This window comes from Nocardioides sp. YIM 152588, from assembly GCF_040191335.1.
Lineage (GTDB): Bacteria > Actinomycetota > Actinomycetes > Propionibacteriales > Nocardioidaceae > Nocardioides.
Window position 1 is genome coordinate 1 of the sequence record NZ_JBEGDJ010000017.1, and the last position, 56695, is coordinate 56695.

The window sequence follows — 56695 nt, forward strand, 5'->3', positions numbered from 1 at the left end:
TCGACCTGAAATCACGAGCGGGCTACCAGTCAGCCAACCCCCGCGGTAGGAAAGTGTCCGCGATGTCTTGAGACATATGTGTCCGCGATGTCCCGAGACACAACACATCGGGATATGGGGGTGTGGGGCACACGACCGGGTGGCGGGGCCGGTGGGGCGGCCCGGTGGGAGGGTCGTGTGGCTGAGGCATCGGGATACCGGGGCGTGGGGCACACGACCCCGCCCACGCGAAGCCACGACCAGCCCACGCCCGGAACCACCGGGGTCTCGCCCCCGGAACCACCGAACTAACGGCTGTTTGCCGCGGAGAACGCGCGGCGAGCACGCGAAGGGAGCGAAGCGACCGGAGCGGACGAGCCGGGCTTCTCCGCGTGCAGCCGCCGTAGGCCGCCAGACCACCTGGACCACTGCGGCGGCCGACTGCGCGCGCGGCAGCGCGTCGAGCGAAGCGAAGACGAGCTCGCGCCCCGGAAAAACAGGATTGACGGCTGCCTACCGCGGAGAACGCGCGGCGAGAACGCGAAGGGAGCGAAGCGACCGGAGCGGACGAGCCGGGCTTCTCCGCGTGCAGCCGCCGTAGGCCGCCAGACCACCTGGACCACTGCGGCGGCCGACTGCGCGCGCGGCAGCGCGTCGAGCGAAGCGAAGACGAGCTCGCGCCCCGGAACAACAGGATTGACGGCTGCGTACCGCGGAGAACGCACGGCGAGCACGCGAAGGGAGCGAAGCGACCGGAGCGGACGAGCCGGGCTTCTCCGCGTACAGCCGCCGCAGGCCGCCAGGCCACCGCAACCACGGAATTGCTCGACTGCGCGCGCGGCAGCGCGTCGAGCGAAGCGAAGACGAGCTCGCGCCATCCAACATGGCCACGGGCGAGGAAGCCCCCATGACTCCTCCTCGCCCGTGGTGTCCCCTCAACGCGACACCGGGCCACGGTGTTACGGCCTCGCAGCAAGAAGGTGGCACGAACCGTCTTTTAACGATCCAGAAGGGGCGCTAAGTTCGCTCCATGCGCGCGATCCGCCGTTTCACGGTCCGCCCTGTCCTGCCCGTCGAGCTGGCGCCCCTCGGCGAGCTCGCCGCCAACCTGCGCTGGTCCTGGCACCCACCGACCCAGGCGCTCTTCGAGGAGGTCGATCCGGATCTGTGGGCCGACGGGCACGACCCTGTCGGCCTGCTCGGCGGCGTCGGCAGCGAGCGGTGGGCCGAGCTGGCCGCGGACGCCGGCTTCGTCGACCGGGTCGCCCGGGTGCGGGCGGACCTGGAGGCGTACCTGACCGAGGACCGGTGGTTCCAGAAGGTCAGCGCCGCCGAGACCGGGACGCCGTGGCCGACGACGGTCGCGTACTTCTCCCCGGAGTTCGGGATCACGTCGGTGCTGCCGCAGTACTCCGGTGGCCTGGGCATCCTCGCCGGCGACCACCTCAAGGCGGCCAGCGACCTCGGCGTCCCGATCGTGGGCGTGGGCCTGCTCTACCGGCACGGCTACTTCAAGCAGTCGCTGTCCCGCGAGGGGTGGCAGCTGGAGTCCTACCCGGTGCTCGACCCCGACGAGCTGCCGATCGCGCCGCTGCGCGAGGCCGACGGCTCGGTGGCGACGATCGTGCTGGGCATGCCCGGCGGGCCGGACCTGCTGGCCCGGATCTGGGTGGCGCAGGTCGGCCGGGTCCCGCTGCTGATGCTGGACACCGACGTCGACGGCAACCCCGACCACTACATCGAGATCACCGACCGGCTGTACGGCGGCACCAGCGAGCACCGGCTGCGCCAGGAGCTGCTGCTCGGCGTCGGGGGCGTGCGCGCGCTGCGCGTCTGGTCGCGGATCACCGGCGCGCCGGCCCCGGACGTCTTCCACACCAACGAGGGCCACGCCGGCTTCCTCGGCATCGAGCGGATCCGCGAGCTGACCGCCGACGGGGGACCCGGCCTCACCTTCGACGAGGCGGTCGAGGTCGGCCGCGGCTCGACCGTCTTCACCACCCACACCCCGGTGCCCGCCGGCATCGACCGGTTCCCGCGCTCGCTGATCGAGCAGTACCTGGACGCGTCCGGCGGCGCCACCCCGGGCGTGCCCACCGGCCGCGTGCTGGCGCTCGGCGCCGAGGACTACGAGGGCGGCGACCCGGGCGTCTTCAACATGGCGGTGATGGGGTTCCGGCTCGCCCAGCGCCTCAACGGCGTCTCCCTGCTCCACGGCGAGGTCAGCCGTGGCATGTTCAACGGCCTGTGGCCGGCGTTCGACACCGAGGAGGTGCCGATCACGTCGATCACCAACGGCGTGCACGCGCCCACCTGGGTGCACCCGGAGGTGTTCGCGATGGCGGCCGCGTACGGCGCGCCGGCCGACCCGACCGAGGTCGGCTCCACCGAGGACACGGAGGCCTACTGGGCGGCGGTGGACAAGGTGCCGGGAACCGAGGTCTGGGCGACGAAGCGCCGGCTGCGCGAGCACCTGGTGGCCGACGCGCGCCGCCGGCTGCGCCGCTCCTGGGAGAAGCGCGGCGCCACGCCGGCGGAGGTCGGCTGGATCGACGAGGCGCTCGACCCCGACGTGCTCACCATCGGCTTCGCTCGCCGGGTGCCGTCGTACAAGCGGCTGACGCTGATGCTGCGCGACCCCGAGCGGCTCAAGGCGCTGCTGCTGCACCCGCACCGGCCGGTGCAGCTGGTGATCGCGGGCAAGGCGCACCCGGCCGACGACGGCGGCAAGCGCCTGATCCAGGAGCTGGTCCGGTTCGCCGACGAGGCGGACGTGCGGCACCGGATCGTGTTCCTGCCCAACTACGACATCGCGCTGGCCCAGCCGCTCTACCCCGGCTGCGACGTGTGGCTGAACAACCCGCTGCGCCCCTACGAGGCGTGCGGCACCTCGGGGATGAAGGCGGCGCTGAACGGCGGGCTCAACCTGTCGATCCTCGACGGCTGGTGGGACGAGTGGTACGAGCCCGAGTTCGGCTGGGCGATCCCGTCGGCGGACGCGCCCGGCGTGGCGGGCGACCCCGACCGGCGCGACGACCTGGAGGCCGCCGCGCTCTACGACCTGATCGAGCACGATGTGGCGCCGCGCTTCTACGAGCGCGACGCCGACGGCGTTCCGGTGCGCTGGGTGGAGATGCTGCGCCACACCTGGAAGGAGCTCGGCCCCAAGGTGCTGGCGACCCGGATGGTCGGCGACTACGTGCGCCGGCTCTACGGACCGGCCGCCGGCGTCGGCCGGATCCTGGACACCCCGGACGACGGCTACCGCGCCGCGCGGGACCTGGCCGAGTGGAAGGCCCGCGTGCGCGGCGCCTGGCCGGCGGTGCGGGTGGAGCACGTGGAGTCGCGGGGGCTGGCCGACGTGACCGAGGTCGGCCACTCGCTGGCGGTGCGCTGCTACGTCGCGCTGGGGGAGCTGGCTCCCTCCGACGTCGAGGTCCAGCTCGTGTACGGCCGGGTCGACGCCGAGGACGTGCTGGAGGGGGCGAGCGTGATCACGCTCGACCTGGTCGAGTCCTACGACGGCAACCGGCACCGGTACGACGGGGAGGTCGAGCTGACCCGCAGCGGACCGTTCGGCTACACGGTGCGGGTGGTGCCGAGGCACGACCTGCTGATCGCGCCCGCCGAGCTGGGCGTGGTCGCCACCGCCTGACGCCCCGCCGCTGGTTGAGGTGCGAGCGAAGCGAGCCTCGAAACCGAGGCACTGTGGCGGTGGTGGTTTCGAGGCTCGTCGCTAGCGCTCCTCGCACCTCAACCACCGGCTGGCTCGTCGCTAGCGCTCCTCGCACCTCAACCACCGGCAGGCTAGAGCTCCTGGAGCACGACCACGCTGCGCCCGCCGATGCGCAGGCTCTCCCCGGCGCTGACCTCGGTCCCGCACTCGAGGTCGGGGTCGGTGGAGAGGGCGACGGTGCCGCGCGCCACCCAGTCGTTGTCGGGCAGGAAGAGCTTCACCGGGTCCGGCCCGGCGTGGTACCAGAGCAGGAACGACGAGTCGACCTGCTGCTCGCCGTGCGGGCCGGGGGCGCGCAGCGGACGCCCCGAGAGGAACATCCCCAGCGTCTGCAGCCCGCGGTCGTGCCAGTCCTCGGGCGTCATCTCCCGCCCGGTCGGGTGCAGCCAGGCCAGGTCCTTGGGGCCGTCGACGATGGTCGGCCGCCCCTCGAACCAGTGCCGCTGCCGCAGGGCGCGGTGCTCGCGGCGCAGCCGCAGCGCGGCGCGGGTGAGCTCGTAGACGTCCAGCCACGCCTCGGGCTCGCCGTCCTCGCCGGCGTCGGCCTGCCAGCGCACCCAGGAGATCTCGTTGTCCTGGCAGTAGGCGTTGTTGTTGCCGCCCTGCGTGCGCCCGCGCTCGTCGCCGGCGGTCAGCATCGGCACCCCGTTGGAGAGGCAGAGCGTGGCCATCAGGTTGGCGGCCTGGCGCCGCCGCAGCGCGACGATCTCCTCGTCGTCGGTCTCGCCCTCGACGCCGTGGTTCCAGGAGCGGTTGTTGTCCGAGCCGTCCCGGTTCTCCTCGCCGTTGGCCTCGTTGTGCTTGTGGTCGTAGGAGACCAGGTCGCGGACCGTGAAGCCGTCGTGGGCGGTGATGAAGTTGACCGAGTTGTAGGCGGAGCGGCCGTCGTCGGCGTACAGGTCGGAGGAGCCGGCGAGGCGGGTGGCCACCGAGTGCAGCCCGCTGGACTGCCCGCGCCAGAAGTCGCGGATGGTGTCGCGGTACTGGTCGTTCCACTCCACCCAGGGCGGCGGCATCCGGCCGACCAGGTAGCCGTCCATCGAGGCGTCCCAGGGCTCGGCGATGAGCTTCACGTGCCGCAGCACCGGGTCCTGGCCGATGGCGATCAGCAGCCGGCAGGCCATGTCGATGCCGGCGCCGGTGTCGTCGCCGGTGCGGCTCAGTGCCGACATCAGGTCGAACCGGAACCCGTCGACGTGCATCTCGGTGACCCAGTAGCGCAGCGAGTCCAGGATCAGCCGCAGCGCCAGCGGGTCCTCGGAGTCGACCGTGTTGCCGCAGCCGGTGACGTCCCAGTAGGTGTCGTCGAACGGGCCGAGCAGCGGGTCGGTGTCGTCGACCGTGGTCGGCCCGCCGTTGGGCGGCACCCGCCGGTAGAAGCCGCGGTCGTCGAAGCCGCGGAAGCTGATCGAGGGGCCGTCCGGGCCGGCCTCGGCGGTGTGGTTGTAGACGACGTCGAGGATGACCTCGAGCCCGGCGCGGTGCAGGTCCTTGACCATCTGCTTGAACTCGCGCACCTGCTCGCCGCGCTCGCCCGAGGAGCTGTAGGAGGCGTCGGGGGCGAAGTAGGAGATCGAGTTGTAGCCCCAGTAGTTGCCCAGGCCCCGCTCGGTCAGCGCCGGCTCGGAGAAGAACTGGTGCACGGGCAGCAGCTCGACGGCGCTCACCCCGAGGTCCTTGAGGTACTCGGTCACCGCCGGGTGCCCGAGCGCGGCGTAGGTGCCGCGGATCTCCTCGGGGATGCGGTCGTGCAGCTGGGTGAAGCCCTTGACGTGCAGCTCGTAGATGACGGTGTCGCGCCAGCGGGTCTTCATCGGCGCGTCGCCCTCCCAGTCGAAGGAGGGGTCGACCACGACGCTGCGCGCGGTGGCCTCGGCGGAGTCCAGGGTGCTCGGCTGCGAGCGGTCCTTCGCGTCGTGGGCGAGGAGCGCGGGGCCGGGGGTGATCGTCCCCGCGACCGCGTGGCCGTAGGGGTCCAGCAGCAGCTTGTTCGGGTTGAACCGCAGGCCGTGGGCGGGCGCCCAGGTGCCGTCGACGCGGTAGCCGTAGCGGTCGCCGGGCCGGACGCCCGGGACGGCGCCGTGCCAGATGCCGAGGGACTGCTCGGTCAGCGGCAGCCGGCGCTCGCCGCCGTGGTCGTCGAAGAGGCACAGCCAGACGGCCTCGGCGCGCGGCGCGTAGACCGCGAAGTTGGTCGCCTCCTCGGTCCAGGTCGCACCGAGCGGCCAGTTGCGGCCCGGCCAGGTGGGCGCCTGCTCCCCGAGTGTCTGCCACATGCCTGGAGTCACCGCGTCATTGTGCCCCGCGGGTCGTGAGCCCCGTGGGGTTCGACCGCCATCCGGGTGTTTCCCGCGGGTGATGCAGGGCACACTGTCGGGCAGTGGCCTGCTCCACGCCGGCGCGCCGGCGTACTCCACCGAAAGCGACGGACCCGCGATGAAGGACAAGACCCCGGCCGACTCCAGCGCCGACTCCAGCGCCCACTCCAGCGCCCACTCCAGCGCCGGCCCCGGCGCCGACGCCCGCCAGTCCCGGGCCCTGGCCGTCGCCAGGTTCCGCTCGGCCGTGGCGCGTGTGGTGTGGAGCGCCTGCCTGGTGATCGCCCTGGTGCTCGCGTGTGCCGCGTTCAGCTACGCCTTCGACGCGAACGGGGACAACGCGCTGGTCCGGACGGTGCGCGACCTGGCGGATGTCTTCGACCTCGGGCTGTTCGACCTGGGCAACCCGGTCTGGGCCTCCGCCGACCCGGACCGCGACGAGGCGCTGGTGAAGACCGCGCTGGCCAACTACGGCGCCGCCGCGCTCGCCTACCTCGTCGTCGGCCGGGTGCTGGAGCGCCTGATCCGCCCGTGACGGCGCGTGCCGGCGGAGACCTCGCGCCCGGCAGGCGAAATGAGAGCGTGTGAGGTAGCCCACTTGGGACCGGTTTCATCCCGTTAACCGCGGAGGGTAGCCTGCCCAACGCCGTCCAACCCAGGGCCACACGCCTCCGATGCGGGGGCGCCAGAGTGCACAGGAAGAGGAAGGGGCCGTTCCGGCCACAACCATGAACATTGTCGTCTGTGTGAAGTACGTTCCCGACGCCACCGCCGACCGGCGGTTCGAGTCGGACAACACCGTTGACCGCGTCGGCGTCGACGGTCTGCTGTCGGAGCTCGACGAGTACGCCGTCGAGCAGGCCCTCCAGCTGAAGGAGAAGCGCGCCGACGAGGAGATCACCGTCACCGCGCTGACCATCGGTCCGGAGAAGGCCGTCGACGCGGTCCGCAAGGCCCTGCAGATGGGTGCCGACTCCGCGGTCCACGTGCAGGACGACGCGATCGCCGGCTCCGACGCCGTCGCGACCTCGCTGGTGCTGGCCAAGGCGATCGAGAAGATCGGCCAGCCCGACGTCGTGATGTGCGGCATGGCCTCCACCGACGCCGGCATGTCGGTCGTCCCGGCGATGCTCGCCGAGCGCCTCGGCCTGCCCCAGGTGACCATGGCCGCGGTCGTGGAGACCCAGGGCAACCAGGTCCGGATCAAGCGTGACGGCGACACCGCCACCGAGGTCGTCGGCGGCACCATGCCGCTGGTCATCTCGGTCACCGACCAGTCCGGCGAGGCCCGCTACCCCTCCTTCAAGGGCATCATGGCGGCGAAGAAGAAGCCGCTGGAGACCTACACGCTCGCGGACCTCGGCGTGGACGCCGGCCAGGTCGGCCTCTCGGTGGCGTGGTCCGCCGTCGAGGACACCGCCGCCCGCCCGCCGCGCACCGCCGGCGAGATCGTCAAGGACGAGGACGGCTCGGGCGCCACGGCGCTGGTCGAGTTCCTCGCCTCGAAGAAGTTCATCTGAGGAGCCACGAGACATGTCTGAAGTTCTGGTTCTCGTCGACCACGTCGACGGTGCGATCCGCAAGCCCACCCTCGAGCTGCTCGCCATCGCCAAGCGTCTCGGTTCCCCCTCGGCCGTCTTCATCGGCGGTGCCGACAAGGCCGCCGCGGCCGCGGAGACCCTCAAGGGCTACGGCGCGGACAAGATCTACACGGTCGACGACACCGAGGTGAAGGGCTACCTGGTGGCGCCCAAGGCCGAGGTGCTGCAGCAGGTGGCCGCCCAGGCCTCGCCGGCCGCGATCCTGATCCCGTCCTCCGCCGAGGGCAAGGAGATCGCCGGTCGTCTCGCGATCAAGCTGGGCTCCGGCCTGATCACCGACGCCGTGGACGTCGCCGAGGGTGGCGTGACCACCCAGTCGGTGTTCGCGGGCAACTTCACGGTGACCGCGAAGGTCACCCAGGGCACCCCGATCATCACGGTCAAGCCGAACGCGGCCGCCCCCGAGGAGGGCGCCGGCGCCGGTGCGGTCGAGGCGTTCGCCGCGACCATCTCCGACGCCGCGAAGGGCGCCCAGATCGTAGCGTCGCAGCCGCGCCAGGCGACCGGCCGCCCCGAGCTGACCGAGGCCGCGATCGTGGTCTCCGGTGGTCGTGGCACCGGCGGCGACTTCACCGCCGTCGAGGCGCTCGCCGACTCGCTCGGTGCCGCCGTGGGCGCCTCGCGCGCCGCGGTCGACTCCGGCTGGAAGCCGCACACCTTCCAGGTCGGCCAGACCGGCAAGGTCGTCTCGCCGCAGCTCTACGTCGCCAACGGCATCTCCGGTGCCATCCAGCACCGGGCCGGCATGCAGACCTCGAAGACGATCGTCGCGGTCAACAAGGACGAGGAGGCGCCGATGTTCGAGCTCGTCGACTTCGGCGTCGTCGGCGACCTGCACACCGTGCTGCCCGCCGCCACCGCGGAGATCGAGAAGCGCAAGGGCTGAGCCCGACCCGCAGCGACGACAGCGCCCCGCCCGGACTCCTCCGGGCGGGGCGCTGCGTCGTACGGGCCGCGGACCGGGCTGAGACGTCACCGGGCGGCCGCGGCGCCGCCACTAGTCTGGACGGGTGAGCATCGCCGACGAGGTCATCGACGCCGCCCGCGCCGCGCGGGTCGCCAGCCGCCAGCTCGGGCTCGCCACCCGGGCCACCAAGGACGCCGCGCTGCACGCGATGGCCGACGCCCTGCTGGCCCGCTCCGCCGAGGTGCTGGAGGGCAACGCCGGGGACGTCGAGGCGGCCGAGCAGGGCGGTACGCCGCCCAACATCATCGACCGGCTGCGGCTGACGCCGGAGCGCCTCGAGGGCATGGCCCAGGGGCTGCGCGACGTGGCCGGGCTGGCCGACCCGGTGGGCGAGGTGGTCCGCGGCGGCGTGCTCGCCAACGGCCTGGAGCTGCGCCAGGTCCGGGTGCCGTTCGGCGTCGTCGGGATGATCTACGAGGCGCGCCCCAACGTGACCGCCGACGCCGCCGGGATCTGCCTCAAGTCGGGCAACGCCGTGCTGCTGCGCGGCAGCTCGTCGGCGCGCCGCAGCAACGCGGCGATCGTGACGGTGCTCCGCGACGCCGTCGCCGCTGCCGGCCTGCCCGCCGACGTCGTCCAGCTGGTCCCCGGCGACACCCACGACTCGGTCAAGGCGCTGATGCGCGCCCGCGGGTTCGTCGACGTGCTGATCCCGCGCGGCGGCGCCGGCCTGATCCGGTCGGTGGTCGAGGAGAGCACCGTGCCGGTGATCGAGACCGGCGTCGGCAACTGCCACGTCTACGTCGACCGCGCCGCCGACCTGGAGAAGGCGCTGGCGATCGTGGTGAACGCCAAGACCCACCGCACCTCGGTCTGCAACGCGGCCGAGTCGCTGCTGGTGCACGCCGACGTCGCCGGCGCCTTCCTCCCGCGCGTCGTGGCCGCCCTCCAGGAGGCCGGGGTGACGCTGCACGGAGACGCCGCGTTCGGCGCCTACGACGGCGTCGAGCCGGCCACCGACGAGGACTGGGCCACCGAGTACCTCTCGCTCGACATCGCCGCCCGTGTCGTCGACGACCTCGACCAGGCGCTGGAGCACATCCGCACCTGGTCCAGCCAGCACAGCGACGCGATCGTCACCGAGGACCAGGGTGCGGCCCGCCGGTTCGTGGCCGAGGTCGACTCCGCCGCGGTGCTGGTCAACGCCTCGACCCGGTTCACCGACGGCGGCGAGTTCGGCTTCGGCGCCGAGATCGGGATCAGCACCCAGAAGCTGCACGCGCGGGGGCCGATGGGACTGCCCGAGATGACGTCGACGAAGTACGTCGTGGTCGGGGACGGTCACATCCGCTGAGCACCCACACCCCGCGCAGCACGACCGCGAGGGCGACCGCCGCCACCGCGAGCGAGGCCGGGGACGCGGTCAGGCGCTCGCCCAGCACGAGGTAGCCGAAGCCGAGCGTGAGCAGGCAGTTGACCACGTTGAGCACCGGCATCGAGGCGGCCAGCCCGGCGGTGCGGTAGGCGACCTGGTTGACCGCCAGGCCGCCGACCCCGCAGCAGACCAGCGCGTAGGGGTACCACTGCAGCGCCAGGCCGGCGGCGCCGTGGCCGGGCTCGGCCAGCCACGTGGCGACGACCTCGACCAGCACCGCCATCAGCCCGAACAGCAGGCCCGAGGAGGCGCCGAGGACCGCGGCGCGGGTCGCCGGTCGGCGTACCCGGCCGGAGGCGGTGAGGGCCAGCACGGCCGCGCCCGCGCCCAGCGCGACCGCGGGCGCGAGGGTGCCCGGGGTGGGGCCGGCGCCCTGCTCGGGGGCGGTGACCAGGAGCAGCACGGCGAGCGCGGCGACGGTGGCCAGCGCGGCGAGCAGGTCCGAGGGTGCCGTGCGCGCGCCGGCGAGCGCCGTGCTGAGGGGGAGCGCGGCGACGATGCCGACGATCACGACCGGCTGCACCACGGCGATCGGGCCGTGCTGGAGCGCCAGCGCGTGCCAGGTGAACCCGACCGGCCCGAGCGCGAGCGCGGCCAGCCAGAGCGGCCGCCGGACGAGCGCCCGGAGAAGCCCGGCCACCGAGCCTTGGGGGTTCGCATGTGGGGGGCTGGTGGCCGGGCCGGGCCCCGAGAAGGACGCCGTGTGTGCCACGTGGTGCTGCACCGCGGTGGACAGCGCTGTGGTCAGGGCGCTCGCGGCAGCAAAGGCGACGGCGAGCCAGGGCACGCTGTGACGCTACGGTAGCCGGATGGCCGCGAGGTGAACCCGAGGGGCCCGTTGGGGGTGGGTTCGCGGGCTCGTCACGGCCCCGCGATAGGTTGCGCGCATGGCAGGCTCCCCGGACCGGATCATGGCCGATCCCAGCAGCGAACGACTCCTCACCGGGGCGACGGCGATCACCTTCGTGCGGACGCTGGTCACCCTGGTGCTCTCGCTGTGGGCGGCGCACGAGGGGAGCCTGGCGCTGCTCGTCGCCGGCGTGCTCGTCTACTGGGTCGGCGACACCCTCGACGGTGAGTGGGCGCGCCGGTTCGACTGCGAGACCCGCATCGGCGCGGTCGTGGACATGATGTGCGACCGGATCAGCTGCGCGGCGTTCTACCTCGGCCTGGTCTGGCTGGAGCCCTCCGGCTTCTTCAGCGACGAGCCGATGACGTGGATCGCGCTCCCGGTCGGGGTCTACCTGTTCGAGTTCATGGTCATCGACATGTACCTGTCGCTGGCCTTCCTGGCGTGGCCGATCCGCAGCCCCAACTACTTCTACGTCGTCGACCGCCGGATCTACCTGTGGAACTGGTCCCGGCTGGGCAAGGCCGCCAACTCCGGCCTGTTCGCGGTGCTGCTGCTGGTCACCGGGTGGGTGTGGCTCGGCCTGGTGATCGCGTTGGCCCTGCTCGCGCTCAAGCTCGTCTCGCTGGGCTGGCTGCTCAAGCTCGGGCTGCCCGTCCCGACCGCCCCGGTGGCGCTCCCGGCGGGGACCGCGGCGCGATGATCGTCTGGCTGACGACGTTCGCCTTCAGCATCGCGTCGGCCCTCCTCCCGTTCCTGCCCATCGAGATCTACATCCTCGGTGCCGGCGCCACGACCGTCGCCAGCCCGGCCGAGGCGCTCTGGCTCGGCATCGCCGCCGGCGCCGGGGCGACCGTCGGCAAGGTCGTCTGGTACGAGGCCGCGCGCCTCGGCGTCGACTCCGCCTGGGCGCAGCGCAAGCTCTCCTCGCCCAAGGTCCGGGACGGCTACCAGCGCTGGGTCGACCGCACCCACGGCCGCCCCTGGTACGCCGCCGGCGTCATGTTCCTCGCCGCGTCGGCCGGCATCCCGCCGCTGCTGGTGATGTCCGCGGTGGGCGGGATCCTGAAGATGTCGATGTGGGTCTTCCTGCCGACCGTCTTCCTCGGCCGCACCCTGCGGTTCACGCTGCTCTTCCTCGGCGTCGACTTCGCGATCCACTGAGTCGGGTCCACCCGCGGGGCGGAGGCGCGCCCCGGCTCCGCGCCGGGCGGCGGTTTCGATAGGATCCCGCCCATGCTGATCAACCAGACCGCGCTCGCTCTCGTCCAGGCCGCCGAGGAGCACGCCGAGGGCGGGCTCAACCCGTGGGTCGTCGGCGGCGGCGCGCTCGGCATCCTCCTCCTGCTGCTGGTCGGCCTGCTGGCCTTCGCCGGCGGTCGGGAGCACAGCTGACCGCACAGGGTGGTGCCGCACCGGATGGGGCCGCCGTGACCGCGGCGGCCGCACCTCGGCGGCGTCCCCGGATCGGTGTCATGGGCGGCACCTTCGACCCGATCCACCACGGCCACCTCGTCGCCGCCTCGGAGGTGCAGGGCTGGTTCGACCTCGACGAGGTCGTCTTCGTGCCCACCGGCCAGCCGTGGCAGAAGGCCGACCGCGAGGTCTCGCCGGCCGAGCACCGCTACCTGATGACGGTGATCGCGACCGCGGCCAACCCGCGGTTCACCGTCAGCCGCGTCGACATCGACCGGCACGGGCCGACCTACACCACGGACACGCTGCGGGACCTGCGCGCCGAGCGCCCCGACGCGGACCTGTTCTTCATCACCGGCGCGGACGCGCTGACCGACATCTTCAGCTGGCGCGACCACGACGAGCTCTTCGAGCTCGCGCACTTCGTCGGCTGCACCCGGCCCGGGGCGGAGATGGATCCGTCCACGCTCTCGGCGCTGCCGGGGGACCGGGTGACCATGCTCGAGGTGCCCGCGCTGGCCATCTCGTCCACCGACTGCCGCGCCCGGCAGTCCCAGGGGCAGCCCATCTGGTACCTGGTGCCGGACGGGGTCGTCCAGTACATCACCAAGCACCGGCTCTACCGCACCGACGCGGACGAGCCGTCGTCAGGAGAAGCATGACCGCCACCGACCACGCCGTCGGACTCATCCGCGTCGCGGCCCTCGCCGCCGCCGACAAGCTCGCCACCGACCCGGTGGCCTTCGACGTCAGCGAGCAGCTGGCCATCACCGACGCCTTCCTGCTGGTCTCCGGCGCCAACGACCGCCAGGTCAACGCCATCGTCGACGAGGTCGAGGACAAGCTCCGCGAGGCCGGCGCCAAGCCGATCCGCCGCGAGGGGGAGCGCGACGGCCGCTGGGTGCTGCTGGACTACGGTGACATCGTCGTCCACGTGCAGCACACCGAGGAGCGGCAGTTCTACGCGCTCGAGCGCCTCTGGCGCGACTGCCCCGTGATCGAGCTGCCGGCCGAGGTGCACGCCCCGCACGGCCCGGGCCCGGCCAAGGCCTGACGCGTGCCGCGCCGCCTCGTCCTGCTCCGGCACGGCCAGACGTCCTGGAACGCCGGCCTGCGGATCCAGGGGCAGCTCGACGCGCCGCTGAACGACACCGGGCGGCTGCAGGCCAAGGCCGTGGCGCCGGTGATCGCCTCGCTCGGCCCCGCGACCCTCTGGTCCTCGGACCTCTCGCGGGCCCGCGACACCGCGCAGGCCGTGGCGGACGAGACCGGGCTGTCGCCGTCGTACGACGCGCGGCTGCGGGAGTTCCACCTGGGGGAGCGCGAGGGGATGACCCACGCCGAGTACCGGGAGCAGGACCCCGCAGGCTTCGCCCGCTTCAAGACCGGCGACTGGTCGCACGTGGTGGGCGCCGAGTCCGCCGCCGCGGTGGCCGCGCGGTACGTGGCCGCGCTGCGTGATCTGGCCGCGTTGCTCGGCGCGGGCGAGACGGGGGTCGTCGTCTCCCACGGCGCCGCCACCCGCACCGGCATCGTCGCCTTCCTCGGCTGGCCGATGGAGCTGGCCGGCGAGCTGCGGGGGATGGAGAACTGCGGGTACGCCGTGCTCGAGGAGCGTGGCGTCGGTGGGTGGCGGCTGGCGGCGTACAACCGGACGGCGTAGGCGTCGGCTTGGCGCGGGTCGTGTGCCTGACGCCCCGTCATAGGTGGGTCTCAGGCACACGACCCCACTCACGGTCGGTCGGTCGCGGCTTGTGTGCCTGAGGGCCCGGTATGGCGATGCCTCAGGCACACGACCCCACTCACGCCACACCCCGGGGCGGCGGCCGGCGCGCGTGGACCGGCCGGAGGGCGGCCCGCGCGATCCGGGGTGGCCCCCGATTTCGTCGTTCAGATTCGGTGTTGCTAATGTTCTTCTCGTCGCCCGGTGAGGGAGGCAAAGCAAGGGGCTGTGGCGCAGCTGGTAGCGCATCTGCATGGCATGCAGAGGGTCAGGGGTTCGAGTCCCCTCAGCTCCACATAACACCAGGTCAACGGCCACTTCCGGATCATTCGGAAGTGGCCGTTGGGCATTTGTTGGACACTTGTTCCTCCGCCGGGCCCTGCGGTCTCGATCGGCCTCGGCTGTCCTGACGGGCGCGTCTGCCCGGATTCACTGCCGCGCGGCATCGTCGACGGCAGCGCCATGGAAGCCAGATGCCTCGGCCATCCGCTGATAAGATGATCTTATGGACCTGGCGGCTGCGTACTCCGACGCGAAGCGGGGCGAGGAGGTCGCCCGGTTGCGCCGGGTGCTGTCGCTGCGTGCGATGCTCGCCACGGGCATGAGCCAGCGGCAGGTCGCCGAGGCGGTGGGCGTCTCGCAGCCGGCGGTCAGCCAGCAGCTGAAGTTCGCCCCGGACCTCGGCGCGGTCCATCCGGAGGTCCTGCTCGAGGCGGCGGGTCCGATCTTGAAGGTGCTTGCAGAACGCCAGGGGTACGCGAGGCTCGCGGTCTTCGGCTCCGTCGCGCGACACGATGCGGGGCAGGGGTCGGACATCGATCTGTTGGTCGAGGCGCCGCCGGGGACCTCGTCGTTCGACTTCGTCCGGTTCCAGCAGTTGGTGGAGAGGGTGCTGGGGCGTGAGGTCGACCTGGTCGAGTACGGCGGCCTCAAGCCCGGTCTCGACGACGACATCCGCCGCGACGCGGTGCTGCTCTGATGGGGTTGGTCTGATGGACGTGGCGGCGGCGAAGGAGCTGTACCACGTGCGAGCCTGGCTCGACCGGGTCGGGGAGATCGTCGCCCGCGGGCGCGGAGACTACCTGGCCGACGGGATCCTGCAGGAGGCGGGCGACTCGCTGATGATGAAGATCGGCGAGGCCGCCAACAGGCTTTCCCGGCTCGGTGTCCTCGCGCCCGCCGGCGTCGAGTGGGCGCTCGCGGTGGCGAACCGGAACTTCCTGATCCATCAGTACGACGAGATCAACCGCGAGCTGACCTGGCTCACGCTCTCCCGGGACCTTCCGCAGTGGGAGGCCTCGTTGCTGCCGTTGTTCTCCGAGGCCGACGACGTGATCGCGGCTCGGCCGGACTGATCGGAGCCGGCGCGACGCCCGAGGCAGAGACGGTGAACTCCCGCCCGGACGGCTGTTCCACGAGTCGCCTGACCGGGCGGGGGCGGCCGCGACCCGTCCCAGCACGCCTGGGATGCTCTCTCCGGCATGCTGATGGAGAGAGCGGTGGGCGGCGATGCGCCCGCGACTACCTTCGAGACGCACCACGGTCGGTGATGGTGGTGTCTCGCCTGGTCGTGAAGGGGGCGCCCGGTGCGCCTATAGCCGGCTTCTTCCGGACATGGGCGACGCTCTGGGGCGTCGCGTGCTTGGCGGAAGGCGTCGCGCTGCTGTCCGTTGCTGAGTGGTGGGGTTACCTCATGGTGGGCCCAGTCCTACTCCTGGTGGCCGGGGCGGTTGTCGGCCCGATCGGAGCGTTCGAATGGTGGCTGCGCACCCGTCGCGCGCCAGTGCTGCAAGCGACGGATCGTGTGCTCTCGATCGAAGGGAGCCGCGGTCGTTCAAGGACGGTCAAGACCGAGGACGTCTATTCGGTTCGCGTTGTCGGTCACTTTCCGCAATGGGTCTTCTTCCCTAAGGTGATGGTGGCTACGGACGGGCTCCACCGAGTCGTCGTCAAGGCGCACGGGTCGAAGCTTGAGTCCAGTTGGTTCTACTTGGCCCGACCAAGCGACCGAGATCGCGTGGAACGCGAGCTACGAGATTTCTGTGCCCTGGCGTCGCTTCCCTACCACGAGTATCGGGAGTGAACGCGTTGCGCTCGTGGTGCCTTGCGGCGGAAGCGATGTCACAGGCCATCCTCCGGTCTGGTCGGTCGTTCACGGCGCTTCCTGCCCGTTGCGGCGGGCTGAAACCAACGCGGGCGGCCGGGTAGTGCGGTGGACGGCGTGTTACATGCTGGCCCGGCCCCGGTCTGCAGGGGTCGTGTGCCCCACCCCCCGGCATACGGGGGTCTCAGGCACACGACCCGCGCCGGTCGCCGGGCCACGTCCGAGACCAGCGAGGCGGGCGGTCAGGACACCGAGTCCGGCGTGAACGGCGTGAGGCAGAACGGGTGGCCGGCCGGATCCAGCAGTACTCGCCAGCGCCGGTCCGGCTGGTCCGGCACGGTAGCGCCCAGCCTGATCGCCAGCCCCTCGGCCGCGGGGAGGTCGTCCGCGGTGAGGTCGAGGTGCACGATGGCCGTTCCCGGCCAGGGTGGGGGATCGTGGTCAGCGACCCGTTGCGCGATCAGCACGGCGCCGGGCACCTCGACGCCGACGCTGCTCTCCTTCGCCCACAGCTGGCGGCCCCCGAGCAGGCCGCGGTAGAAGTCGGCGAGCCGCTGGGGGTCGCGGCAGCCGAGCGAGATGCCCACCAGCCTCGCCGGTCCGGACTCGGTCACATCGGAACAGTACGACGCGCGGCGGGACCGGGCGGCGCTGCGGCACCGGGCGCGGGGTCGCCCGGCAACTACGATGCCGAGCATGAGCGCGTCGGGGAGTCGGGGCAGGCAGCGGTCGCCGAGCATGGCGAAGGTCGCGGAGGTCGCGGGCGTCTCGCACCAGACGGTCTCCCGGGTGCTCAACGAGTCGCCCCTCGTGAAGGAGGAGACCCGGGCCCGGGTGCTGGACGCGATCGAGCGGCTGGGCTACCGGCGCAACAACGCCGCCCGGATGCTCGCGACCAACCGTTCGGGTCGGATCGGGATGATCTCGGCGCACCTGGCGCTGCACGGCCCGAGCATGATCGCGGTCTCCGTCCAGGAGGCCTGCCACGCGGCGGGGTACGACCTGTCGCTCGTCGGCCTGTCGGACTTCTCCCCGGCGTCGCTGCAGGGCGCGGTCGACCGGCTCCTGGACGAGGCGGTCGAGGCGCTGGTCGTCGCGGTCGCCCACCGCGACGCGCCGGCGCAGGTGTTCTCCCTGGAGCTCCCCGTCCCCGTCGTACTGGTCCAGGGAGTCAGCGAGGGGCAGGCGAGGGCGGCCGGCATCGACCAGGTGGCGGGTGCCCGGCTGGCGACCGACCACCTCCTCGACCTCGGGCACCGGCACGTCGCCCACGTGACCGGGCCCGCCGACTGGGTGGAGGCGGGGCAGCGGCGCGACGGGTGGCGCGGCGCCCACGAGGCGCGGGCCCTGCTGCCGGGGCCGGAGATCGCCGGCGACTGGTCGCCGCGCAGCGGCTACGAGGCCGGACTGCGGATCGCCGAGGACCCCGACGTGACGGCCGTCTTCGCGGCGAACGACGGGATGGCGCTCGGCGTCCTCAAGGCGCTGCACGAGCGCGGCCTCGACGTCCCCGGGCGGATGAGCGTGGTGGGCTTCGACGACATCCCCGAGGCGGCGTACTTCTGGCCGGGCCTGACCACCGTCAGCCAGGCGTTCTCCGCGCTGGGGCGCCGGGCCGTGGACCTCGCGCTGCGCACCCTCGGCGGCGAGCCCGAGCCGGTCGCGGCGCTGGTGCCGCCGGAGCTCGTCGTCCGGTCGTCGACGGCGGCGCCGCGGCGTGCGTGATGTTAACGTTCACACCGTGACCGACGCCGCCGCCCCGACCGAGGTCGACGCCGCCGCCCCGACCGAGATCGGGGCCCTCGACGGCCGCGCGGTCCACCTGGTCACCCTCGGGCGCGCCCCCGGCGTGGTGCTCGAGGTGCTCACGCTGGGGGCGTCGGTGCACCGCCTCGAGGTCGCCGACGCCGACGGCGTACGGCGCAACGTGGTGCTCGGGCATGCCTCGGTCGACGACCGGCTGGCCGGCGGCGCCTACCTCGGCGCGACGGTCGGGCGCTACGCCAACCGGATCGCGCACGGGCGGTTCCCGCTGGACGGGCGCGAGGTCGTGGTCGGCGTCCACGACCGCGGCCACAGCCTGCACGGCGGGCCGGACGGCTTCGACCGCCGCGTCTGGGACCTCGTGGCGCACGGCCCGGACGAGGCGACCCTGCGGCTGGTCAGCCCGGACGGCGACCAGGGGTTCCCGGGGGAGCTCACCGCGACGGTCCGGTACGCCGTCGACGGTGATGTCGTGCGCATCGAGATGTCGGCGACCACCGATGCGCCCACGGTCGTCAACCTCACCAACCACGCCTACTTCAACCTCGACGGCGAGGGCGCCGGGACCGTCGACGACCACCTGCTGACGATCGAGGCGGACGAGTACACGCCGGTCGACGCGGGCAGCATTCCGGTGGGTGCCCACGCGCCGGTCGACGGCACCCCGTTCGACCTCCGCACCCCGACGCGGCTGGGCGACGCCGTGCGGTCGGAGGACCCGCAGGTCCTGGGGTCGGGCGGCATCGACCACAACTTCGTCGTCCGCGGCGCCGGGATGCGCCGCCACGCGGCCCTGGAGTCCCCGCGCTCGGGAATCCGCCTCGACCTCGCGTCGGACCAGCCGGGACTGCAGGTCTATACCGGCAACCACCTGGCCGGCACGCCCACGACGACCTCCGGGGCGCGCTACCGGCAGGGCGACGGGATCGCCCTCGAGCCGCAGCTCCACCCGGACACGCCCAACCGTCCGGAGTGGCCGTCCGCGCAGGTCAGGCCGGGCGAGACCTACTCGGCGACGCTGGAGTGGGCCTTCTCGCGGCCCTCGCGCGACGCCTGACGGCCGCGGCCCGGGTCTCCGGGTGAGCGCTCACATTTTCTTCGGCCAATCTGCCGGAAGCCCTTGACGGGCCGGAATGTTAGCGCTCACACTCGTCCAACAGTGACAGAGGTCACACAGGGCCCGAGCCCCCTGATCTGGAGGATGAGCAGTGATCAAGAAGACCCTGATCGCGGCGAGCGCGATCACCCTGAGCGCCTTCACGCTCACCGCGTGCGCCGGCGGCTCCGAAGCGTCCGGTTCCGACTCGGACGGCGCGATCGTCATGGGCTTCGCCCAGGTCGGCGCGGAGAGCGGATGGCGCACCGCCAACACCAAGTCGATCCAGGAGTCCGCTGAGGACGCCGGCATCGAGCTGAAGTTCACCGACGCCCAGGGCAAGCAGGAGAACCAGATCCAGGCGATCCGGTCCTACATCCAGCAGAAGGTGGACGTCATCGCCTTCAGCCCCGTGGTCGAGACCGGTTGGGACGCCGTGCTCCAGGAGGCGAAGTCCGCCGGGATCCCGGTGATCCTCACCGACCGGGCCGTCGACTCCGAGGACACCTCCCTCTACGAGTCCTTCCTCGGCTCCGACTTCGTCGTCGAGGGCGAGAAGGCCGGCCAGTGGCTGGTCGACAACGCCGGCGACGCCGACGTCGACGGCGACGGCACGATCAACGTCGTCCAGCTCGAGGGCACCACGGGCGCCGCTCCGGCGATCGACCGCGCCGAGGGCTTCGCCGACGTCATCTCCGCCGACCCGTCCATCGAGGTCACCGCCTCGCAGACCGGCGACTTCACCCGCGACGGCGGCAAGAAGGTCATGGAGTCGTTCCTGCAGTCCGACGACAGCATCGACGTCGTCTACGCCCACAACGACGACATGGGCCTCGGCGCGATCGAGGCGATCAAGGCCGCCGGGCTCAAGCCGGGCAAGGACGTCAAGATCATCACGGTCGACGCGGTGCACGACGGCATGCAGGCGCTCGCCGACGGCGAGATCAACTACATCGTCGAGTGCAGCCCCCTGCTCGGTCCCCAGCTGATGGAGATCGCCGAGAAGGTCGTGGCCGGCGAGGAGGTCGAGGCCCGGATCCTCACCGAGGAGACGACCTTCACCCAGGACGAGGCCAAGGCAGCGCTGCCGGACCGCCAGTACTGACGCGGGACCGGGTCACCACCCGGCACCGGCGACGCCGGGCCCGTCCGGAGGACCTCCGGACGGGCCCGGCGCCACCACCCCGAGGCACGACGCGCAGACCGCAGGGAGAGGAACGAGATGACGCAGATGGACGTGCAGACCACCGAGGCGGGCGTCGCCTCCGGCCGCGGACGACCGGTCATCGAGATGCGGGACATCTCCATCACCTTCGGGGCGGTGCGGGCGCTCAGCGAGGTCTCCGTGCGGCTCTACCCGGGCGAGGTGCACGCCCTGATGGGGGAGAACGGCGCCGGCAAGTCCACGCTGATCAAGGCGCTCACCGGCGTCTACAGCATCGACGCCGGACAGGTGCTCGTCGAGGGGGAGGAGCACGAGTTCCACTCGCCCGCCGCCTCCCAGGCCGCCGGCATCAGCACGGTCTACCAGGAGGTCAACCTGGTGCCGAACCTCACGGTCGCCGAGAACATGCTGCTCGGGCGCGAACCCCGGCGGTTCGGCTCGATCAACGTGCGGGCGATGAACCGCCAGGCCCGCGAGACGCTGGAGCGGCTCGGGCTCGACGTCGACCCGGCCTCGCTCCTCGGCGAGCACCCGATCGCGATCCAGCAGCTGGTGGCGATCGCCCGGGCGGTCGACGTCGACGCCCGCGTCCTGATCCTCGACGAGCCGACCTCCAGCCTCGACGCCGACGAGGTCGAGAAGCTCTTCGAGGTGATGCGGCGCCTGCGCGACCAGGGCGTCGCGATCGTCTTCGTCTCCCACTTCCTCGACCAGATCTACGAGATCGCGGACCGGATGACCATCCTGCGCAACGGCCGCCTGGTCGAGGAGCGGATGGTCGCCGAGACCAGCCAGCTGGAGCTCGTCAAGCTGATGATCGGCCGGGAGCTGGAGTCGCTGGACCGGCTGGACCGCCAGGGGACCCGGATGGCGTCCGGCGACGGCGAGCCGGTCCTCCGGGCCGTCGGCATCGGCCGCAAGGGCTGCCTGGAGGCCACCGACCTCACCCTGTACGAGGGCGAGGTGATCGGCCTCGCGGGCCTGCTCGGGTCGGGCCGCACCGAGCTCGCCCGCCTCCTCTTCGGCGCCGACACCTGCGACACCGGTGAGATCACCGTCCGGTCGGAGCGCCGCCGCTTCCGCAGCCCGCGGCACGCCATCGACCGCAACATCGCCTTCTCCAGCGAGGACCGCAAGGCCGAGGGCGTGGTCGGCGACCTGACCGTCGCGGACAACATGCTGCTCGCCCTGCAGGCGTCCCGCGGCTGGCTGCGCCCGATACCGCAGTCGGTGCGCACCGAGCTCGTCGAGCGCTACATCGGGGCGCTCGACATCCGGCCCGCCGACCCGACCGCGCTGATGCGCAACCTCTCCGGGGGCAACCAGCAGAAGGTCCTGCTCGCCCGGTGGCTGATCACCGAGCCGGAGGTGCTGATCCTCGACGAGCCGACGCGCGGCATCGACGTCGGAGCCAAGGCGCAGATCCAGGCCCAGGTCGCCGAGCTCGCCGACCAGGGCATGGCCGTGGTCTTCATCTCCGCCGAGCTCGAGGAGGTGCTGCGGCTCAGCGACCGGCTGGTCGTGATGCGCGACCGCCGCAAGATCGACGAGCGCGTCAACGCCGACGTCGCCGTCGCCGACGTGCTCGAGACCATCGCGGGCGAGTCCCGCGTCGAGGAGGCCCCCGGTGCCTGAGACGCTGAGCCCCGCCCGACGCGCGCTGCGCCACCCGCTCCTGTGGCCGGTGCTGGCCCTCGCCGTACTGCTCGTGGTGAACGTGATCGCCACCCCGACGTTTCTCAACATCCGGATCCAGGACGGACACCTCTACGGCAACCTCGTCGACATCGTCCGCAACAGCGCCCCGGTGCTGCTGATCGCGCTCGGCATGACGCTGGTCATCGCCACCCGCGGCATCGATCTCTCGGTCGGTGCGATCGCCGCGATCGCCGCCGCCGTCGCGTGCACCCGGATCGTCGCGGCCGGCGACGAGGCCGCGCTGTCGACCGCCGTCATGGCGGTGACGTACGCCGTCGTGGTCTGCGTCCTGCTCGGCGCGTGGAACGGCTTCCTGGTCTCGGTCGCCGGCATCCAGCCGATCATCGCGACGCTCATCCTGATGGTCGCCGGCCGGGGCATCTCGATGGCCATCACCGACGGCCAGATCACCACCGTCAACAACCCGTACTTCAGCGACCTCGCGTCGGGGTACGTGCTCACCCTGCCCGTCGCGTTCATCCTCGCGCTCGCGGTCTTCGCGCTCACCGCGCTGCTCACCCGGCGTACCGCGCTCGGCATGCTCATCGAGGCGGTCGGCATCAACCCCGAGGCGAGCCGGCTGGCCGGGGTCCGGGCCCGCACGATCATCTGGACCGTCTACGCGTTCTCCGGCTTCTGCGCCGGCGTCGCCGGCCTGGTGATCGCCGCGAACACCAACTCCGTCAACGCCAACAGCCTCGGCCTGTGGATCGAGCTCGACGCCATCCTCGCGGTGGTGATCGGCGGCACCTCGCTGGCCGGCGGCCGGTTCTCCCTCACCGGCACCCTGGTCGGCGCGCTCTTCATCGCGACGCTCGCCCGCACGATCCCGAACATCGGCATCCCGTCCGAGGCGAACTACCTGTTCAAGGCGGTCGTCGTGATCGCGGTGTGCCTCCTCCAGTCGCCGCGGGCCCGGGCGCTGCTCCGCGTCCGGCGCCGCGGCCCCGTCGTCCCCGTCCTCGCGAAGGGAACCGCAGCATGAGCACCGCCACCGTCCCCGCCGACTCCCTCTGGGACCGCGTCCGCGGCTACACGCCGTCGTCGCGCTACTACCCTGTGCTGGCGACCCTCGCGCTCTTCCTCGGCCTCTTCGCCGTCGGCGGCGTCCGCTACGAGGGCTTCGCCGACCCGCAGGTGCTGCTCAGCCTGCTGATCGACAACGCCTTCCTGATCGTGCTCGCGGTCGGCATGACGTTCGTGATCCTGACCGGCGGCATCGACCTCTCGGTCGGCTCCGTGGTGGCGCTGTCCACCATGATCGCGGCCAGGACCCTGGAGATGGGCTGGTCGCCGTACCTGTCGATCGCGGCGGTCCTCACCACCGGCATCCTGTTCGGCCTGCTGATGGGGCTGCTGATCCACTACTTCGACATCCAGCCCTTCATCGCGACGCTGGCCGGGCTCTTCCTGGCGCGGGGCCTGACGTTCCTGATCAGCGTCGAGTCGATCTCGATCAAGGACGCGACGTTCACCGAGTTCGCGTTCAAGACCGTCCGGTTCGGGGACTACTACCTGCGCTGGACGGCGATCGTCGCGCTGCTCGTGGTCGCCGTCGGGGCCTACGTGCTGGCCCGGACCCGGTTCGGCCGCACGGTCTACGCGATCGGCGGCAGCGAGAGCTCGGCGATGCTGATGGGCCTGCGGGTCGCCTTCACCAAGGTCGGCGTCTACGTGATCAGCGGCTTCTGCGCCGCGCTCGGCGGGCTGCTCTTCTCCTTCTACATCCTGTCCGGCAACAGCCTGCACGCGGTCGGCACCGAGCTCGACGCCATCGCCGCCGTGGTCATCGGCGGCACGCTGCTCACCGGCGGTCGCGGCTACGTCGTCGGGTCGCTGCTCGGCGTGCTCGTGCTCGGCCTGATCCGCGTGCTGATCTCGTTCGACGGCACGCTGAGCTCCTACTGGGTGCGGATCATCACCGGTGCGCTGCTCCTCGCCTTCGTCCTCGTCCAGCGGTTCGCCACTCGGCGGCAGCGGTGACCCAGACCCTCGGGCGAGGTCCGGCCGAGCGGACCCCGGTGATGGCGGACGTCGCGCGGCTGGCCGGCGTCTCGGTCCAGACCGTCTCGCGCGTCGTCAACGGCCAGGGCAACCTGCGGCCGGAGACGAGGGAGCGGGTGCTCCTCGCGGTCCGCCAGCTCGGCTACCGCCCCAACTCCGCGGCGCGGGCGCTGGTCACCCGCCGCTCGGCGACCATCGGCGTGATCGGGTCCCGCGGCGGCTACTGGGGGCCGACCACGGTCCACCGGACGATCCAGGCCGCGGGCCGCGAGGCCGGCTACTACGTCAGCTCGGCGAACCTGCCCAGCCTGACCCGCGACGGGCTCGTCGACGCCATCGACCACCTGCGCGACCAGAGCGTCGAGGCCATCGTGCTCATCGGCGGCACCGACGACGCCCTCGACGTGGCCCGCGCCCAGGAGGACCTCGGCACCCCGGTGCTCGTCGTCGAGGGCGACCCCGCCAAGACGCGGTGGACCGTCGGCGTCGACCAGGTCGCCGGCGCCGAGCTGGGCACCCGGCACCTGCTCGACCTCGGGCACACCGAGATCCTGCACCTGGCCGGGCCGCCCTCGTGGACGGAGTCGCGCTCCCGCCTGGCCGGCTGGCAGAACGCGATGCACGCGGCCGGGCTGCGCCCCGCGCCCGCGATCGAGGGGGACTGGTCGGCGCGCAGCGGCTACGAGGTGGGCGTCGGGATCGCCCGGCGCGACGACGTCACCGCGGTCTTCTGCGCCAACGACCAGATGGCGCTCGGGCTGCTCCGCGCGCTGTCGGAGGCGGGCCGCTCGGTCCCCGGCGACGTCAGCGTCGTCGGCTTCGACGACATCCCGGAGGCGGCGTACCTGATCCCGCCGCTGACCACGGTCCGCCAGGACTTCACCGCCGTCGGGCAGCGCGCCATCGAGATCATCCGGGCGGCCCTCGCGGGGGCGCCCTGCCCCGAGCGGCTGATCGCGCCGGAGCTCGTCGTACGGGACAGCAGCGCGCCGGTCCCGCCAGCCATGAGCCAGCCATGAGGAGGAGCTGAATGTCGGAACGTGAGCAGTACGTGGTGGGCGTCGACTACGGCACCCTCTCGGGCCGCGCGGTGGTCGTCCGGGTCGCCGACGGCGCCGAGGTCGGCACCGCGGTGTGCGACTACCCGCACGCCGTGCTCGAGTCCCGCCTGCCCTCGGGGCGGGCCCTGCCGCCCGAGTGGGCGCTGCAGGTGCCCGAGGACTACCGCGAGGTGCTGCGGACGGCGGTGCCCGAGGCGCTGGCCGACGCCGGGGTGGATCCCGCCGACGTGGTGGGCATCGCGACGGACTTCACCGCGTGCACGATGGTGCCGTGCCTGGCCGACGGCACCCCGCTCGTCGAGGCCGGGTACGCCGACCGGCCGCACGCCTACGTGAAGCTCTGGAAGCACCACGCCGCGCAGCCGCAGGCCGACCGCATCAACCGGCTCGCCGAGGAGCGCGGCGAGGCCTGGCTGCCGCGCTACGGCGGGCTGATCTCCTCGGAGTGGGAGTTCGCCAAGGGGCTCCAGCTCTTCGAGGAGGACCGCGAGCTCTACGACCTGATGGACCACTGGGTCGAGGCGGCGGACTGGATCGTCTGGCAGCTGAGCGGGGAGTACGTGCGCAACGCGTGCACCGCCGGCTACAAGGGCATCTACCAGGACGGCCGCTACCCCGGGCGCGACTACCTCGAGGCGCTCTCCCCGGGGTTCGGCTCCTTCGTCGAGGAGAAGGTCGCGCACCGGATCGGACAGCTCGGCGAGCGTGCCGGGCGGCTGAGCGCCGAGGCGGCCGCGTGGACCGGGCTGCCCGCGGGCATCGCGGTCGCGGTCGGCAACGTCGATGCGCACGTCACGGCGCCCGCCGCGCAGGCGGTCCGTCCGGGGCAGATGGTCGCCATCATGGGCACCTCGACCTGCCACGTGATGAGCGCCGACGTGCTGCGGGAGGTGCCCGGCATGTGCGGGGTGGTCGACGGCGGGATCATCGCCGGCTCGTGGGGCTACGAGGCCGGGCAGAGCGGCGTCGGCGACATCTTCGGGTGGTACGTCGCGAACGGCGTCCCGGCGTGGTGCGCCGAGGCGGCCGGCGCGGCGGGGGAGACCGTCCACGAGCACCTCACCCGCCTCGCCACCCGGCAGGCGGTGGGCGAGCACGGCCTGGTCGCGCTCGACTGGCACAGCGGCAACCGCTCGGTGCTGGTCGACCACGAGCTGTCCGGTCTGCTCATCGGGCAGACGCTGGCCACCCGGCCCGAGGACATCTACCGGGCGCTGCTCGAGGCGACCGCCTTCGGCACCCGGGTGATCGTCGAGACCTTCCGGGAGAGCGGGGTCCCGGTGGAGGAGTTCATCGTCGCCGGCGGCCTGGCCAGGAACCCGCTGCTGATGCAGATCTACGCCGACGTCACCCGCCTGCCGCTGTCGGTCATCGACTCCGAGCAGGGGCCGGCGCTCGGCTCGGCGATCCACGCAGCGGTCGCCGCCGGCTGCTACCCGGACGTGCCCAGCGCGGCGAAGTCGATGGGCAAGGTCCGCGCGGCGGTCTACGTCCCCGACGAGGCCCGCGCGCAGGCCTACGACCGGCTGTTCGCGATCTACCTCGAGCTCCACGACCAGTTCGGGCGGCACTCCACCACGATGCGCACGCTCAAGGCGCTGCGCCGCGCCGCCGTGACCAGCAGGGAGGCCTGACCATGACCGCGCCCACCACCGCCGTGGCCGACGTCGCGGAGACGATCGCCGCCCTGCGCCGCGAGGTGTGCGCCCTGCACGCCGAGCTCACCCGCTACCAGCTCGTCGTCTGGACCGCCGGCAACGTCTCGGCCAGGGTGCCCGGGCACGACCTGCTGGTGATCAAGCCGAGCGGGGTCTCCTACGACGAGCTCACGCCGGAGAACATGGTCGTGTGCGACCTCGACGGTCGCGTCGTGGAGGGCGAGCACGCCCCTTCCTCCGACACCGAGGCGCAGGCCTACGTCTACCGCCACCTGCCGCACGTCGGCGGCGTGGTGCACACCCACTCGACGTACGCCACCGCGTGGGCCTCGCGGGCGGAGCCGGTGCCGTGCGTCCTCACCATGGGCGCCGACGAGTTCGGCGGCGAGATCCCGGTCGGCCCGTTCGCGATCATCGGCGACGACTCCATCGGACGCGGCATCGTGGAGACGCTGCGCGACAGCCGCTCCCCGGCCGTCCTCATGCAGAACCACGGGGTCTTCACCATCGGCCCGACCGCCAGGGCGGCCGTGAAGGCGGCCGTGATGTGCGAGGACGTCGCGCGCACCGTGCACATCGCCCGCCAGCTCGGCACCCCGGTCCCGGTCGCCCAGCACCACGTCGACTCCCTCCACGACCGCTACCAGAACGTCTACGGCCAGCGCTGACCAGCGCGGTCCCATCCGAACGGAGCCCCTGCCATGACGACCCTGTCGGCCACGTCCACCGCCGCGTCCTCCGGTGCCCCCGAGGTCTGGTTCCTCACCGGCAGCCAGTCGCTCTACGGCCCCGAGACCCTCGAGCAGGTCGCCACCCAGTCCCGGGCGATCGCCGAGCGGCTGGCGGCCGCCGCCGGCATGCCCGTCACGATCGCGTGGAAGCCGGTGCTCCTGGACGCGGTCTCGATCCACCGCCAGATGCTCGCCGCGAACAGCGCCCCGGAGTGCGTCGGCGTGATCGCCTGGATGCACACGTTCTCCCCGGCGAAGATGTGGATCGCCGGGCTCGACGCGCTCCAGAAGCCGCTGCTCCACCTGCACACGCAGGCCGACGCCGCGCTGCCGTGGTCGACGATCGACATGGACTTCATGAACCTCAACCAGGCGGCCCACGGCGACCGGGAGTTCGGCTACATCCAGTCGCGGATCGGCGTCGCCCGCAAGACCGTCGCCGGCCACGTCCAGTCGCCGGTGGTCACCGCTCGGATCGGCCAGTGGGCCCGTGCGGCCGTCGGCCGGCGGGAGCTGCGCAGCCTCCGGCTGGCCCGCTTCGGGGACAACATGCGCGACGTCGCGGTCACCGAGGGGGACAAGGTCGAGGCCCAGTTGCGGTTCGGGGTCTCGGTCAACACCTACGGCGTCAACGACCTCGTCGCCGTCGTCGACCAGGTCGCCGACGACGACATCGACAAGCTCGTCGACGAGTACGCCGACACCTACTCCGTGGCGGTCGAGCTGCTGCCCGGCGGCGACCGGCACGCGTCGCTGCGCTACGGCGCCCGGATCGAGCTCGGGCTGCGCGCCTTCCTCGCCGACGGCGGCTTCGGCGCCTTCACCACCAACTTCGAGGACCTCGGCGGCCTGCGCCAGCTCCCCGGCCTCGCGGTGCAGCGGCTGATGGCCGACGGCTACGGCTTCGGCGGCGAGGGCGACTGGAAGACCTCGGTGCTGCTCCGGGCGACCAAGGTGATGGCCGCGGGGCTGCCCGGCGGCACCTCCTTCATGGAGGACTACACGTACCACCTGGTCCCCGGCGAGGAGAAGATCCTCGGCGCGCACATGCTCGAGGTGTGCCCGACCATCACCTCGGCCCGGCCGTCGCTGGAGATCCACCCGCTGGCGATCGGCGGCCGCGAGGACCCCGTTCGCCTGCGGTTCACCGCCGACCCGGGCCCGGCGGTCGTCGCCGGCCTCTCCGACCTGGGGGACCGGTTCCGGCTCACGGTCAACGAGGTCGACGTGGTCGAGCCCGACGCCGAGCTCCCGATGCTCCCGGTCGCGTGCGCGGTCTGGCAGCCGCGCCCCAGCCTGTCCACCTCCGCGGAGTCGTGGCTGATGGCCGGCGCCCCGCACCACACGGTGCTGTCGAAGGCGATCAGCGTCGAGGTGCTCGAGGACTTCGCCGAGATGACCGGAACCGAGATCGTCGTCATCGACGCCGACACCACCCCGCGGTCGTTCCAGCGCGAGCTGCGGTGGAACGCGGCGTACCACCGGCTCGCGAGCCGCCTCTGAGGTCGGGCCGTCAGTCGGTGGCGTGCATCGCCCGCCGCGCCAGCGCCGCGTCGGTGGTCCCCGGGCTGTGCCGCTCGATGACCACCTCGGCCAGCGGGCCGGCGTACGGCCACGGGTTGCGGTAGGTGCCGTCGACGGGGAACCCGTTGCCGTGCCCCACGCGGAGGAAGCCGCCCGACGGCGTCCACAGGCCCGGTACGTCGAAGGGCACCGCCACGCTCGCCGCCGGCTCGTCGTCGACGAGGAGCGTCGCGCAGCCGCCCTTCCGCGCGGCGGCGAACCTCAGGTCGATCCGCTCCCGGACCTCGGGGGCCGGGGCGACCAGGTCCACGGTCTCCACGCCGAACAGGTTGATCACCCAGGTGACGCGCCCGTCGCGGGCGTACAGGGCCCAGCCGCCGTTCCAGTCGCCGATCTCGGCGAGGATGCCGTCGGCGAGGGGCCCCGGCCGGGCCATCACGGCGGAGACGGTGAAGTCGGTGCGGCTCATGCCGGGCACGCCGGCGTGGTAGACGCGGCCGCCGGCCGGGACGCTCGCCCGGCTGGTCCCGGCCGACCAGCGGCTGGCCATGTGGGGGAGCCGGTCGAGGACGGTGTCGACGAGCGGAAGCACGTTGTTGCGCCCGGCCTCGTGCCACCACAGGTCGACCAGCTCGCGCAGCCTCTCCGGGTGGGTCTCCGCGAGGTCGTGGAGCTCGGCGAAGTCGGCCCGGGTGTCGAAGAGGAGCCACCGGTCGGTGGTGAGGTCGTGGCTGCCGGTGACGAGCTCGCGCTCGCTGACCTGGCCCTGGTAGACGTGGTCGGTGACGGCCTTCCAACCGCGGTGGTAGATGGCCCGGCTGCCCTCGAGCTCGTAGTACTGCGTCTCGCGGACCTCGGGGTGCTCGGGGTCGCGCAGGGCGGGCGTCAGGTCGACGCCGTCGACCGGGAGCTGGGGGACCCGGCGCAGCTCGGCGGGGACCTCGACCCCGCACTGGGCGAGGACGGTCGGGTAGATGTCGACGACGTGGCAGTAGTGGTCGCGCACGCCGCCCGGGTCGTCGCAGCCGAGGGGGCGGATGATGAGCGGGTCGCGGGTGCCGCCCTCCCAGGTGTACTTCTTCCACCGCTGCAGCGGGGTGTTCCCGGCGAGCGCCCAGCCCCACGAGTAGTGGTTGTAGGTGCGCCAGCCGCCGAGCTCGTCGATCTGGGCGAGGTCGCGCTCGAGGTCCTCGGGCATCTGCGCGATGAAGCGCATCTCGTTGGCCGAGCCGTGCGGGCCGCCCTGGCCGGAGGCGCCGTTGTCGGACATCACGACCACGATCGTGTTGTCGAGCTCGCCCATCGCCTCGATGTGGTCCAGCACCCGCCCCAGCGCCGCGTCGGTGTGCGCGAGGAACGCGGCGAAGACCTCCATGGTGCGGGCGCAGAAGCGCTGCTCGTCGGAGCTCAGGTCGTCCCACGCCTGGACCCAGGACGGCCGCGGGGAGAGCTCGGCGTCGGCGGGGACGACGCCCATCTCCTTCTGGCGGGCGAACGTCTCCTCGCGCCACACGTCCCACCCGTGGTCGAACCTGCCGCGGTAGCGGTCGATCCAGTCCTGGGGCGCGTGGTGGGGTGCGTGCGCGGCCCCGGTGGCGTAGTAGAGGAAGAACGGCCGGTCGGGGTGGTAGGCGCGGAGGTCGCGCAGGTAGCCGATCGCGCGGTCGGCCAGGTCGTCGTTGAGGTGGTAGCCGTCCTCGGGGGAGCGGGGCGCGTCGACGTAGGACGCGTCGTCGACCAGGCACGGGGTCCACTGGCTGGTGTCGCCGCCGAGGAAGCCGTAGTGGCGCTCGAAGCCGCGTCCGGTGGGCCAGTGGGTGAACGGGCCGGCCGGCGTCCGCTCGTCGCTCGGGGTGAGGTGCCACTTGCCGACCGCGTAGGTCGCCCAGCCCTCGGCGTGCAGGACGTCGGCCATCGTGGCGGCCTCGTCCGGGAGGCGGCCGTCGTACCCCGGGTAGCGCATGGGCAGGTCGGGGTGCCAGCCGAAGCCGACGCGGTGGTGGTTGCGCCCGGTCAGGAGGCTGGCCCGGGAGGGCGCGCACAGGGCGGTCGTGTGGAAGTTGGTGAGCCGCAGCCCGTCGCCGGCGAGCCGGTCGAGGTTCGGGGTGTCGAGGCCGGAGCCGAAGCATCCCAGCTGGCCGAAGCCGACGTCGTCGAGCACCACGGTGACGACGTTGGGCGCGCCGGGCCGCCAGCCGCGCTCCGGCGCCGCGGGCTCGGAGTCGGTGACCAGGGGGGAGATCTTCATGGGTGGTGTCCTATTCGGCGAAGAGCGATCGGTGGGCGCTGCTGAGCAGGGCGACGGCGTCGCGCCGGCGCATGTCCCCGAACGGGGCGGGGCCGGTGGGGTCGGCGGCCCCGAGGTTCCAGGTCGGCCCGTCGGCCAGGTGGTCCAGCGCCTGCGCCGCGACCGCCTCGGGGGCGACCAGCTCGCCGAGGTCCGCGCCGCGCTCCTCGAGCATGCGCCGCAGCGTCGGTGTGTCGGTGGCGGTGAGCGCCAGGGCGAGCACATCCACGCCGTGCTCGCGCCACTCGGCCCACAGCGACTCGGCGAGCAGGAGGTCGAACGCCTTCGTGGCCGAGTACGTCGCGATGCCGGCCGAGCCGGCCCAGGCGCCCCAGCTGGAGACCAGCACGAGGCCGCCGGCCCCGCGGCGTACGAGCCGGGCGCCGAAGCGCAGCGCGACCCGGACGACGGTCGAGCAGTTGCGGTCGACCATCGAGAGCAGCGCGTCCTCGTCGGCGGCGAGGAAGTCGCCGTCGGCGGTGTTGGCGCCGGCGTTGTAGACGACGAGGCCGACGTCGAGGTCGCCGGTGGCCTCGTCGATGCGCTGGGCCGCGTCGGGGGCTGCGAGGTCGGCCACCACGACACGGGACGGCACGGGCAGGCTGTCGGCCACCTGCTGCAGCAGGGACGCCCGGCGGGCCACCAGGACCGGTCGGACGCCGCGGTCGGCCAGGGCTCGCGCGAACGCCTCGCCGGTGCCGTCGGAGGCGCCGAGGACCACCGCCCAGGGGCCGTATCGGTGGTAGAACCCCGTGTCGCTCATCGCCCGGAGCCTCGAGGGGACGCGGTGAAGACGATCCGCGGCGGCGCGTCGGCGCGCCGGGCCCGGTCGATCGCCTCGGCGAGGCCGTCGATCCCGACGGTCTCGCCGATCAGCGGCGACGGGTCGATCGTTCCGGAGGCGACGAGGTCGAGCGTCTCGTACCAGTCGGTGATCGCCGGGCCGCCGCCGAACTGGAGGTTCACGCCCTTGAGGTGCGCCGCCGCCGACGGGATCGTGTCCGCCGCGGCGCCGCCGGCCGACAGGATCCGGGTGTCGTTCGGGCAGCCGTCGACGAGGTCGGCCAGGACGCCGTCGCGGCCCACGCACTCGTAGACCGAGCAGGTGGGCAGGCCCGACAGCGCGATCCGGTCGTGCACCTCCGCGGGCGAGCCCCAGGCTGCCCGGCGCCAGGCCGCGAAGGCCGGCTCGGTCGCCGGGTCCACGACCACGTCGGCCCCGAGCCGGGCGGCGAGCTCGCGGCGTACCGGGTTGTGGTCGGCGGCGACGACGGGTCCGGAGCCCCGCTGCTTCAGCGCGAGCACGACGCCGAGGCCGATCGCGCCGAGGCCGACCACCAGGGGGACCCGGTTCGCCTCCTGCGTGCCGAGCCGGGTGTAGTACCAGCCGACGGCGAGCGCGTCGATCAGCGAGAGCGTCGCCGGCTCCAGGTCGTCCGGGAGCGGCCGGGCCAGTACCTCGGAGAGCAGGAAGTACTCCCCGAACCCGCCCGGCGCGTCGGGAGCCATGCCGATGATCCGGATCGTGCCGCCGGAGAAGAGGGCCGGGGGAGAGGTGAGCCGGGTGCCGAGCGGCCAGGCCCGCTGGGTGTCGGGTCCGTACGCGACCAGCTCGGCACAGTACTCGTGCCCCATCACCACGTGCTCCTCCGGCGCGTGGACGCGGGCGCCGGAGCGATCCGCGGCGGCCACCTCCGGGTGGTCCATGTAGTGGTGGTCCGAGGCGCAGATCGCGCAGGCCAGGGTCCGGACCAGCACCTGGCCCGGGCCGGGGACCGGCCGCGGGACCTCGTGCAGGCCGAGCGTCCCGTCGCGCAGCGTGACGGCGCGCATCGTGGTGGTGGCCGCGTCGGTCGTGGGGGCGGCGGTCATCGGGTCTCCCGCTCGGTCGGGGTGCGGCGGCGCTGGGAGGTGAAGAAGTCGGTGGCGTCTCGCACGGTCTCCTCGAACGGCCGCGGTCGCCAGCCCAGCTCCTCGACCGCGCGGCTGTGGTCCAGCGGCGTCATCACGTGCATCAGCCGGGCGGTGGTCCGGGTCAGCCGCAGGTCCCGGCCGCGCGCGGCCGCCACGCCCTCGCCGATCAGGCCCGCCGCGGAGATCACGGACCGGGGGATGCCCCACCGCGGCGCCGGTACGCCGGCGTGCTCGGCGCCGAGCGTGAGCAGGTCGCGGGAGCTGATCCACCGCGCGGCGACGATGTACCGCTCGCCGGCGGCTCCCCGGTCCGCCGCCAGCAGGTAGGCCTGGGCCGCGTCCCGCACGTCGACGACCTCGGTGGCGACGCCCCGGACGTAGGCCGGCGCCTTGCCCCGCACCGCGGCGCGGAGGAAGCCGCCGTGCGGGGTGGGCAGGTGGTCGCCGGGGCCGTAGGTGTTGGCGACCAGCATCGCGACGACGGGCACCCCGTGGTCGCGGGCGTAGCCGAGCGCCACGCGCTCGGCCTCGACGCGGGAGCGGACGTAGTGGCCGCCCCGGTCCAGCCAGTTGTGGACCGTGTCGGTCTCGGAGACGGGTCGGTCGGCGATCGGCAGCGTCGCGATCGAGCTTGTGAAGACGAACCTCCGCAGGTCGTGGTCGCGCGCGACCTCCAGCACGGTGCGCACGCCCTCGACGTTGGTGCGGTACATGGGCGACGGGTCGCGCAGCCAGGGACGCGCGTCGACCACGCAGTGGTGGACGACGTCGACCCCCTCCATGGCGGCGCGGACGGACTCGGCGTCGTGCACGTCGCCGTACCGCAGGTCGACGTCGAGGTCGTCGATGCCGCGGGTCGAGCTGGTGGTGCGGACCAGGGCCCGCACGTCCTCACCGCTCTCGGCGAGGCGCCGCACCACGTGGGAGCCGAGGAACCCGGAGGCGCCGATCACCAGGTGCCGGCCGGAGCCGGTCACCGGGCGACCTCCGGCGTGCCGGCCGGGTGGGCGAGGACCTCGTAGCTCGGGTCGGTCCGGTCGCGGGTCCCGGCGGCCCCGAACAGCTCGGTCTCCGCCGTCCACACCTCGTCCTGGGAGTGCAGGTAGCGCCGGTGCACGATGCGCCAGACCCCGTCGCGGCGCTCCCACTCGTCGACGTAGCGCCCGCTGGACGCCAGGTGCTGCACGGTGCCGTCCTCGGCCACGATCCGGGCCCGCATCAGCACGTAGCACTCGCTGCCAGCGCGGTCGCCGTCGACCCTGATCGAGATGTTCGACAGGTGGTGGGTGTGGGTCGACATCGGCGGGTGGACCTGGCCGATGAAGTCGGCGAACCCGTAGCCGGTGCCCTGGAACATCGAGCCGTAGTCGGCGACCGCGTCGGGGTGGAAGACCGAGCGGATCAGGTCGAGGTCGATCCGGTCCGCGCCGCGGGCGTAGGCGTGCAGGGCCTCGGTGATCCTGTCCTTGGCCAGCAGCCGGGCCAGGGCGTCGGAGGAGGCGGCCGTCATCGGGGTGCCTCGGTCCGGGGTGCCTCGGGGTTCACGTCGACGCAGCTGATGTTGACCCCGCGGGGCGCGGCGACGATGTAGCCGATCATGTCGGCGAGTGCGCTCGGGTGCAGCAGGCCCGGGTGGCGCGCGATGCCCGCGCGCTGCCAGCTCTCGATCACCTGCAGCCCCGCCTCGGCGTCCCAGTCGGCGCCGGCCTCGGTCGCGGTGCCGCCGGGGCGCACCACGCTGGCCCGGACGCCGGTGCCCTCCAGCTCGAGGTGCAGCGCCTGGGCGAGCCCCTCCAGGCCCCACTTCGCGGTGGAGTACGCCGCGGCGTACGGCCGCGAGCGCAGCGCGGTGTCGGAGGAGACCAGCACGACGTCGCCGGTGCCGCGCCCGATCATCGCGGGCAGGAACGCCCGGAGCAGCCGCTGGACGCCGAACAGGTTGACCGCGACCTCGCGGTCGAACTCCTCGGGGTCGGTCTGCCAGCTGGCGCCGGTCGCGATGTGGCCGGCGTTGCAGACCAGCACGCCGACGCCGCCGAGCTCGGCGGTGACGACCTTCTCGAAGTCGGTGACGCTGCCGGTGTCGGTGACGTCCAGCGGCGCGACCACGACGGTCGCGCCCTCGGCGCGGAGCTCCTCGGCGAGCGCGTCGAGCCGGTCGACGCGACGGGCGCCGATCGCGATCGGGTGTCCGGCGCGGGCCAGCACCCGGGCGGTCTCGGCGCCGATCCCGGAGGACGCCCCGGTGATCACGGCTGGGGTCGGGGCTGGGGTCATGCGCTGGCTCCTGGGGTGCGATCGGTGAGGGGACGTGTGCAGGCTAGCCGTTACTGGACAGACGTCTGAACACTTGCCTAAACTCATTGTGACCGAGCACACAGATTCGTCAAGGGGACGCGCATCGTCGCGGACTCCGTCGTCACCCGAGGAGATCCATGCCCGAGCTGAACCACGGGTTCAACCTCGCCACCGTCTTCCAGGCCGTGGCCGAGGCGCTGCCCGACCACGAGGCGATCGTCTGGCGCGACCGGCGGTTGAGCTACGCCGACGTCATGCGCCGCTCCACGGGCCTGGCGCGCTACCTCGTCAGCCGGGGGCTCGGGGTCCACCGCGAGCGCGACGGGCTCGGCGGGCACGAGAGCGGCCAGGACCACGTGGGCCTCTACCTGCTCAACGGCAACGAGTACGTCGAGGGCATGGTCGCCGGGTCGCTGGCCCGCGTCGCGCCGTTCAACGTGAACTACCGCTACGTCGAGGAGGAGCTGCTCTACCTGCTCCGCGACGCGCAGACCACCGGGTTGATCTACCACGCGCGCTTCGCGCCGCAGGTCGAGAAGGTGCGCGCCCAGCTGCCCGGGCTCCGGGTGCTGGTGCAGGTCGCGGACGCGTCCGGGAACCCGCTGCTGGAGGGGGCCGTCGACTACGACGAGGCGCTGGGCACCGCCGAGCCCGAGGGCGGGATGCCCGAGCCGTCGGGCGACGACCTCTTCCTGCTCTACACCGGCGGCACCACCGGCATGCCCAAGGGCGTCCTGTGGCGCCAGCACGACGTCTACGTCTCCTCGATGGGTGGCACTCCGTTCGGGGCGGACAAGCCGTTCGCCGACTACGACGAGCTGGTCGCCGCGGCGCGTGAGAGCGCTGCCGGCGGTGGCCGCGCGATGCTGATGCTGCCGCCGTTCATGCACGCGGCGGCCACCTGGTCGGCGTACTGGACCTTCACCGCCGGCGGCCGGGTGGTGATCCCCGACGTCGTCGACCGTCTGGACGCGGCGAGTGCGCTCGAGGCGTGCCAGCGCGAGGCCTGCAACACCTTCTCGGTGGTGGGCGACGCCGTGGCGCGGCCGATCGTGGAGGAGATCGAGCGCGGCGACTACGACCTGTCGTCGGTGATCGCGGTCAACAACGGCGGCGCACCGCTGTCGCCGACGATCCGGGACCGGGTGCTCGCGGCGATGCCGGCGATCTTCCTGCTCGACGGGGCGGGCTCCTCGGAGACGGGGATGCAGATGACGTCGGTCTCGGCGGCCGGCGGGCCCTCCGAGACGGGCGTCTTCCAGCCCGGCCCGGAGACCACCGTGCTCGACGATCTCAGGACCCGCCGCCTGGAACCGGGGGAGGGCGGCGGCTGGCTGGCCCGCACCGGGCACATCCCGCTCGGCTACCTCGGCGACGCGGACAAGACCGCCCGGACGTTCCCGGTCGTGGCCGGGCAGCGCTGGTCGGTGCCGGGCGACCGGGCCGGGTTGCTCGACGACGGCCGCATCCAGCTGCTGGGGCGCGACAGCATCACCATCAACTCCGGGGGCGAGAAGATCTTCGCCGAGGAGGTCGAGCGGGCGCTGGCCGCCCACCCCGCGGTCACCGACGTGATGGTCGTCGGGCGCCCGTCCGAGCGGTGGGGCTCGGAGGTCGTCGCGATCGTCAGCGTCGCCGACGGGGCCGACCCGAGCGACGAGGAGCTGATCGCGGAGGCGGCGCGGCACATCGCCCGCTACAAGCTGCCGAAGGCGGTGGTCCGCGTCGGGATGCTGCAGCGGTCGCCGTCGGGCAAGGCCGACTACCGCTGGGCGAAGGACGTCGCGCACGCGGCGGCCCCGGCCGAGCCCGCGATCGGCTGAGGGAGGAGAGCGGATGACGACATCACCGCTGTCGGTCCCCACGACGACGGTCGACCCCACCGACCCCGACATGAACGAGGCCGGCCTGCCGCACGACGTGTTCCGCGAGATGCGGCGCAGCGGCCCGGTGGTCTGGGTCGAGCAGGAGGAGGGCTCGCGGCGCGGCATGCTGCCATCAGCGGGCTCCGGCTACTACGCGCTCACCTCCCACGCCGACGTCAGCGCCGTGTCGCGCAGCCGGGACTTCTCCGCCTTCGCGAACACCGCGATCGCCCGGACCAACGGTGAGGAGGTGACCCGCGAGTCGGTGGAGGCCACCCGGGTGATGCTCCTCAACCAGGACGAGCCGCACCACGGCGAGCTGCGCCGGATCGTCTCGCGCGCCTTCACAGCCCGCAGCGTCACCAGCCTGCACGACCTCACGCGCCAGCGCGCCCACGACCTGGTCGACCGCGCGCTCGCCGCCGGCTCCGGCGACTTCGTCGACCAGATCGCCGCCGAGCTGCCGCTGATGGTGATCGCCGACCTCCTCGGGCTGCCCCAGGAGGACCGGCGCAAGGTCTTCGACTGGTCGAACACGATGCTGGTCGACTCCGACCCGGAGATCCAGGGCGACGCGTCCGCCGCCGCCGCCGCGATCGTGATGTACGCCATGGAGCTGGCGGCCGACCGCAAGGCGAACCCGCGCGACGACCTGATCACCCGGCTGGTGCAGGCCGGCGAGGACGGCCGCGGGCTCACCGACGACGAGTTCGGCTTCTTCGTGATCCTGCTCGCCGTCGCCGGCAACGAGACCACCCGCAACGCGCTGACCCACGGCATGGCCGCCTTCCTCGACCACCCCGACCAGTGGCGGCTCTGGATGGAGGAGCGCCCGTCGACGATGGTCGACGAGGTGATCCGCTGGGCGACCCCGGTGACCGTGTTCCAGCGCACCGCGCTGCGCGACGTCGAGGTCGGCGGCACCCTGATCCCCGAGGGGAAGCGGGTCTGCCTCTTCTACGCCAGCGCCAACTTCGACGAGACGGTCTTCGACGACCCCTACACCTTCGACATCACGCGCGACCCCAACCCGCACGTCGCGTTCGGCGGGCACGGCGCGCACTACTGCCTCGGCGCCAACCTGGCCCGGCAGGAGGTGGCGGTGATGTTCGACGTCCTCGCCGACCGGGTCCCCGACATCGCGAAGGTGGCCGAGCCGCGGCGCCTGCGCCACTCGTGGATCCATGGGGTCAAGGAGCTGCAGGTCCGCTACGGGTGACGCGCGGCGGGCCGGGGATCGGCATGTGCGGGGTGTGTCGGTCGCGGCGGTTCGCCGCGCCTACCGCGGGCTGCCGACGGCATGGGGAGTCCGTGGCGGCCAGGCCGATAGGGCGGCGGAGGTACAAAGGCCCAAGGACGAGATCGGAGATGCGATGACGCCGGAAGAGGTCGTTCGTGCCCAGTTCGATGCATACCGCCGCCAGGACCGAGCCGCATCGGAAGCGCTGCTGGCACGGGATCTGACCTTCACCAGCCCGCAGGACGACCACATCGATCGGGATGCGTTCTTCGAGCGCTGCTTCCCGACCGCCGACCGGGTCTCACGTCAGGAGCTCCTACGAGTCGCTCCCGCGGGAGACGAGGACGTCTTCATCATGTACGAGTACGACCTGAAGACCGGTGGCACTCACCGCAACGCGGAGCTCATCACCGTGGTCGGCGGTCAGATCGTCGAGATACAGGTCTTCTTCGGAGGCGCGGCCGGCTGATCCAGCGGCGTGACGCCCGCCCCGTCGGATCGGGCGTCGCGCTCGCGGCGACATGGGCTGGGGTGGGCGTTGGGCATGTAACACGCTGTTCGGCGCTCTGGTCGGTCGTTGGCGTTGGTTCGATCCCGTTGCGGCGTGCTGGAAGCGACGGGAACGGCCGGGTAGGCCGGTGGACAGCGTGTTACATGCCCCACCGGGCTGATGCGATCCGGGTCGCGTGCCTGAGGCATCGGGATTCCGATGTGTGGGGCACACGACCCCGCCCACGCTCGGCGGCGGCTCGGGTCGTGTGCCTGAGGCATCGCGATGCCGGGGTCTCAGGCACACGACCCCGGTCCAGCGCTCGTGGCGTCGCGGGGAGGAGCTTGCTCGTCCCGTCGCCTCGAGTGGTCAGCCGCCGAAGCCCTGCAGGCTGGAGACCAGGGGCAGGTCCGCCGCGGTCAGTACGCCGGGGGCTGCGCCGTGCACGTGGGGGACCGCGTTGACCACGTGCATGGCCGTGGCCACGCTCGCCGCGCGCACGTGGTCGGCCATCTCCCGGGGGTGCTCGAAGCTGGCCAGGGTGATCAGGTGCGCCTGGACCGACGGGTCGCCCTCGATCCGCACCGTCCACCCGTGGTCGTGCTCGGGCCAGTCGGTGTCGACGCCGCCGAGCGTCCAGATCGCCTCGATGACGACCCGCTCCTCGCCGGCGTGCCGGCCGACCCAGCGGAACCGCTGGCCGTTGACGGTGCCGGGCTCGACGACGCGATCGAAGACCTTGACGGGCTCCATCGCCACCGCGATCTCGTGCTCGACGACGACCTCGTCGAGCGCGGCCCGCAGGCTGTCCCCGAGCAGCCATACCTGCTGCGCGAACAGGTCGGAGGTGAACGCGAGCGACGGAGCGAGGTCGAGGGTCACCTCCTCCGGCGGGCGGCCGAAGCGCATCTGCTCGAAGGTGATCTCGGTGCTCTCGTAGACCGACCAGTCGGCGCGCTCGACGATCGTCAGCCGCTCCAGGCGGCGCACCAGGCCGGAGAGGGCGAGCGGGGCGGCGGCGCTGAAGCCGCCGGGGTTGAGCCCCGAGGCGTGGAACGAGGTGCCGCCGTCGCGGCAGGCGCGGGTCAGCTGCTCGCGCTGGTCATCGGGCAGCCGCTCCGGGTGGAAGGCGAAGGCGGTGGTGACGACGTCGACGCCGCGGGCGAGCAGCAGGCAGACGTCGTCCAGCGACGGCGTACGGGGTGCGTAGACGACCACGTCGGGCCGGCCCTCCAGCAGCCGCTCGACGTCGAGCGTCGCGGTGACGCCGACCGGGGCGCGCCCGGCCAGTTCGCCGACGTCGACGCCGTCCTTGTCGGGCGAGGTGACCAGGGCGCCGGCGAGGACCAGGCCCGGGGCATCCAGCACACCGCGGATCGCCTCCTGTCCGACCGCGCCGGTGGCCCACTGGGCGACGCGGATCGCCGGGGTCGACTGCTCGTTCACGTGCGGCCTCCTCAGACGGGGGTGATGTTCAGCGGGATGACGGTGCCGGGGACGCCCCGGTCCTCGAAGACCCAGCCGGCGCCGGCGGAGAGGTAGGTCAGCTTCACCTCGTCGCGCCGCTCGGCCGGCGTGGCCGAGCGCGCCATCCGGACGACCAGCACGTCGCCCTCGGCGGTGTGCTCGGTCGTCCCGCTCACCTCGCACCAGTGGGCGTCGACCCCGACCCCGAGTGCCTCGAAGGGTTCGAGATGGGCGGTGGAGAGCGTGGACTGCCAGGCCAGGTCCCGCGCCGCCGGGCCGTCCAGCGGCACCCGGACGACGACCTCGTCGCCCTCGACCGCCGCGCGGACGCCGCAGTACTCCAGCGGCTTGAACGCCGGGTGCAGGTTGACCACGGTGGCGACGTCCTCGGCGGTGTCGCCGAGGCCGAGGCAGTCCCTGAGCCGGGCCGCGGTGAGACCGGCGACCCCGGTGAACTGCTTGCGCGACATCTCCGCCGCGGTGTCGCGGTCGGCGCGCCGCTCGACCGAGCGCTCGAAGGCGAGCGCCAGCAGGTGGTGCTGGAGGGCGACCTCGTCGGCGAGCCGGAGCAGCGCCGAGCGCGACCACTGGTCGAACCGGATGTCGGTGAAGAGCGGGCCGGTGTAGTCGTTGAGGCCGCTCGCGTCGTCCGCGTCGATCGGGGCGAGCGGCAGCGACGCGCACTCGGTCCCCTCGACGACCACCGCCTCCTGCGGTGTCGGCAGCGGCTCGTTGTCGGGGTCGATCGAGATCAGCCAGTGGCAGTGCGGCGTCCGGTCGGCCGGTACCCGCGGCGGCCGGTGCACCGGGCGGAACCGCGCCCTCGGGTTGGTCGCCGTCGCCGTCGCGTCGAAGGTCGGGTCCTGGATGTCGTGGCACATCAGCCGCACGATCTCCTCGCCCAGGGGCTCCGCGTCGACCAGGGCGCCGCAGAACTCGTTGCGGAAGCCGCCGTGGTACGGATCGTCGAGGAAGTAGCGGAAGTCCAGGAACTGCGGGGGCGCCCCGACGTCGAACTGAAGGACCTTGCAGATGTCCTCGACCGTGTCGCCGGTGACCTGGAGCGCCTCGCGCAGTCGCCGCGTGTAGACCGGGCTCGCGCCCATCCACTCCTCGATGGCGACGTCCTTCTGCCCCTCCGGGCCGAACTCGCCGAGCAGGTAGGCCATCGCGGCCCGATCGATCATGTGGCCGCTGAGCATCAGCTCGGGCAGCAGCCGGGCGAGCTGGTCGCGGGTCAGGTCCTGGTACACGGATCCGTCCTTGGATGGTGTGGGAGGCAAGCTGGAGGGCACTATTTAGTCATATGTTCAGACGAGGGTCCAGGGGTCCGGCGTCAATCCTGGACAACTGTTTGATCAACTGCCTACATTGTGGCGACCACCCACCGCATCGCGGCGCCCGGACCCGGCGCGCCGCGGGCCGGGTCGCCGCCACCACGAGGAGCCGTCCGATGACCACGACCACCACCGACGCCGCCGCCGACCTGCCGACCGGTCGGCCGCGTGCCGGCGTCATCGGGCTCGGCATGATCGGTGCCGGCGTCGCCGTCAGCCTGGCCGCGAGCGGGGCGCCCGCGGCCGCCGTCCACGACGTACGCCCCGACGCCGCCGACGGTCTCGAGGGCGTCCCCGCGCTGTCCGCGACCCCGGGTGACGTGGCCCGCGTCAGTGACGTGGTCGTCCTCGCCGTGGTCACGGCCGACCAGGCGAGGGAGGTGCTGGAGGGGGAGCGCGGCGTGCTCGCCGCGGCCCGGCCGGGCCTGGTCGTGGTGCTGCTCTCGACCGTCTCGCTCGCTGCGGTGCGCGACCTGGGCGAGCTGTGTGCCCGGCACGAGGTGTCGTTGCTCGACGCCGGAGTCACGAACGGGACCTCGGCCGCCAAGAAGGGGCTGGTGACCATGGTCGGCGGCCCCGACGAGGCCGTCGGTCGCGCGATGCCGGTGCTGGAGGGCTTCTCCAAGGCTGTCGTGCACTGCGGCGCGAGCGGCACCGGCATGGTCGCGAAGCTCGCCCGCAACCTGACCACCTACGCGCAGTGGGCGGCGGTCCGCGAGGCGACGTCGTTGGCCGCCGCCGGCGGGGTCGCGCCCGAGAAGCTCCTCGAGGTGCTCCGCCAGGGCAACGGCGGCGTCGGGCCGCTGCTCCACCTCGACCTGCTGGCCCAGGGCTGGCAGGTCCCCGCCGACCAGGTCGAGTCCGCCGCCGGCCTGGCCGAGAAGGACCTGGCCGCGGCGCAGGAGCTCGCCGGCGAGCTGGGGGTCGAGGTGCCCCTGGCCGACGTGACCCGCCCGCGGGTCCGTCCCGTGTACGAGGGGTCGCTCGAGGAGCCGCTGCCCGACGAGCCCCGGGCCCGGGGCCTGGCCATGATGGACCGGGTCTACGGCGACGGCTACAGCGCCAACGTCACCGAGCCGTCGCTCGCGTCGCCGTCGGTCGAGCAGACGGTCGACCACCTCTTCGCCGAGGTGTGGGGTCGGGGCCGGCTCACCGTCCGCGACCGCCGCCTGGTCACGCTGGGGCTCACCGCGATGCTCGGCCGTGCGGACCTGCTCGAGGTCCAGCTGCGGGGAGCGGTCGCCGCCGGAGAGCTCACCGACGACCAGCTGCGCGAGCTGGCGCTGCACCTGCACCACTACGCCGGGTGGCCGAACGGCACCAATGCGATGGCCGCGACCGAGAAGCTGATCGCGCTGCGCGCGGCCGGCAGGCTCTGAGGGGCCGACGCCTTAGGCTGGCGTCCTGATGAGCACTCCCTACGCACTGCCGCACCCCGGGCTGAACGCCCGGCAGGTCGAGACCGTCGAGCGGCTGTTCGCCGCCACCGAGGCGCTGCTGGACGAGATGCCGTACGACGAGCTGACGATCCGCCTGATCGCGGCCCGCGCCGGACTGTCCCCGGCGACGGCGTACACCTACTTCTCCAGCAAGGACCACCTGTTCGCGACGCTCTACTGGCGGCTGGTCGCGACGGCCGAGGGGCCGGAGCTCGCCGGCGACCCGCGTGAGCGGCTGCGCCAGGTCGTGCGCTGGATCGCGGCCCTGGTGGGCGCGTCGCCGGCGCTGGCGACGGCCGCCAACAAGAGCCTGCTCGGTGGCGATCCCGCGGTCGCGGAGCTGCGGCTGGCGATTGGTCGCCACTTCGTCGGGCTCTTCGCGGAGGCGCTCGGTGAGGACGCCCGGCCGGGGCTGGTGCGCACGCTGGAGTACGTGCTGACGGGTGCGATGGTCGAGGCCGGCGCCGGGATCGTGGCGTTCGACGACCTGGCCGAGGAGCTGGTGGCGGCCGTCGACATCGTCACCGGGTAGGGCGCGCCCCGGTCAGTCGGAGAGTGGTGCGGTGAGCCCGGCGGCGGTGAACGCGGCGAGGTCGGCCAGGAACTCCGGGTCGATGCCGCGCGCGTCGACCGCGGAGGTGTAGCCCTGGCGGTCCGCGGTCGACAGCGCGGTCAGCATCGCGAACATCGCGATCCCGGTACGCCGGCGCATCGGCCGCTCCGGCCAGTCGGTCGCGCGCGACACCGCCTGGGCGAAGAGGGCGTTGACGCTGCGGTCCTCCAGGCGGTCGTAGAAGGACGAGTAGCGGCTGGTCGCCGCCCAGGTCATCACCCGCAGCCAGTTCAGCCCCGCCTCGGGGTCCTCCTCGACCACGGCCGCCAGGGGGTCGAGGATGGCGCGGACCACCGCCAGCGCGGTGACCTCGCCGGGCTCTCGCGCCAGGGCTGCCAGCCGCTCGCGGGTCGCCTCGCCGACCGGCGCGCCGCGGCGCGAGACGACGGCGGCCGCCAGCGCCTCCTTGGTGGGGAAGTGGTAGGTGACCGCCGCCGGCGCGACGCCGGCCTCGCGGGCCACGGCGCGGAGGGAGACGGCATCGACGCTGCTCTCGCCGAACATCCGCTCGGCGGTGTCGATCAGCACCGTCGGCACGTCGACGTCGTTGCGGCGGCCGGGTCGGCGGGCGGGAGCGGAGGTCATCCGGCCAGCCTACGCGGCCTTTTGATCAGTTCGCCAGATTCTCGGCGGCCTCCGCGCGTCCCTCAGTCATGGGGCCCCGCCGGGCGCTCCGGGCCTGCGATCCGCTCGCGGCACCAGTCGACGACGCCCTGCGCGACCGCGCCGTCGTCGGCGTCGAGCACCCGGTGGCCGGCGCCGTCGACCGTGCGGTGGGTGACGTCCGCCGCCGCCACGCTGCGGGCGAACGCGGCGGAGGTGCGCGGGTCCGTGACGCGGTCGGCCGAGCCGCGGACGACGAGCGTGGGGCGCTCCCACGCGTCCACGGCGTCGAGCACCAGCGCGCTGCTGTCGGCTGCGGTGACGCCCAGGGCCAGCGAGACCTGGCGGCCGCCGTCGCGGGCCGCACCCTCCGGGTGCATCGGCAGCGTCCTCCGCCCGAGTGCCGCCATCAGGCCCATGGATCGCCGCTCGACCCGGCTGAGGCGGCGCGAGAAGGCGGGACTGACCAGCACGACCCCCCGCACCGGTGGCGCCGCCGCCGGACGACGGGCGTCCTCCACGACGGCGCGTGCCGTGAGCACGCCGCCCAGGGAGTACCCCAGGAGGAAGGTCGGGAGACCGGTGTCGGTCGCGCGGCCCCGGACGGCGCGGTGGTCGAGGGCGGCGCGCCGGATGCTGGCGTGCCCGCGCGCGCCGGGGGAGTCGCCGTGGCCCCACAGGTCGAGGGCCAGCACCGTGAACCCGGCGTCCACCAGGCGCGGGACGAGGGCCCCGTGCTGGGTGACGAAGCTGTGGGCGTCCTCGTTGATGCCGTGCTGGAGGACGATCGTCGCGACGGGCTCCCGCGGCGTCCACGTGTGCACCGCGACGCCGGACGGCAGTCGGTCGGTGGCCGCGTACGTCGTCGGCCCGTCGTCGGGGTGGCGCATCGCGGATCAGGCGATCTCGAGGACCATGGCCGACCCCATCCCTCCGCCGGCGCACATCGAGACCACGCCGACGGACGCGCCGCGGCGGCGCAGCTCGTGGATCATCGTCACGACCATGCGTGCGCCGGTGGCGGCGATGGGGTGGCCCAGGCTCGCGCCGCTCCCGTTGACGTTGACCCGCGTGGCGTCCAGGCCCAGCGCGCGGACGGCCGCGACCGGGACCGAGCAGAAGGCCTCGTTGATCTCGAACAGGTCGACGTCCTCCAGGGTGAGGCCCGCGCGCTCGAGTGCCTTCGGGATCGCCGTGGACGGCGCCGTCCCGGTCAGCTCCGGCGGCACGCCCACGGCGGCCCAGGAGCGGATCCGGGCGAGCGGCTCGAGGCCGTGCGCGGTGGCGAAGTCGCTGGCGGTGATCGCGACGGCCGCGGCCGCGTCGTTGAGCCCCGCCGCGTTCCCCGCGGTGACGGTCGGGTGGTCCAGGTCCGGCTTCAGCACCGGCAGCGCAGCGAGCACCTCCAGGGTGGTGCCGCGACGGGGGTGCTCGTCGGTGTCGAACCGGCCCCCGGCGTGCTCGACCGGCACGATCTCGGCCGCGAAGCCGCCGGCGTCCTGGGTCGCGACGGCCCGTGCGTGGCTGTAGACGGCCCACTCGTCGACGTCGGTCCGGGTCAGGCCTGCGTGGCGGGCCGTGTTCTCCCCGACGGTGAGCGGCATGTCGAAGGCCGGTGCCTGCGGGGTCGAGGGATTCGGCTCCGACATCCACCACGCGGGGGTGCCGTCGGGCCCCGGCTTCGTGGTCATCGGCTGGGTGCTCATCGACTCGGTACCGCCGGCGACGACCACCCGGTCCATCCCGGCGCGGATGGAGGCCGCGGCGGTGGCCAGTGCCGTGAGGCCCGACGCGCAGTGGCGGTTGGTGGCTTGGGCGGGCACGCCGGGCATGCCGAGCCGGACGGCGACGTTGCGCCCGATCACACCGCCGCCCTGGTAGCTCTCGGCGAGCACGAGGTCGTCGATGGCCGCGGCGGGAAAGCCGGCTCGCTCGATGGCCGCGCCGACCGCGACCTCGGCCAGCTCGAACGCGTCGACCCGGGCGAGCGAGCCCTTCCGGGCGCGCCCGATCGGGGTGCGGGCGGCAGAGACGATCAGTGCGTCGGGCATCGGTGATCCTTTCCCGCGGCGGCGCCGGGGTCGGCGCGCGTCGTCGCGGAGCGGTGGGGGACGGACCGACCCTAGGACGATGCTGGACAGGTGTCTAGGCGGATGATCAGCAGGCCGCCGCGACCCGGTCGGCTTCGCGGGTCGCGGCGGCGCTGCGCGGCTGTCACGGCAAGGGGGTGCCGTCCCAGGTCAGGCAGGTCAGCGTGCCGTTCCGCTCCAGGCGGGCCTCGATGATGCCGGTGTTCGGCAGCGGGTGGCGCAGGGCGAACTCGGCGGGCACCGGGGTGGCGCAGGTGGCGGGCAGCATCAGCCCGAGCACGGCGCCGTGGGCGACGACGACGCCGGTGCCGCGGTCGTTGCGGTGCTCGGCCACCACCGAGGCCCACCACTCGCCCCAGCGCGCGGCGACCTCGTCGTAGCTCTCTCCGCCGAACCCCTGGTCGCGATCGACGCCGTTGAGCCACTTCGTGAGGATCTCGTAGAGGTACAGCTGCGGGTTCACGTCCTCCGGGAACGCCTCGACGTCGAACCCCACCTCGCTGATGCCCGCGTCGGCGATCAGCGGGAGGTCGTGGTCGGCGGCGACGTCGTCGCCGGTCTGGAAGGCCCGCACCATCATCGAGGTGTAGACGGCGTCGATCGGCTCGTCGTGCAGTGCCTCGGCGAGCGCGGCCGCCTGCTCGATGCCCTCCGCGTTGAGCTCCTCCTCGGGCGGGGAGTAGTCGGTCGCGGCGTGCCGGACGAAGAGCAGCGTGTAGCCGTTCTCCGGGCGGGGGGCTCGATCGCCGGTTGCCACGGCGGCGTCGCTGGCGGTGAGCGTGCCGGCGGCGATCAGGGGGAGTGTCGCCGCGAGTACGGCGAGGGGGCGGATGCGTCGGTGCATGGGGACCTCCGTCTCGTCGGCCATGCCGGTCGGTCATGGCTCGCGGGGCGTAGTCAGACATGAATCTGGGCAACTGTCCAGATCTGCCGCGTTGACCTTCGGCGCCAATCTGAACGGGTGGGCAAATTCTGGGGCGAGGCCCCTTGACAGGTGTCTAGCCGAATGATCAAACTCGGATCAATTGTGATTGCCATCACGTAGTCGAGGGCGCTGGGAACGGCGTCGGGTGGCTACGGCCGAGGGCCGACCCGTGCGGAGGATGAGTCGATGCGTAGCAAGATCACTGGCGGCAGGGGGACTGCGATCGCGCTCGTGGGCTGCCTGGCACTGCTGGGTGCCTGCAGCGAGAGCGGAGCCACGTCTCCGGCCGAGGACAAGGCGGCCTCCGACGTGGCGGACCTCGGCGAGCCGAACGAGGCGACCGGCTCCCCGGTCAAGGTCGGCTTCCTCTCCGAGGGCAAGACCGAGGGGATCGACGGCACCGCCACCGAGGAGGGCGCGCAGGCCGCGGTCGACTACGCCAACGACTACCTCGGCGGCATGAACGGCCACGTGATCGAGCTCGAGACCTGCGGCACCGGCGGCACCCCGTCGGGCGCCACGGCCTGCAGCGTGAAGTTCGCCAAGGACGGCGTGGTCGCGGTGCTCGTCGGCACCTCCGGCCAGGACCACTCGGCGTTCGAGGCGCTCGACGGGTCCGGCATCGGCTTCATGATCAACAACACCGCCGACCCCGACATCATGGGCAGCGACCGCGGGTTCGTCCTCAACAACCCGCTCGGGCTCGCCGGCGCCCAGCTCGGCATCGCGAAGGACAACGACGTCAAGCGCGGCGCGATCGTCGTGGTCGACGTCCCGTCGGCCACCGGCCCCGTCGAGTCGCTGTCGCGGCCGGCGTACGAGGCGGCCGGGATCGAGCTCGACCTGATCCCGATCTCGCCCCAGGTCGCCGACCCGACCGCGCAGGTCCAGCAGGCGATCAGCAGCGGCGCCGAGCAGTTCACGATCCTGGGCAGCACCGAGTTCGTCGCCGCGGTGATCAAGGCCGCCAAGCAGCTCGGGTTCACCGGCCCGCTGGTCACGCAGGTGAGCGTCTTCCCGGCCGACCTGGTCGCCGGCATCCCCGGCGGCCTGGAGGGCGTCCGCTCGATCACGAACCTCAGCAAGGACCCCGAGGACGAGGACCGCAAGACCTACAACGCGGTCGTCGACGAGTACGGCGTCGCGTCGTCGGGTGACTTCACCGAGATCGGCTACCAGACGGTGACGGCCTTCCTCCGCGCCGTCGGGACCGACCCCGAGGCCGGGGACGCGAAGTCCGTGCTCGCGGTGCTGCAGAAGATGCGGTCGCTGCAGATGCTGCCGCTGGGCAATGGCCTCACGTTCCAGTGCGGCGTGAACAGGGTGGCCTCCTTCCTGCCCGGCATCTGCCTGAGCCAGGTTCTGGTGGCCACGCTCGGCGAGGACGGCGTCCCGACCGAGGAGAAGGTCTTCTCCGGCTGACGACCCCGGTCGGTGCCCCCAGCGCCCGGAAGCCCGGGGGCACCGACCGGCCCTTCCGGCACCGCCCGCCTCACCGCCCGCGCGTCCCGCGCACCTCCCGAGCACCCGAGCCCGAGGTCAGGTCACCCCATGTCCCAGCACGTCGTCTTCCTCTTCTTCGGCCTGGCCAACGGCGCGATCTACGCCGCGCTGGCGCTCACCCTGGTGATCACCTTCCGCAGCAGCGGGGTGGTCAACCTCAGCACCGGGACGATGGCGCTGTTCGGCGCCTACACCTATGCGTTCCTGCGGCGCGGCGAGCTGTTCATCCCCGTGCCGGGGCTGCCGGCGACCGTCAGCATCGGCGACCCGCTCACCTTCTGGTCGGCGCTGCTGATCGCGACGCTCATCTGCGCCGTCTTCGGGCTGATCCTCTACCTGCTCGTGTTCCGTCCGATCCGGGCGGTGCCGGCGGTCGGCAAGGCGGTCGCCTCGATCGGCGTCATGCTGACCCTCTCGGGGCTGTTCCTGCAGCGGATCGGGACCAAGGGCGTGCAGACCGAGCCGATCCTGCCGGTCGACGCCTGGGAGATCGGCGGCGTCCGGGTCACCAGCGACCGGGTGTGGTTCGCGCTGATCGTGCTCGGCATGGCCCTGGCCCTGGCCGGGCTCTACCGGTTCACCCGCTTCGGCCTGCTCACCCGCGCCGCCGCCGAGACCGAGAAGGGCGCCTGCGTCAGCGGCATCCGCCCGGACCGGATCGCCGCGATCAACTGGATGATCAGCGCCGCGGTCGCGTCCGTGGCGGGGATCCTGATCTCGCCGATCGTGGCGCTCACGCCCAGCCGGTTCACGCTGCTCATCGTGCCCGCGCTGGCCGCGGCGGTGCTCGGCAACTTCCAGCGGATCCTGCCCGCGGTGCTGGGTGGCCTGGCGATCGGGATGGTGCAGTCCGACCTCACCTACCTCGCCGGGCAGTACGACTGGCTGCCCACCTCGGGCCGAGACGAGCTGGTCGCGCTGCTGGTCATCCTGATCGTGCTGGTCGCCCGCGCCAAGCCGCTGCCCAGCCGCGGCGTGGTCGGCCGGGCCTCGACCGGTCGCGCGCCCCGTCCGCGGTCGATCCTGCTGCCGACGGTCGTCGGCCTGGTCGTCGGCGGGATCGCGATGGTCGCCTTCCAGGGGGAGTGGCGGGTCGCCCTGATCACCAGCCTCATCTTCGGGATCGTCGCGCTCTCGCAGGTGGTCGTCACCGGCTACGCCGGTCAGATCTCCTTCGCCCAGCTCACGCTCGCCGGCGTCGCGGGGTTCACGCTGGCCACGCTGACCACCAGCTGGGGCATCCCGTTCCCGCTCGCGCCGCTGCTCGCCGCCACCGTGGCCGCAGTGGTCGGCGTGGCGGTCGGGCTCCCGGCGCTGCGTGTCCGCGGGCTCCCGGTCGCCGTGGTCACCCTGGCGATGGCCGTTGCGCTGGAGGCCGTCTGGTTCCACAACCCCGACTACGTCGGCACCGTCGGCGCCGAGGTCACCGGCCCCGAGCTGTTCGGCATCGACCTGCGGGCACGCATCGGCCTGGACTACCCGCGGCTCCCGTTCGGGCTGCTCGTGCTCGGCGTCCTGGTCGCGGTGGCCGTGGCGGTCGCCCGGCTGCGCCTGTCCCGGCTCGGGTCCCAGATGCTCGCCGTCCGCGCCAACGAGCGCTCGGCCGCCGGAGCCGGCGTCGCCGTGGTGCGGGTGAAGCTGATCGCCTTCGCCATCGGCGCCTTCATCGCGGGCCTGGGCGGCAGCATGCTCGCCTACATGGAGGGCACGGTCACCTTCGCCTCCTTCACCGCCCTCCTGGGCATCACCGTCTTCGCGATGGCCTACCTGGCCGGCATCACCAGCGTGTCGGGCGGCATCGTCGCCGGCGTCGCCGGGGTCGGCGGGTTGATGGCCTACCTGCTGCACAACGGCGTCGACGTCGGGGACGGGTACGGCGTGATCACCGGCATCGGCCTGGTGATCACCGTGATCGCCAACCCCGAGGGGATCGTCGGGCCGATCCACGAGGCGATCGCCCGGCGGCGGCGCAAGGCGGCCCTCGCCGCGGCCCCGGAGGGAGCGGACCCCACGTCGGCGAGCGCCGACGAGGACGCGCTCGGCGGTCGGCTCGAGCCGATGCCCCCGGTCGAGGGTGGCGAGGTGGTGCTCGACGCCGTGGGCGTGCGGGTGCGGTACGGCGGCGTGGTCGCCGTCGCCGGCGTCGACCTGACCGTGAGGTCGGGGACCATCGTCGGCCTGATCGGCCCCAACGGCGCCGGGAAGACCACCCTGCTCGACGCGCTGACCGGCTTCACCACCGCCGAGGGTTCGGTCGCGCTGGCCGGCGCCGACCTGTCGGGCCGCCGCCCCCACCAGCGGGTCCGGGCCGGGCTGGGGCGGACGTTCCAGCACACCGAGCTCTACGAGGACATGACCGTCGCGGAGAACGTCGTGGTCGGCGCGGCCGCGGCGGTCGGCCGCGAGCCGCGCGAGCTGGCCGACGTCCTCGAGCTCCTCGACCTGGCGCCGTACGCCGAGCGCCCGGTCAGCGAGCTCTCCCAGGGCCGCCGGCAGCTGGTCGCGATCGCCCGGGCGCTGATCGGCAACCCGAGCGTGCTGCTGCTCGACGAGCCCGCGGGCGGCCTGGACAGCAACGAGAGCCAGTGGCTCGGGCTGCGGCTGCGCCGGCTGCGCGACGCCGGGGTCGCGATCCTGCTGGTCGACCACGACATGCACCTGGTGCTCAACGTCTGCGACGACATCTACGTCCTCGACTTCGGCGAGGTCATCGCCCACGCGGCCCCGGCGGGGATCCGCAGCGACCCGCGGGTGGCCGCGGCGTACCTCGGCTCGTCCCACGCGGAGCAGCACGTGGAGGAGCACGTCGAGGAGCATCCGGACGGTCCCGACGACCGTCCGGAGGACCGGGAGCTCGAGGGAGGGGTGGTCCGATGAGCCAGACCATGCAGACCGAGCCCGACGTCGACCAGGCCTCCGTGCCGCTGCTGGAGTGCCGCGGCGTGCGGGCCGGGTACGGCGACATCACCGTCGTCCGCGAGCTCGACCTGGCCGCCGCGCCCGGCTCGGTGGTCGCGGTGCTCGGCCCCAACGGCGCCGGCAAGACGACCCTGCTCACCACCCTCGCGGGGCTGCTGAAGGCCCAGGCCGGTGAGGTGCGCATCGACGGGTCGCCGATCCGGGCCGGGCAGCCCGCCGCCGCCTCCGCGGCCGGTGTGGTCCTGGTGCCCGACGACCGGGCGCTGTTCACCACGCTGACGGTGGAGGAGAACATCCGCGCCGCCCGCGGCGGCCGATCCCGCGACGCGCTGGACCGGGTCTTCGGCTGGTTCCCGGCGCTGGCCGACCGCCGCCGGCTGGCCGCCGGCTCGCTGTCCGGCGGCGAGCAGCAGATGCTCGCCGTCGCCCGCGCCCTGGTGCAGGACCCCCGGGTGCTGCTGGTCGACGAGATGTCGATGGGCCTGGCGCCGGTGATCGTGGAGGACCTGATGCCGATGGTGCGCCGCGTCGCCGACGACACCGGCGCGGTCGTCGTACTGGTCGAGCAGCACGTCCGACTCGCCCTCGAGGTGGCCGACCGAGGGCTGGTGCTGGTGCACGGCGAGGTCGTCCTCGACCGTCCCGCCGCCGAGCTGGCCGCGGACCCCGACACCCTGGAACGGGCCTACCTCGGAGAAGGAGTGGCGTGATGACGATGGACCTGATCCCGCTGGCGGCCGGGGGCATCAACGATGTCTCCACCGAGCTCAACCCCGCCTTCCAGTTCGCGATGAAGGCCCTGATCGCGGTCTTCCTGCTCGGGGTCGCCCTCGACAGCAAGCCGTCGGACTTCCGCGTCGTCGCCCGCCGCCCGTGGGTCTTCGCCGCCGTGCTGGGCACCCAGTACGTCGTGCTGCCGGCGATCACCGTCGGGCTGATCGCGGTCCTCGACGTCGTCCCGTCCGTGGCGCTGGGCATGGTCTTCGTCGTCTGCTGCCCCTCGGGCAGCCTGTCGAACCTGATGACCCACCGGGCGCACGGCGACGTCGCGCTCTCGGTCTCGCTGACGACCGCCTCGAACGGGGTCGCGCTGATCGCCACCCCGCTCGCCTTCGCCTTCTGGGGCTCGATCAACCCCGAGACCGACCAGCTGATGCGGACCATCCACCTGGACGCCCTCGAGATGGCGTTCCAGATCGTCTTCCTCATCGGCGTCCCGTTCGCCATCGGCATCTGGATCGCCCACCGCTGGCCCGACGTCGCCGCCCGGATGCGCAAGCCGGTCGAGATCGGCACCCTCGTGGTGCTGACCACGGTCTCCCTCGGCGCGCTCGCCGGGAAGCTCGACATCATGCTCGCCCACCTCGGTGCCGTGGCCCTGGCCGTGCTCATCCAGAACGCCGTCTCCTTCGGCGCCGGGTACGGCGTCGGCCGGGCCATGCGACTCCCCGAGCACAGCGTGCGCGCCACCACCATCGAGATCGGCATGCGCAACACCGGCCTCGCGCTGATCCTCGTCCTCGCCTACTTCGACGGCCTCGGCGGAGCCGTGCTCCTGGTCGCCGCCTGGGCGGTCTGGGACGTGCTCGTCGGGCTCGGCGTGGCGCAGACCTGGCGGCGCCGCGGCGCCCCGGTCGGCGCGCCGGAGCCGGCCGCGGAGCGCGGCTGAGGGCCATCCGGTGACCCGCCGGGTCCGCGTCACATGGATTCTGGTCGCTTCCGGGCTCGCAACCCAACGAGAATCCATGTGACGCGGGCGAACGGTGACCGCAGATGCCCTCAGCGGTGCCAGAGCCGCCCGTCGCCACCCTTGTCGAGCGAGCGGCCGATCACCAGGCGCTGGATCTGGTTGGTGCCCTCGAAGATCTGCATCACCTTCGCCTCGCGCATGAACCGCTCGACCGGGAAGTCCTTGGTGTAGCCGGCGCCGCCGAGCACCTGCACCGCGTCGGTGGTCACCCTCATCGCGTTGTCCGTGGCGACGAGCTTGGCGACCGAGGCCTCCCGGCCGTAGGGGAGGCCGGCGTCCTTGAGGCGGGCGGCGTGCAGCGTGGCGGCGCGGGCCGTCTGGATCGCCGCCTCCATGTCGGCCAGCAGGAACGAGAGCCCCTGGTGGTCGATGATCCGGGCGCCGAAGGTCTCCCGGTGCCGGGCGTAGGCGAGGGCGTGGTCGAGCGCGCCCTGGGCCAGGCCGGTGGCGACGGCGGCGATGCCCAGGCGACCCGCGTCCAGGCCGGCGAGCGCGATCCGCAGGCCCTCGCCCTCCTCACCGAGGCGCCGCTCGACGGGCACCCGGACCCCGTCGAACCGCATGGTCGCGGTCGCCGACGCGGTCAGGCCCATCTTGTGCTCCGGCGGATCCGCGGTCAGCCCGTCGGCGTCGCCGGGGACCAGGAAGCACGAGATGTCGCCCCGCCCGTCGCCGGTGCGGGCCATCACCTTGTAGTAGTCCGCCCGGCCGCCGTGCGTGGTCCACGCCTTCGCGCCGGTGATCACGTACTCGTCGCCCTCGCGCCGGGCGCGGGTGGTCATCGCGGCGGGATCCGATCCGGCGTGCGGCTCGGAGAGGCAGTAGGCGCCGAGCAGGTCGCCGGCCAGCATGTCGGGCAGCCACCGCTGCCGCTGCTCCTCGGTGCCCGCGGTGGCCAGCCCGAAGCAGCTCAGCGCGTGCACGGAGACGCCGACCCCGACGCTCGCCCAGACGGCGCCGATCTCCTCCAGCACCTGGAGGTAGACCTCGTAGGGCAGCCCGCCACCGCCGTACTGCTCGGGGTAGGGGAGCCCCAGCACGCCGGCCTGGCCGAGCAGCCGGAACGTCTCGCGGGGGAACTGCTCGTCGCGCTCCGCGTCGGCGACCAGCGGCGCCAACTCCTTGGTGGCCAGGTCGCGGACCAGGCCGACCAGGTCGACGGCCTCCTCGGAGGGCAGCAGGCGGGAGGCGGGCACGGAGCTCCTTCGGTCGCGTGACGGGGCGTGTCGACGATACCCGGAGGGACTCCGCGGGCCGCGCCGGTCACACCGGCAGCGTCAGGTCGCGTCGCCGCAGCGCGAGCAGCGCGACCACGACGAGGGCGACGGCGACGCCGATGAGGGCCAGCACCGCGCCGACCGTCACGGGCACCGCCGGCGCCTGGGGGCTGTGGGTGAAGGGTGAGAGGTCCTGGAGCCACCCGGGCAGGCCCAGGGTGGGGCCGAACATCGGGCCGGCGACGAGCGCGGCCAGCACCACCGTCCAGCCCAGCGGCACCGACCGGGACGGCGCCAGGGAGACGGCGGCGAGCACGGCGGCGCCGACGACCAGCGCGGCCGGCAGCTGTGCCAGCGCTGCGCCGACCAGGTCCGCGACCAGCCCGGCGGTGTCGCCGAGGACCGGGCCGGAGGTCAGGCCCATGCTGGCGCCGAAGACCACCAGGAGGGCGGCCGAGCCGGCGACGCCGTTGACGACGTGGCCGGCCACCCACCGGGGCCGCGTGACGCCGGTGGCGAGCACCGACTCGAGCGTGCCGCCGGCCTCGTCCACCCGCATCCGCAGCAGCACCTGGACCAGGTAGATCGCCACGAACATCCCGGCCATCTGGATGATCGACGCCTGGTAGCCGTCGACGACCACGTCGCTGCCCCCGGTCTGGGTCCACCAGTCCTGGGCGTCGCCCTCGAGGTCCTGGATCTGCTCGGTGAGCGTGCCGAAGATCAGCCCGAACGCCCCGAGGGTGACCGCCCAGCCGACGAAGGCGCCGCGCTGGAGGCGCCAGGTGAGGCCGACCGGGCTGAGCAGCCAGCGCGCCGCGGAGCCGTGTCCCCGACGCTCCGGCCAGAGTCCCCGGCCCAGGTCGCGCCGCGCGGCGAGCGCCGCCGCCGCGGCGAGGAGCAGGACGAGTGCCGCGGCGGCCAGGAGCAGCGGCGCCCAGGTGGCGTCGCTGAACGGGCGGGTCTGCTGGCCCCACCCGATCGGGGAGAGCCAGGACGGCCAGGCGCTGGTCACCCGCAGGCCGGCCTCGTCCACGGTGCCGAGCATGTTGCCGACGCCGGCGAGCACGAACGCGGCGCCCAGCGCACCGGCCGCGGCGCCGGCCGCCCCGCGGGTGGTGGAGGAGAGCTGGCAGGCCACGGCGGCGACGCCGACCCAGACCGCCCCGACCGCGGCGATCGAGGCCCCGGCCAGGAAGGCGCCCGCGACCGGCTGGCCGGCGGCGACGATCGCCAGACCCAGCACGATCGCGAGGACGACGTCGGTGGCCAGCGCGACGATCACCGCCGCGGCCAGGGCGGCGTACCGCCCGACCACCGTGGAGCCGAGCACCTCGGCGCGGCCGAGCTCCTCGTTCTGGCGGGTGTGCCGGATGACGGCGAACGTGCTCATCAGGGCCGCGAGCGCCGCGAGCATGACGAACTCGCGGTGCAGCAGGTAGCCGCCGATCGTCGGCCCCGACGTCAGGCCGATCAGCCGCATGCCCGTGTTGGTCGCCACCAACCGGGTCTCCTGCTCCAGGTAGGCGGCGTCGGACAGGGTGTCCGCGAACAGGGCCGTGGTCGCCGCGACGAAGAGCCCGAGGCCGGCCCACCAGGCGACCGCGGTCCACCGGTCGCGCCGCGCCGCGAGGCGCGTCAGGCGGACGGTGCCCGCGAGCTGCTCGGCCAGCCGTGCGGGCGCCGTCGCGGACATCGTCGCGGTCATCGCGCTCACACCGCCTCGAACACCGCGGATCCGTCGAGCCGGTCGCCGTACTGCCGCAGGAACAGCTCCTCCAGGGTCGGCGGCGTGCAGGTCAGCGACCGGACGTCGTAGGAGACGAGCATGCTCAGCACCGCGTTCAGGTCGGCGACCTCCACGGAGAACCGCGCCACGTCGCCGTCCACCGCCAGGTCCCGCACGGTGGCCAGGCCGGCCAGCGGTGCCGGCCGTGCGGTCTCGACCTCGACGCTGGTGCGGGTGAG

51 protein-coding genes and 1 tRNA gene (1 of these 52 cut by a window edge) are annotated in these 56695 nt (G+C 73.0%); 34 read left to right on the top strand and 18 right to left on the bottom strand.

Translation table 11 applies throughout. The features are described from left to right. Positions 1-1009: 1009 nt before the first annotated feature. Entirely contained in the window at positions 1010-3634 is a 2625-nt protein-coding gene (gene glgP, locus ABLM29_RS10435) for an alpha-glucan family phosphorylase (protein WP_349714040.1), read from the top strand. Between the two features lie 152 nt (positions 3635-3786). On the opposite strand, the gene glgX is transcribed toward glgP, so the two are convergent. Next, complete coding sequence (gene glgX / locus ABLM29_RS10440) at positions 3787-5991, bottom strand: glycogen debranching protein GlgX (RefSeq protein WP_349714041.1); 2205 nt, start codon at positions 5989-5991, stop codon at positions 3787-3789. Positions 5992-6073: 82 nt separating this feature from the next. Here glgX and ABLM29_RS10445 point away from each other — a divergent pair, with 82 nt between their 5' ends. The 4 genes from ABLM29_RS10445 (at position 6074) to ABLM29_RS10460 (ending at position 9895) form a co-directional block, all read left to right on the top strand. After that, on the top strand, positions 6074-6568 hold the full coding sequence (locus tag ABLM29_RS10445; protein WP_349714042.1) for a hypothetical protein: 495 nt from the start codon (positions 6074-6076) through the stop codon (positions 6566-6568). 211 nt (positions 6569-6779) lie between these two features. Continuing rightward, a complete protein-coding gene (locus tag ABLM29_RS10450) occupies positions 6780-7553 on the top strand; it encodes an electron transfer flavoprotein subunit beta/FixA family protein (RefSeq protein ID WP_349714043.1) in 774 nt (257 codons plus the stop codon). Positions 7554-7566: 13 nt separating this feature from the next. Further along, a complete protein-coding gene (locus ABLM29_RS10455; protein ID WP_349714045.1) occupies positions 7567-8520 on the top strand; it encodes an electron transfer flavoprotein subunit alpha/FixB family protein in 954 nt (317 codons plus the stop codon). 124 nt (positions 8521-8644) lie between these two features. Further along, positions 8645-9895: a glutamate-5-semialdehyde dehydrogenase gene (locus tag ABLM29_RS10460; protein ID WP_349714046.1), complete on the top strand. Its 1251-nt coding sequence runs from the start codon at positions 8645-8647 to the stop codon at positions 9893-9895. On the opposite strand, the gene ABLM29_RS10465 is transcribed toward ABLM29_RS10460, so the two are convergent. Continuing rightward, positions 9801-10616 carry a DMT family transporter gene (locus tag ABLM29_RS10465; RefSeq protein WP_349714048.1) on the bottom strand — a complete coding sequence of 272 codons (816 nt, stop codon included), beginning with the start codon at positions 10614-10616 and terminating at the stop codon, positions 9801-9803. The two genes, ABLM29_RS10460 and ABLM29_RS10465, sit on opposite strands and share 95 nt — an antisense overlap. Before the next feature lie 247 nt (positions 10617-10863). Here ABLM29_RS10465 and ABLM29_RS10470 point away from each other — a divergent pair, with 247 nt between their 5' ends. From ABLM29_RS10470 to ABLM29_RS10515, 10 genes are all read left to right on the top strand, one after another. Further along, complete coding sequence (locus ABLM29_RS10470) at positions 10864-11529, top strand: CDP-alcohol phosphatidyltransferase family protein (protein ID WP_349714049.1); 666 nt, start codon at positions 10864-10866, stop codon at positions 11527-11529. Then, on the top strand, positions 11526-11990 hold the full coding sequence (locus ABLM29_RS10475) for a VTT domain-containing protein (RefSeq protein WP_349714050.1): 465 nt from the start codon (positions 11526-11528) through the stop codon (positions 11988-11990). Before ABLM29_RS10470 ends, ABLM29_RS10475 begins: the two co-directional genes overlap by 4 nt. Before the next feature lie 72 nt (positions 11991-12062). After that, complete coding sequence (locus ABLM29_RS10480) at positions 12063-12221, top strand: hypothetical protein (RefSeq protein ID WP_349714051.1); 159 nt, start codon at positions 12063-12065, stop codon at positions 12219-12221. A 35-nt stretch (positions 12222-12256) separates the two neighbouring features. Then, the gene (gene nadD / locus ABLM29_RS10485; protein ID WP_349714052.1) at positions 12257-12904 is read left to right on the top strand and encodes a nicotinate-nucleotide adenylyltransferase; all 648 of its coding nucleotides are present in this window, start codon (positions 12257-12259) and stop codon (positions 12902-12904) included. Then, positions 12901-13296 (top strand): ribosome silencing factor, encoded by a 396-nt coding sequence (gene rsfS, locus ABLM29_RS10490; protein ID WP_349714053.1) that lies wholly within the window; start codon positions 12901-12903, stop codon positions 13294-13296. Before nadD ends, rsfS begins: the two co-directional genes overlap by 4 nt. A gap of 3 nt (positions 13297-13299) precedes the next feature. Further along, positions 13300-13905 carry a histidine phosphatase family protein gene (locus ABLM29_RS10495; protein WP_349714054.1) on the top strand — a complete coding sequence of 202 codons (606 nt, stop codon included), beginning with the start codon at positions 13300-13302 and terminating at the stop codon, positions 13903-13905. A gap of 282 nt (positions 13906-14187) precedes the next feature. Beyond that, positions 14188-14260: transfer RNA gene (locus ABLM29_RS10500), tRNA-Ala, on the top strand. Between the two features lie 210 nt (positions 14261-14470). Beyond that, positions 14471-14944, top strand: a complete 474-nt coding sequence (locus ABLM29_RS10505) for a nucleotidyltransferase domain-containing protein (protein ID WP_349714055.1) — start codon at positions 14471-14473, stop codon at positions 14942-14944. 13 nt (positions 14945-14957) lie between these two features. Continuing rightward, positions 14958-15320: a HepT-like ribonuclease domain-containing protein gene (locus ABLM29_RS10510; RefSeq protein WP_349714056.1), complete on the top strand. Its 363-nt coding sequence runs from the start codon at positions 14958-14960 to the stop codon at positions 15318-15320. 200 nt (positions 15321-15520) lie between these two features. Next, complete coding sequence (locus ABLM29_RS10515) at positions 15521-16048, top strand: hypothetical protein (RefSeq protein WP_349714057.1); 528 nt, start codon at positions 15521-15523, stop codon at positions 16046-16048. A 263-nt stretch (positions 16049-16311) separates the two neighbouring features. On the opposite strand, the gene ABLM29_RS10520 is transcribed toward ABLM29_RS10515, so the two are convergent. Further along, positions 16312-16683 (bottom strand): VOC family protein, encoded by a 372-nt coding sequence (locus tag ABLM29_RS10520; protein WP_349714058.1) that lies wholly within the window; start codon positions 16681-16683, stop codon positions 16312-16314. An 82-nt stretch (positions 16684-16765) separates the two neighbouring features. Here ABLM29_RS10520 and ABLM29_RS10525 point away from each other — a divergent pair, with 82 nt between their 5' ends. From ABLM29_RS10525 to araA, 10 genes are all read left to right on the top strand, one after another. Then, on the top strand, positions 16766-17794 hold the full coding sequence (locus tag ABLM29_RS10525) for a LacI family DNA-binding transcriptional regulator (protein ID WP_349714059.1): 1029 nt from the start codon (positions 16766-16768) through the stop codon (positions 17792-17794). 16 nt (positions 17795-17810) lie between these two features. After that, positions 17811-18890, top strand: coding sequence for an aldose epimerase family protein (locus ABLM29_RS10530; protein WP_349714060.1), 1080 nt, complete (start codon positions 17811-17813; stop codon positions 18888-18890). A gap of 151 nt (positions 18891-19041) precedes the next feature. Then, positions 19042-20034 (top strand): ABC transporter substrate-binding protein, encoded by a 993-nt coding sequence (locus ABLM29_RS10535; RefSeq protein ID WP_349714061.1) that lies wholly within the window; start codon positions 19042-19044, stop codon positions 20032-20034. Positions 20035-20151: 117 nt separating this feature from the next. Beyond that, positions 20152-21729: a sugar ABC transporter ATP-binding protein gene (locus ABLM29_RS10540; RefSeq protein ID WP_349714062.1), complete on the top strand. Its 1578-nt coding sequence runs from the start codon at positions 20152-20154 to the stop codon at positions 21727-21729. Continuing rightward, positions 21722-22777 (top strand): ABC transporter permease, encoded by a 1056-nt coding sequence (locus ABLM29_RS10545; RefSeq protein WP_349714063.1) that lies wholly within the window; start codon positions 21722-21724, stop codon positions 22775-22777. The genes ABLM29_RS10540 and ABLM29_RS10545 overlap by 8 nt, the downstream gene beginning before the upstream one ends. Beyond that, entirely contained in the window at positions 22774-23775 is a 1002-nt protein-coding gene (gene yjfF / locus ABLM29_RS10550; RefSeq protein WP_349714064.1) for a galactofuranose ABC transporter, permease protein YjfF, read from the top strand. The genes ABLM29_RS10545 and yjfF overlap by 4 nt, the downstream gene beginning before the upstream one ends. Continuing rightward, a complete protein-coding gene (locus ABLM29_RS10555) occupies positions 23772-24815 on the top strand; it encodes a LacI family DNA-binding transcriptional regulator (protein ID WP_349714065.1) in 1044 nt (347 codons plus the stop codon). Before yjfF ends, ABLM29_RS10555 begins: the two co-directional genes overlap by 4 nt. 11 nt (positions 24816-24826) lie before the next feature. After that, positions 24827-26491, top strand: a complete 1665-nt coding sequence (gene araB, locus ABLM29_RS10560; protein WP_349714066.1) for a ribulokinase — start codon at positions 24827-24829, stop codon at positions 26489-26491. Between the two features lie 2 nt (positions 26492-26493). Continuing rightward, on the top strand, positions 26494-27183 hold the full coding sequence (locus tag ABLM29_RS10565) for an L-ribulose-5-phosphate 4-epimerase (RefSeq protein ID WP_349714067.1): 690 nt from the start codon (positions 26494-26496) through the stop codon (positions 27181-27183). Positions 27184-27216: 33 nt separating this feature from the next. Then, positions 27217-28749, top strand: a complete 1533-nt coding sequence (araA, locus tag ABLM29_RS10570) for an L-arabinose isomerase (RefSeq protein ID WP_349714068.1) — start codon at positions 27217-27219, stop codon at positions 28747-28749. Positions 28750-28759: 10 nt separating this feature from the next. Here the strand turns inward: araA and ABLM29_RS10575 are convergent, their stop codons facing one another. The 6 genes from ABLM29_RS10575 to ABLM29_RS10600 are packed head-to-tail and all read right to left on the bottom strand — an operon-like array spanning position 28760 to position 35248. Next, positions 28760-31018, bottom strand: coding sequence for an arylsulfatase (locus ABLM29_RS10575; protein ID WP_349714069.1), 2259 nt, complete (start codon positions 31016-31018; stop codon positions 28760-28762). Between the two features lie 10 nt (positions 31019-31028). Then, complete coding sequence (locus tag ABLM29_RS10580; protein ID WP_349714070.1) at positions 31029-31820, bottom strand: SDR family NAD(P)-dependent oxidoreductase; 792 nt, start codon at positions 31818-31820, stop codon at positions 31029-31031. Further along, the gene (locus ABLM29_RS10585; protein ID WP_349714071.1) at positions 31817-32929 is read right to left on the bottom strand and encodes a zinc-binding dehydrogenase; all 1113 of its coding nucleotides are present in this window, start codon (positions 32927-32929) and stop codon (positions 31817-31819) included. The genes ABLM29_RS10580 and ABLM29_RS10585 overlap by 4 nt, the downstream gene beginning before the upstream one ends. Further along, positions 32926-33948: an NAD-dependent epimerase/dehydratase family protein gene (locus ABLM29_RS10590; protein ID WP_349714072.1), complete on the bottom strand. Its 1023-nt coding sequence runs from the start codon at positions 33946-33948 to the stop codon at positions 32926-32928. Before ABLM29_RS10590 ends, ABLM29_RS10585 begins: the two co-directional genes overlap by 4 nt. Next, positions 33945-34481, bottom strand: a complete 537-nt coding sequence (locus ABLM29_RS10595; protein ID WP_349714073.1) for a nuclear transport factor 2 family protein — start codon at positions 34479-34481, stop codon at positions 33945-33947. The genes ABLM29_RS10590 and ABLM29_RS10595 overlap by 4 nt, the downstream gene beginning before the upstream one ends. Further along, entirely contained in the window at positions 34478-35248 is a 771-nt protein-coding gene (locus ABLM29_RS10600) for an SDR family oxidoreductase (protein ID WP_349714074.1), read from the bottom strand. The genes ABLM29_RS10595 and ABLM29_RS10600 overlap by 4 nt, the downstream gene beginning before the upstream one ends. A 158-nt stretch (positions 35249-35406) precedes the next feature. Here ABLM29_RS10600 and ABLM29_RS10605 point away from each other — a divergent pair, with 158 nt between their 5' ends. The 3 genes from ABLM29_RS10605 to ABLM29_RS10615 are packed head-to-tail and all read left to right on the top strand — an operon-like array spanning position 35407 to position 38843. Then, complete coding sequence (locus ABLM29_RS10605; RefSeq protein WP_349714075.1) at positions 35407-37092, top strand: acyl-CoA synthetase; 1686 nt, start codon at positions 35407-35409, stop codon at positions 37090-37092. Positions 37093-37105: 13 nt separating this feature from the next. Continuing rightward, complete coding sequence (locus ABLM29_RS10610; RefSeq protein WP_349714076.1) at positions 37106-38353, top strand: cytochrome P450; 1248 nt, start codon at positions 37106-37108, stop codon at positions 38351-38353. A 34-nt stretch (positions 38354-38387) separates the two neighbouring features. Further along, positions 38388-38843, top strand: coding sequence for a nuclear transport factor 2 family protein (locus ABLM29_RS10615; protein WP_349714077.1), 456 nt, complete (start codon positions 38388-38390; stop codon positions 38841-38843). Between the two features lie 390 nt (positions 38844-39233). Here the strand turns inward: ABLM29_RS10615 and ABLM29_RS10620 are convergent, their stop codons facing one another. Continuing rightward, on the bottom strand, positions 39234-40310 hold the full coding sequence (locus tag ABLM29_RS10620; RefSeq protein ID WP_349714078.1) for an NAD(P)H-dependent amine dehydrogenase family protein: 1077 nt from the start codon (positions 40308-40310) through the stop codon (positions 39234-39236). A gap of 11 nt (positions 40311-40321) precedes the next feature. Then, entirely contained in the window at positions 40322-41584 is a 1263-nt protein-coding gene (locus ABLM29_RS10625) for a hypothetical protein (RefSeq protein WP_349714079.1), read from the bottom strand. Positions 41585-41784: 200 nt separating this feature from the next. Between ABLM29_RS10625 and ABLM29_RS10630 the strand changes: the two genes are divergently transcribed. Together ABLM29_RS10630 and ABLM29_RS10635 are read left to right on the top strand one after the other, a co-directional pair. Beyond that, the gene (locus ABLM29_RS10630; protein ID WP_349714080.1) at positions 41785-43047 is read left to right on the top strand and encodes an NAD(P)-binding domain-containing protein; all 1263 of its coding nucleotides are present in this window, start codon (positions 41785-41787) and stop codon (positions 43045-43047) included. Between the two features lie 28 nt (positions 43048-43075). Next, complete coding sequence (locus tag ABLM29_RS10635; protein ID WP_349714081.1) at positions 43076-43639, top strand: TetR/AcrR family transcriptional regulator; 564 nt, start codon at positions 43076-43078, stop codon at positions 43637-43639. A gap of 12 nt (positions 43640-43651) precedes the next feature. On the opposite strand, the gene ABLM29_RS10640 is transcribed toward ABLM29_RS10635, so the two are convergent. The 4 genes from ABLM29_RS10640 to ABLM29_RS10655 all read right to left on the bottom strand — a co-directional run bounded on the left by ABLM29_RS10640 (position 43652) and on the right by ABLM29_RS10655 (position 47257). Beyond that, positions 43652-44305, bottom strand: a complete 654-nt coding sequence (locus ABLM29_RS10640) for a TetR/AcrR family transcriptional regulator (RefSeq protein ID WP_349714082.1) — start codon at positions 44303-44305, stop codon at positions 43652-43654. 62 nt (positions 44306-44367) lie between these two features. Then, a complete protein-coding gene (locus tag ABLM29_RS10645) occupies positions 44368-45213 on the bottom strand; it encodes an alpha/beta fold hydrolase (RefSeq protein ID WP_349714083.1) in 846 nt (281 codons plus the stop codon). Positions 45214-45219: 6 nt separating this feature from the next. Further along, entirely contained in the window at positions 45220-46374 is a 1155-nt protein-coding gene (locus tag ABLM29_RS10650; protein ID WP_349714084.1) for a thiolase family protein, read from the bottom strand. Between the two features lie 163 nt (positions 46375-46537). Further along, entirely contained in the window at positions 46538-47257 is a 720-nt protein-coding gene (locus ABLM29_RS10655; protein WP_349714085.1) for a histidine phosphatase family protein, read from the bottom strand. Positions 47258-47524: 267 nt separating this feature from the next. Here ABLM29_RS10655 and ABLM29_RS10660 point away from each other — a divergent pair, with 267 nt between their 5' ends. From ABLM29_RS10660 to ABLM29_RS10675, 4 genes are all read left to right on the top strand, one after another. After that, complete coding sequence (locus tag ABLM29_RS10660) at positions 47525-48760, top strand: ABC transporter substrate-binding protein (protein WP_349714086.1); 1236 nt, start codon at positions 47525-47527, stop codon at positions 48758-48760. 129 nt (positions 48761-48889) lie between these two features. Next, positions 48890-51718, top strand: a complete 2829-nt coding sequence (locus ABLM29_RS10665; RefSeq protein WP_349714087.1) for an ABC transporter permease subunit — start codon at positions 48890-48892, stop codon at positions 51716-51718. Then, positions 51715-52470, top strand: coding sequence for an ABC transporter ATP-binding protein (locus tag ABLM29_RS10670; protein ID WP_349714088.1), 756 nt, complete (start codon positions 51715-51717; stop codon positions 52468-52470). The genes ABLM29_RS10665 and ABLM29_RS10670 overlap by 4 nt, the downstream gene beginning before the upstream one ends. After that, complete coding sequence (locus tag ABLM29_RS10675) at positions 52470-53429, top strand: bile acid:sodium symporter family protein (protein ID WP_349714089.1); 960 nt, start codon at positions 52470-52472, stop codon at positions 53427-53429. Before ABLM29_RS10670 ends, ABLM29_RS10675 begins: the two co-directional genes overlap by 1 nt. 110 nt (positions 53430-53539) lie before the next feature. Here ABLM29_RS10675 and ABLM29_RS10680 read toward each other — a convergent pair whose 3' ends face one another. From ABLM29_RS10680 to ABLM29_RS10690, 3 genes are all read right to left on the bottom strand, one after another. Further along, positions 53540-54706, bottom strand: coding sequence for an acyl-CoA dehydrogenase family protein (locus ABLM29_RS10680; protein ID WP_349714090.1), 1167 nt, complete (start codon positions 54704-54706; stop codon positions 53540-53542). Positions 54707-54773: 67 nt separating this feature from the next. Beyond that, positions 54774-56435 carry an ABC transporter permease gene (locus ABLM29_RS10685; protein ID WP_349714091.1) on the bottom strand — a complete coding sequence of 554 codons (1662 nt, stop codon included), beginning with the start codon at positions 56433-56435 and terminating at the stop codon, positions 54774-54776. Positions 56436-56440: 5 nt separating this feature from the next. Next, a protein-coding gene (locus tag ABLM29_RS10690) for an ABC transporter ATP-binding protein (protein WP_349714092.1) crosses the window boundary here: on the bottom strand, positions 56441-56695 show its 3' portion. Its footprint extends 687 nt past the window's final position; only the last 255 of its 942 coding nucleotides appear in the window; the start codon falls outside the window, past its right edge; the stop codon is at positions 56441-56443.

Bases quoted from the DNA above. Each gene is read 5' to 3' on its own strand.
- glgP (WP_349714040.1), top strand. From the start codon at position 1,010: ATGCGCGCGATCCGCCGTTTCACGGTCCGCCCTGTCCTGCCCGTCGAG.
- glgX (WP_349714041.1), bottom strand. From the start codon at position 5,991: ATGTGGCAGACACTCGGGGAGCAGGCGCCCACCTGGCCGGGCCGCAAC.
- ABLM29_RS10445 (WP_349714042.1), top strand. From the start codon at position 6,074: ATGCAGGGCACACTGTCGGGCAGTGGCCTGCTCCACGCCGGCGCGCCG.
- ABLM29_RS10455 (WP_349714045.1), top strand. From the start codon at position 7,567: ATGTCTGAAGTTCTGGTTCTCGTCGACCACGTCGACGGTGCGATCCGC.
- ABLM29_RS10470 (WP_349714049.1), top strand. From the start codon at position 10,864: ATGGCAGGCTCCCCGGACCGGATCATGGCCGATCCCAGCAGCGAACGA.
- ABLM29_RS10475 (WP_349714050.1), top strand. From the start codon at position 11,526: ATGATCGTCTGGCTGACGACGTTCGCCTTCAGCATCGCGTCGGCCCTC.
- ABLM29_RS10480 (WP_349714051.1), top strand. From the start codon at position 12,063: ATGCTGATCAACCAGACCGCGCTCGCTCTCGTCCAGGCCGCCGAGGAG.
- rsfS (WP_349714053.1), top strand. From the start codon at position 12,901: ATGACCGCCACCGACCACGCCGTCGGACTCATCCGCGTCGCGGCCCTC.
- ABLM29_RS10505 (WP_349714055.1), top strand. From the start codon at position 14,471: ATGGACCTGGCGGCTGCGTACTCCGACGCGAAGCGGGGCGAGGAGGTC.
- ABLM29_RS10510 (WP_349714056.1), top strand. From the start codon at position 14,958: ATGGACGTGGCGGCGGCGAAGGAGCTGTACCACGTGCGAGCCTGGCTC.
- ABLM29_RS10525 (WP_349714059.1), top strand. From the start codon at position 16,766: ATGAGCGCGTCGGGGAGTCGGGGCAGGCAGCGGTCGCCGAGCATGGCG.
- ABLM29_RS10540 (WP_349714062.1), top strand. From the start codon at position 20,152: ATGACGCAGATGGACGTGCAGACCACCGAGGCGGGCGTCGCCTCCGGC.
- yjfF (WP_349714064.1), top strand. From the start codon at position 22,774: ATGAGCACCGCCACCGTCCCCGCCGACTCCCTCTGGGACCGCGTCCGC.
- araB (WP_349714066.1), top strand. From the start codon at position 24,827: ATGTCGGAACGTGAGCAGTACGTGGTGGGCGTCGACTACGGCACCCTC.
- ABLM29_RS10565 (WP_349714067.1), top strand. From the start codon at position 26,494: ATGACCGCGCCCACCACCGCCGTGGCCGACGTCGCGGAGACGATCGCC.
- araA (WP_349714068.1), top strand. From the start codon at position 27,217: ATGACGACCCTGTCGGCCACGTCCACCGCCGCGTCCTCCGGTGCCCCC.
- ABLM29_RS10575 (WP_349714069.1), bottom strand. From the start codon at position 31,018: ATGAAGATCTCCCCCCTGGTCACCGACTCCGAGCCCGCGGCGCCGGAG.
- ABLM29_RS10580 (WP_349714070.1), bottom strand. From the start codon at position 31,820: ATGAGCGACACGGGGTTCTACCACCGATACGGCCCCTGGGCGGTGGTC.
- ABLM29_RS10585 (WP_349714071.1), bottom strand. From the start codon at position 32,929: ATGACCGCCGCCCCCACGACCGACGCGGCCACCACCACGATGCGCGCC.
- ABLM29_RS10595 (WP_349714073.1), bottom strand. From the start codon at position 34,481: ATGACGGCCGCCTCCTCCGACGCCCTGGCCCGGCTGCTGGCCAAGGAC.
- ABLM29_RS10600 (WP_349714074.1), bottom strand. From the start codon at position 35,248: ATGACCCCAGCCCCGACCCCAGCCGTGATCACCGGGGCGTCCTCCGGG.
- ABLM29_RS10605 (WP_349714075.1), top strand. From the start codon at position 35,407: ATGCCCGAGCTGAACCACGGGTTCAACCTCGCCACCGTCTTCCAGGCC.
- ABLM29_RS10610 (WP_349714076.1), top strand. From the start codon at position 37,106: ATGACGACATCACCGCTGTCGGTCCCCACGACGACGGTCGACCCCACC.
- ABLM29_RS10630 (WP_349714080.1), top strand. From the start codon at position 41,785: ATGACCACGACCACCACCGACGCCGCCGCCGACCTGCCGACCGGTCGG.
- ABLM29_RS10635 (WP_349714081.1), top strand. From the start codon at position 43,076: ATGAGCACTCCCTACGCACTGCCGCACCCCGGGCTGAACGCCCGGCAG.
- ABLM29_RS10640 (WP_349714082.1), bottom strand. From the start codon at position 44,305: ATGACCTCCGCTCCCGCCCGCCGACCCGGCCGCCGCAACGACGTCGAC.
- ABLM29_RS10645 (WP_349714083.1), bottom strand. From the start codon at position 45,213: ATGCGCCACCCCGACGACGGGCCGACGACGTACGCGGCCACCGACCGA.
- ABLM29_RS10650 (WP_349714084.1), bottom strand. From the start codon at position 46,374: ATGCCCGACGCACTGATCGTCTCTGCCGCCCGCACCCCGATCGGGCGC.
- ABLM29_RS10655 (WP_349714085.1), bottom strand. From the start codon at position 47,257: ATGCACCGACGCATCCGCCCCCTCGCCGTACTCGCGGCGACACTCCCC.
- ABLM29_RS10660 (WP_349714086.1), top strand. From the start codon at position 47,525: ATGCGTAGCAAGATCACTGGCGGCAGGGGGACTGCGATCGCGCTCGTG.
- ABLM29_RS10665 (WP_349714087.1), top strand. From the start codon at position 48,890: ATGTCCCAGCACGTCGTCTTCCTCTTCTTCGGCCTGGCCAACGGCGCG.
- ABLM29_RS10670 (WP_349714088.1), top strand. From the start codon at position 51,715: ATGAGCCAGACCATGCAGACCGAGCCCGACGTCGACCAGGCCTCCGTG.
- ABLM29_RS10675 (WP_349714089.1), top strand. From the start codon at position 52,470: ATGACGATGGACCTGATCCCGCTGGCGGCCGGGGGCATCAACGATGTC.
- ABLM29_RS10685 (WP_349714091.1), bottom strand. From the start codon at position 56,435: ATGACCGCGACGATGTCCGCGACGGCGCCCGCACGGCTGGCCGAGCAG.